Source organism: uncultured Gemella sp. (genome assembly GCF_963525875.1).
Classification (GTDB): Bacteria; Bacillota; Bacilli; order Staphylococcales; family Gemellaceae; genus Gemella.
This window is the reverse complement of the sequence record NZ_CAURMG010000007.1, coordinates 1-56,588: the sequence shown is the minus strand read 5'-3', so window position 1 is coordinate 56,588 and position 56,588 is coordinate 1. Positions and strand designations below refer to the sequence as shown.

Here is a 56,588-nt window from a genome sequence, read left to right as displayed (position 1 = left end):
TTTTGGAATTAACGTTGACTTAATTCGTTTAGTTTTCAATGTTCAAATTGTTGCGATTAGCAACTTTTACATTTTAACATTTCCAAAATAGTTTGTCAAGTATTTTTTGAAACTTTTTTAAAAATGTTTTTTGTCTTCATCAGAAGACTTTTATTATTCTATCACTTCAATAAGTTTTTGTCAAGAAGTTTTTTTATTTTCTTAACTTTAAATTATTATAAATGTTTCATTGTTCGTCTTCTTCTTGAGAAGACTTTTACTATTTTATCATCTGTTTTAGAACTTGTCAACATTATTTTCATATTTTTTCATCTTTATTTCATTATTTCTTTCCATTTACTATTTACAATAAAGTTTTATTGAGATATTATATAAATAACATAGTACAAGGAGAATTTATTATGATTATTTTTAAAGAACCTAAAGATGTTACTTTTGAACAAATATTAGATTACAAAGAAGAGTTTGTTCTTAATAATGAAATCATTCAAGGTGCAGCTAATATGACTGCTTTATCTATCCCTGAATGGGTAAAATTTGTAGAAAATACTAAATATAAAGAAACAGTTACTCCGGGATTTGTTACTGCTCATACTTTCTTTGCACTAGATAATGATAAGATTGTCGGTATTATTAACGCAAGGCATGAACTTAATGACTACTTATTAAACTTCGGTGGCCATATAGGATATAGTGTTAGAAAATCAGAGCGAAGAAAAGGTTATGGTAAGAAAATGTTAAACTACACTTCTAAATTTTTATTTTCACTCGGTCTAGAGAAAATTCTAATTACTTGCGATAAAAATAATATAGCTTCAAAACGTACTATTGAATCATGTGGCGGTATTTTAGAAAACGAAGTAGTAGAAAAATCTAGAACTACATTAAGATATTGGATATATAAAAAATAAGGTTAGGTTGGAATTTAATCCAACTTAACCTTTTATTTCATCTCAACCACAGTAGCTCCCATTCCACCTTCGTTTTGCCCACCGGTTCTATAGCTAGCTACATATCTATTATTTTTAAGGTATTCTCCGATATTTTTTCGTAGTATACCAGAACCTAAACCATGAATAATAGTAAATGTATCATAACCTTGAAGTATTACTTTATCCATGTAATTTTCAATCTCTCTTATTGCTTCTTCTGTATTTAATCCTATTACATTGATATCAATACCTACTTTTTTACTACTTACATTACTTGTACTTACATATCGTTTAGCTACTTCTGGTTCACTATCGATTTTTCTAACTTCTTTTTTCTTGATACTTAGTTTCATAGCGCCCATTTTAATTTGTAGGGTATTTCCTGAAATTTCTAATACAGTCGCTCTTTGATTGTAACTTAGTACAAGCACATCATCTCCAACTTGTATTTCACTATTATTAAACTTAGGTTCACTTTCTAATTTTCTTTGTAGTTTTATATTATTCTTGCTCTTATCCATAGAATGAAGTAAATCATTAAGTTCATGTTGTTTTAAAGAAGTATTATCTTTAAATTCTCTATAAATTTCAAGCATCACTTCTTTTTTCTCTTCTATTTCTTTATTTAACTCTATACTTAAATCATTATACAGACTTTCTTTATACTCCTCATATTTTTGTAAATTAGATTCAAGAGTTTCTTTAACTTCATCAATTTCATCTATAGATTTATTTATATATTCTAATTTATAATCATATTCTCTAATACTCTCTGAAAGTTTATCTATGAAAAGATTATTCTCTTTTATATTAACTTCTAATAACGAACTTGCTTCATCTATAATAGATTTCTCTAAACCTAATTTTGCTGAAATGTTAATTGCATTAGATTTTCCTGGTAACCCTATAATAAATCTATAAGTCGGTTTTAATTTCTCAAAATCAAATTCCATAGATGAGTTTTTATAATACTCTGATTCGAAACAATAGTTTTTAATTTCTGGGTAGTGCGTTGTACATAACATCGTTGCATTTAGATTCTTGAATTTTTCTAATAACGCAATTGATAGAACAGCACCTTCGCTTGGATCAGTTCCTGAACATAATTCATCTAATAGAATAATACTCTTATCATTTGTTTTATTTAATATATCAATTATATTAGTCATATGTGAAGAAAAAGTAGATAAGTTATTCTCTATAGATTGTTCATCTCCTATATCTACAAACACATCTTCAAAAAAACCAACTGTCGATTCCTCTAAAGCAGGAATATAGAATCCTAAATGAGTTAAATATACACATAAGCCTACTGTTTTTAAAATTACTGTTTTACCTCCCGTATTTGGTCCAGTAATAATTAAAGAGTTACCTTTATTATCAAGAAAAACATCATTTTTTACAACAATATCCTTATCAATTAAAGGATTATATGCTTTCTTTAAATTAATCTCTTGTGAATTTACTATATTTTGTTTATTAAATCCATTTCTTGTACAAAAATTCATTTTTGAAAAGATAAATTCAATTTGTGAAAAATTCCATAGTGAATTTATAAGTTCATCTGCATTTTCTTTAATAACTTCTGAAGCTTCTTTTAAAATTCTAAGAATTTCTTCTTTTTCTTTACGTTTTAGTATTCCGATTTCATTATTAATCTCTACATTTTCTTTTGGTTCAACATAAAAAGTATTACCCGAAGCACTCTCATCATGGATAATTCCACCAAAATCATTTTTATATTCTGGTTTTACTAAAATTACATCACGGTCATTTCTCTTTGTAACAATTGCTTCAGTTAATTTTTTAACATTTGAACGTAAGATATTTTTTAAAATTTGATCACTTTTATTTTTTAACTTAGAAATATTTACTTTGATATTTTTCAGTTCTAATGAAGCGTCTGGTCTTATATAACCGTCCTCATCTATTATTCTATCTAGATATTTTTCAAGATCACTAAAATCATCTAGTTTAACTACATATTTCGTTAAACTTGGATATGAAGAATGTTCTTGTAATTTAATACTCTCAAATCTTCTAGAAAATCTATCATAAGTAATAATATTTCTTAGTATATAGAAGAGTTCCTTTTCTGAAAGCACACTATCGACTTTAGCTTTCTTAACACTAGCATTATAATCAAATATTTTTAATTTAAATTCATTTGGATATTTTCTTAGTAAGTCATATCCTTCTTCATTTTCTTTATGAACTTCTACTAACTTATCATAATTTGTTATATATTCTAAATTTTTCACTTTTTCATAAGATAACTCTGAGAAACAATATTTCTCTATATCTTTTAAAACTAAGTCTAAATTAAGTTTCTTTTGAGTAATTTTATTCAATCTAATCTCACTCCTTCTATCTAATTTACATGCTTTATCTTTTTATAACACAAACTATTATACACTAAATACAAGCATTAAACAATTTCTTTCGATTAAAATCATAATCTGGTTTAAGTATATAAAAAATTCGAAGCATCTTGCGTACTCCGAATTTCTCAATTACTTATTAAAAAATAAATTAATAAACTGTTTTGATAACACTGGTGTGTTTTGTATTATATAGTCAGGTAACACCGAATCTTTAAATATAGCTATCTTCCAATCTGGAGTAGGCAATACTGTAACTAAATATAAGACTACGAAAACTATTAAATAGATTTCCACAAACCCTAATATAGCTCCTAAATATCTATCTGTTATTTTTATTAATGGCAATTTTCTTACAACTCCTAATGTTTGTGCTAGAATTTGTATTATTAATCGAATTACAATAAATAACACAATAAATGAAACCACACGATAATATGCACTCGGTATATTTAGACCTTTATAAATTCCTTCTAAACCTTCTGTTACATCAGTTGGAATTGGAATCATGCTTGTAAATAAATATGCCAATCTTGAACTAAATAACATAGACACTACATAACCTATTACAATAGTTCCCAGATAAAAAATTTGCATAATCAACCCTCGTTTGTACCCTAAATACGCACCTGCAGCTAATAATAATGCTATAATTATATCAACCATGTTTTCTCCTTTCAATTCATATTCTATTTTACTTAAATTAATAGTATATTGATATTCTACTTTATCAACTTTAAAGTAGCATTAATCCATTTTAGACTAATGCTACTTTTTTATTTAACATTTAATTATTATTCAACTCCGATAATATATGGATATACCGGTTGTCCTGATTCAATTAGTTCTACTTCTACATCAGGATATTTTTCTTCTATTAATTGTTCTAAGAAATCAGTATATTCTTCTGTACTTTCTTCACCAAGGTATAGTGTAACAATTTCAGTATCTTCATCAATTGATTTTTCTAATAATTCTTCTAATACTGTATTAAGTGAAAGGTTAGAAACTACAATCTTACCATTTCTGATTCCCATAAATTCATCTTTCTTGATTTCAACACCTTCAATATTGGTATCACGAACAGCATGAGTTACCTCTAAAGTACTTACTGTAGATAATACCTCTTGCATATTTGCAAAATTTTCTTCAGGAGCCGTTTGAGGACTAAATACCATTACTGCTGCTAATCCTTGAGGTGCCGTTTTACTTTCAACAACAAAGACATTTTCTTCAGCTAACTCTGCAGCTTGTTTTGCTGCAAGTTGAATATTTTTATTATTAGGGAAGATAAAGATATTTTTAGCATTAACTTCTTTAATAGCCTTCATAATATCTTCAGTAGATGGGTTCATTGTTTGTCCCCCTTCTACAATATAATCAACTCCCATTGAAGTTAGAACTTTACTTAATCCAGCTCCCATAGAAATAGAAATCATTGCTTGTTCTTTAAGTTCTTTTGGAGCAGTTGCTTGTTTTGCTTCTTGTTTTCTAAGTACTTCACGATGTTGTTCTCTCATATTATCAGATTTAATTTTAATTAGTTCTCCGTATTGTTGTCCATAGTTGAACACATCTCCTGGAGTTTCTGTATGAACATGTATTTTTACATACTCGCTATCCGAAATAACTAGTAATGAATCCCCAAATTTACTCATATCGGCACGGAATTTATCTTCATCAAATTCTTTTTTCTCACCGTCAAGACGAACTGTGAATTCAGTACAGAATCCATATACGATATCTTCTGGGCTCATAAAGTCCATATCATGATCATCTTCAAATTGCATGTCAACAACATTAGTTTCTACAGCTTCCAATCCGTCGATTTTTTCACCTTTTAGTGCTGCTACAAAACCTTGATATACACATACAAGACCTTGACCACCTGAGTCTACTACACCAACTTCTTTTAATATAGGTAGTAAATCAGGAGTTCTCTTTAATGAAGCTTGAGCTTCCGCATAAATTGCTTCCATAACTTCTATTACATTATTAGTATTTTCCGCAACTTTGACACCCGCTTCTGCAGCTTCACGAGCAACAGTTAGAATTGTTCCTTCTACAGGTTTAATAATAGCCTTATAAGCAATACTAACACCATTTTGAATAGCCGCTGCAAATTCTTTTGCATCAATTTCTTTTTTATCAGCTATATATTGAGACATTCCTCTAAATAGTTGAGAAAGGATAACACCTGAGTTTCCACGTGCTCCCATTAATAATCCTTTAGAAAAAGATTTACCTAATTCACCGATGTTCTCAACAACATTTGCTGCTGTTTCTTTAGCACCTGATGACATTGAAAGGTTCATATTTGTTCCTGTATCACCGTCTGGTACAGGGAAAACGTTTAATGAATTTATTTTTTCTGCATTCTTTGCCAAGTTTTTCGATCCTAAATCGATCATTTCAGCTAAAACGAGTCCGTTAATTTTCTCCACTATCTTTCCTCCTATTTATTTACCTTGATGCCTTGAATATAAATGTTAATTTCATTTACCTTAACACCAAGAGTTTTTTCTATTTGATATTTTACTGAAGATTGAACATTATTAGCTATTTCTGAAATCTTAGTTCCATACATAACTATAATGTATAAATCAATTACTAATCTTTCTTCATCTTTTTTTACTACTATACCTTTTGCATAATTTTCTTTACGCAAAATTTCTGTAATTCCATCTTTAACCTGATTTTTACTAGCCATCCCTATAATTCCATAGCAACTTACAGCTGCACCACCAGCTACTGATGCAATAACATCATCACTTATAGAAACATGACCAAATTCATTATTAATTTCTAATGACATATCTTTTCCTCCTAATTAAAAATAGTCAAATGAACATACGAACTATTATACCTTTTTTATCAAAAAAATACAAGTAAAACATTGATATTTCTCTATTTAGAGCCTTTTACAATCTCTTTTTAAAAGTTTATTTATTACTTATTTTTATTAATATATTCTTTAGAATGAATCATTAATGTAATAACATCACAGACAGGAGTTGGAATATTGTGTTTTTTTCCTAACCTAGAAACTTCTCCATTTAAATAATCGATTTCTGTTAATCTTCCATTTTTCATATCTTGATATAACGATGGATAATGTGCTCCCCCAGTTTCTAAAGAAAATAGATTTTCTATATTTTGTTCTATAACCTCTTGTTTCACCTCTATTCCCTCTGCTTTTCCTACAGCTGTAACTTCACTTAAAACAGCTCTAGTCAATTCAATATTCTTATCAAAACTTCCATACTGATTAATATTACAATCAATCAAAGTACAATATGTATTTAAAACACAATTTAGTCCAGCTTTATGCCAAATAGATTGATATGTGTCCTCTGAATATTTAATATTTAATCCAGAGGCATTTAATCTATTAACCAAGTCCAAAGTTTTATCTAAATTATCTTCTTTAACCTGCTTTAACTCTATTTTGCCGACTCCATGCGCACTTAGCACCCCTGGTCCTGCTAGACCACTAGTCCACACCGTTACACCTATAAGTATATTCTCTTCTTTTATATAGTCTTTTAATGTTTGAACATGTCCTAGACCATTTAAGATACAAATGATTTTAGTATCTTTATGGAAAAGGTGTTTTACTTGCTCCAACATTGGTCTTAATTGCATAGACTTTGTTGCCACAAAAACAACATCATATTTACCAGAAACTTGGTCTGGTCTATATATTGGAATATGATAATTTCCTAAATCTTTATCATCAATAATTACTTTTAACCCATTATTTCTTATATTTTCAACATGTTCTTCCCAAGAATCGACAAATGTAACATCCTCGTTATTTTTAAACAACATATAGCCAAACCTTGAACCTAATGCCCCTGAACCTACAAATAATATTTTCATAATTCTTCACCTTTAGTGTTTTCTATTCTACACTAATTTTATAACTATATTGAAACTTTGTCAACGTCACCTATTATTTAATTTACATAAAAAAAGATACTCGAAACACTTCGAATATCTTTAAATTTCTTATAAGTTTTCTGGCTTATATGCATCTTTAGTATATAATTTTAACACACCTGAGTAAAATCTATCTGCTACAAATGCTACAGTAAATGGAATTACAAAGAATGCTAATAAAATCGGTAGTAAGTTTCCGTTATTCATTGCATATGATTTTGTAGGTCCGATTAATCCGATAATTCCAAATCCTGCACTTTCATGAGTTCCAAGAATTTTTAGGAAGTACCCAGATAAACCTGTAACTGCAGCTGTTGTTAAAATTGTAAGAAGTAGCTGTGGTTTACGTGCACAGTTTGGCATCATAAGTTTTATCGCTCCTAGAAGGATAGCAACACTTGCTCCTTTGCTATTTGCTCTATATGTACCGATTGCTAATACTGCAGCAGCTGACACTAATCCTAAAGTAGCAGCTCCTGCTCCTACATAGTTTTCATTAGTGAATAAAATTAATCCCATAGCTACTGTTGATACAGGTGTTACGATTAAGAATGAAAACGCCATTGTTATTAACACGCACATTAATATTGGTTGTAAAGTTGTAAATTCAAATAGTAGTGAAGCTAAAAGTTTAGTTAAACTTTTTGTATAAGGTAAAGTCACTAGACCTAATGCAGCTACTAGTCCACCTGTTATCGGTAAGAAAATAATAGTAACTGCTCCAAATTTATCTTTAACAAGATTAATTGCTAAAGCACCCACAATTGTTATTAAGATTACGTTAAATAAATCTCCCATTGGAACACCAGTCCACGCTTTAGTTTGAGCATTAAATGTTAATGATCCACTAGCTGCTAGAACTGTTGCTCCTAATACTGCTGACTCTAAAGGTTTAAATTTTAAACTTTGCCCAACAATAACACCGACTAAAACTGGAATAGAAAATTGTAATAAATACATCGCTTGTGAGAGTGTAGTGAATACGTTCGGTGCAAATAGAGTTCCTAAGTACTTAAATAATGTACTTAAAACAGCATTTGGAATTAATCCAGCAACTACTCCTAAGGCGGTTCCGTTTAAAATTATATTAAGAAAATCCTTTACTGATTTTGGCATAAATATCCTCCTTTTTTATGTTTCAATGAATATAATAAATATAATAATATAAAATCGAAAAAAAGTAAAGAATTTTTTGAAAATTTGTTATTTTTTTCTCTCTTTACGTTGATAAAGTGTATACAAAAGGAGAATTCGTAGATAAAACTACAAAATTCCCCTTTAAATATTTTATAATATTGGTTTTTTATTCGGTGTTCCTGCTTTTCTCGGATACTTATTAGGTGTTTCTTTAGCTTTACGAATTTCTAGTATATGCCTTTCTTCACCTTCAATATCAAATTCAAGATCTTGCTCTAATTTTCCACCTAAAAGTTTTATTGCATTTATTGCTTCTTTAGTCTCTTCTTCAGCTTTCTGAGCTTTTAAACTTAAGAAGTAACCATCTTTCTTAACTAATGGCAAACAAAGCTCAGCTAATACATTTAATCTTGCTACCGCTCTAGCAGTTACTATTTCAAAACTTTCTCTGTATTCTTTATTTTGACCAAATTCTTCCGCTCTAGCGTGAACAAAATTACAATCAGTAAGTCCAAGTTCATCTTTAACTATATTTAAAAACTTAATACGTTTATTTAAAGAATCAACAATAGTAACTTTTAAATTTGGGTATAATATTTTTAATGGAATAGATGGAAATCCTGCTCCGCTTCCCACATCGCAAATACTTTCTATATTCGAATAATCTTTATAAAATGCTAAAGAAATCGAATCAAAAAAATGTTTTGTATAGAACTCTTCTTCCTCAGTAATAGCAGTAAGATTGATTTTTTGATTCCATTCTACTACTAGATTATAGTATTTATTATACTGTTCTTTTTGAAGTTCAGTTAATTCTATACCAACCTTCTCTTTTACCGCATTATAGAATTGTTCTTTATTCATTATTCATACCTCTTCGTTGTTCTAAATATACTAAAAGTATAGAAATATCCGCTGGATTGACACCTGATATACGAGATGCCTGACCTATAGTTAATGGTAAAACTTTTTTTAGTTTCTCTCTTGCTTCAAGAGCTAAGCTTGGTACTTCATCATAATTTAAATCTGTAGGTATTTTCATCTCATTCATTTTCTTAAGTTTTTCTACTTGTTGAATAGATTTTTTTATATACCCTTCATATTTCACTTCAATTTCTACTTGTTCTATTACATCTTTAGGAAGAACAGTTTCATCATTTGCTAAATAAAGTACATTAGCATGTGTTAATTCTGGACGTCTTAGCATATCTATTGCTAGTATACCGTCACGAATTTCAGCACTATTTAATTCAACTAATTTTTCTAATGTTGCAGCTGTAGGGGTAATTCTAAAAGTTTTTAATCTTTCTATTTCATCAGCAACCATACTACGTTTTTCACAGAATTTATTATAGCGTTCTTCTGGTATAAGACCATAGTTATATGCTTTCTCTGTTAATCTCATATCCGCATTATCATGACGTAATAATAATCTATGTTCAGCTCTTGAAGTAAGAAGTCGATATGGTTCATTTGTTCCTTTCGTTACTAAGTCATCAATAAGAACTCCAATATATGCTTCATCTCGACCAAGTATCATCGGTTCTTCACCCAGTACTTTACATGCGGCATTTATTCCCGCCATAATTCCTTGACCTGCAGCTTCTTCATAACCACTAGTACCATTAATTTGACCAGCAGTGAATAATCCATCGATTAATTTCGTCTCTAAAGTTGGCCAAAGTGTTGTTGGATTAACAGCATCGTACTCAATAGCATAACCATTACGCATAATAACTGCATTTTCTAATCCCGCAATACTTCGAACCATTTCTCTTTGTACATCATCTGGTAAAGAAGTTGATAACCCTTGTACATAGATTTCTTTTGTATTTCTACCTTCTGGTTCTAAGAAAAGTTGATGTCTTTCTTTATCATTAAAACGCACATACTTGTCTTCAATACTTGGACAATATCTTGGACCTGTTCCTTTTATTACTCCAGAATACATTGCAGAACGCCCTAAGTTTTTATCAATAATTTCATGAGTGTTTGTATTAGTATAAGTTAACCAACAAGGAACTTGATCTTTTACAAATTCTGTAGTTTCATAACTAAACGCATGCTCTTCATCATCACCAGGCTGAATAGCTGTTTTTGAAAAATCTACACTATCAGCGTTAACTCTTGGCGGTGTTCCGGTCTTAAATCTAACTAAGTCAAATCCTAATTCCTCTAATTGTTTAGCCAGATCAATAGATGGCATTTGATGATTTGGACCTGAAGAATATTTAATATCTCCAATTACAATTTCACCGCGTAAATAAGTACCAGTTGTGATAATTATTGTCTTAGCTTTATATGCTGTACCTAGCATTGTTCTTAGACCAACCACTTTATTATCATCAATAATTAGCTCACGTACCATTGCTTGCTCAATATCTAAGTTTGGAGTATCTTCTAAGATTCTCTTCATCTCAAGTTGATATTCTACCTTGTCAGATTGCATTCTTAATGCACGAACTGCTGGACCTTTTGCAGTATTTAACATTTTACTTTGAATATTAGTTTTATCTGCTACACGCCCCATAAGTCCACCAAGCGCATCTACTTCACGAACAACAATACCTTTTGCCGGTCCTCCTACACTTGGGTTACATGGCATAAAACCAATAGTATCTAAATTAATTGTAATCATCAGTGTTTTTACACCTTTTCTACTAGCAGCGTGTGCTGCCTCAATTCCGGCATGTCCTCCTCCAATTACAATAACATCATATTCTTTTAAAAATTCAGTCATAGTACCTCCATATATTTTAACGTAATTGCAAAATAATGCTTTGACCAAAATTTTGATATATTACTAAATTTTTACCTTTATTATATTATCATATTGCAAACAAAAAAACTAATAATATACATATATAACCACTTAAAAATATAATACAGTAAAAAATCGCAGTACTTTTTATACTGCGATTAATTTATCTATTCTGTTACTTTATTAAACTCATTAAATTTATCTTTACTAAATAAACCTAAATGTTTATCAACCATTATAGAGTTTGTCATACCACCACTAACATTTAAGCAAGTACGCCCCATATCTAAGATTGGATCTACTGCTAAGATTGGATTAATTTGATTAAATAATGCCCCAAAACCTACTCCATTTACTGAAACTGAAGCAGCTGTAATTGCTGTTCCTGGAACTCCGGCAATACCTACAGAACCTAATGTTACCACAATGACAGTTATAATGAATAATGTTGCATCAATTGCGATTCCATTTGCATTAGCTAAGAACACTACTAACATAGTCGGATAAATTCCGGCACATCCTTGCATTCCCGCTGTAGATGAGAATGAAGCAACAAAGTTAGCTGTTGATTGGTTAACACCCATTTCTTTAGTTAAAGTACTAATTGTTAGTGGTAGAGTCCCAGCGCTTGAACGCGATGTAAATGCTAAAACTAAAGGTTTACTTGCTTTTTTGAAATATGTAACTGGTGAAACACCATGTAATACTAAGAATAATCCTTGAATAATAAATTGAATTACTACAGCTACATATAGTAAAGCAATGAATAATAATACATCTTTAATTGATTTTAATCCTCTTTGAGCAATTGTGTTAGCTAATAATGGAATTACTGCATAAGGTAATAATCTAATTACTAGAACAGTCATGCGGGAAACTATAGCATGTAAGTTGGCTATATAATCAATAAAAGTTTTAACTTTATTTTCATCTTTATTTTGAATATATCTTGCTGCTAAGCCTATAAACATTGCAAAAATTACTACACCAATTACGTTAAATTCAACCATTGCTTTAATTGGATTCGAAGGAATTAATTCACGAATTATTGTTACAACGTTCTTCACTTCTTTAATCTTGCTCTCTCCATTCCCTAAAACAATAGAGCTACTTCCAAGTTTAAATACTGCAGAAACTACAAATCCAACAATTGAACTTATTGCAACCATTCCTAACGTTATAATCAATGTTAGTCTTGTTAATTTTTTCACATCAGTGTTTGCATTAATATTTACAATGACATTAATAATCGAAACTAATACTAATGGTACGATTAACATCTTAATTAAATCAATAAATCCATTACCAAATAATGAATACCATGTAGTTGTCTCAGCAACATATTTTATCTTCATGGGTTCATCGCTAAAACCTGAGTAGGCTTGAATTCCAATCCCTAAAAGTAAACCAATTGCTGTAGATAATAACGTTCTTTTTGAAGAACTAACTCTTTTTTTTGCTAAATAATACATTAAGTAAAATAATGCAAATAGTACTACTAAAAATAATAAAGTTTCTTTTGTAGAAATCATTATAAATTTCTCAAAAAATGTAAATTTGTTTTCCATTGTCTATCCTCCAAATGAGTATATTACTCATCTTCTTTTATTTTGTAAAATTTTAGTCTTAAATTTTACTCCATCTACAGATAGAATGAAAAAGATTTAAACCTTTTTCCATATTATACCTCCGTAATGTAAAAGATACTACAATTAAACTATAATTTTCATTCATTTTCAATAGTTTTGCTCAAAAAATATTATTTTACAGACTTTTTTATTTACTTAATATTTTTAATACGCTATAATTATCTTTAGTTATTATTTATTTACAAATAGAATGGAGTGATTTTTTTGAATATTAAATTAGTTTATGCGAGTCTAACTGGTAATACTGAAATGTTATCTGATTTAATTATAGAAAAATTTGAAGAAGAAAAAGGTTTAGAAATAGAAAAATTATTCATTGAAGACATGGTAGATTTTGATTTTCTTGATGATGCAGATGCTTTTATAGTTGCATCATACACATATGGTGAAGGTGAATTACCTGAAGAAATGGAAGAATTTTTTGAAGCACTTGAAGACAAAAATTACGAAGGAAAAATATACGGTGTAATTGGCACTGGTGATACTATCTATGATGAGTACTGCGTTTGTGTAGATCGATTTAATGAACAAATTGCTAAAACAGGTGCTACTAATCCAACAGAAAATCTTAAAATTGAAATCGAAGCTGATACTGATGAAGATTTTGAAAATATAGAGAAATTTATCGAAGCGTTTGCTAGTGCTTTGTAATAAAAAAAGTCGATTATGAAAGTTTCATAATCGACTTTTTTTTATCCTTTAAAGAAGACATTTACTCTCTCAAATTCTTCTTCCCAGTTATTCCAATCTAATCTAATCTTAGAATTTTCCTCTAAAATGTCTTCTACTAGATTCTCTATTGTAATATCTTCTAGAGAAGATTTAATTGCCTTATTAATAGTATTTACTTTTTTCAGATATTTGCTATAACGTTTATCTACTGCTAAAGCTCCCTCAAAAATTTTTGAAACATAATCTGTCTTTAGTGCAAAAATTTCTACCTCATCATTAAGGGCTACATATATATCATATAATGTAACTTTTTTATTAGATTTATACTTATATCCTCCACCAATACCTGTATTAGCTTTCACTAAGTCATTGACAACTAGCTTTCTCATAATTTTTTTTAGATATGTTGGAGAAATATTTAAACGTTGGCTAATCTCCTTCGAATTTAAGAAAACATGCCTATCTTGAAGGTATAACATTACCATAATACAGATTGCTTGTTCAGTACTTTTAGTTAAATGCATAAACTCAACCTCTTTTCTTTTTTGTATATAACTCTACTTACATCCTTATTTTATGATATATTTTTATAATTGTCAAATGTTATTTTAATTTTTCACCCCAGTATTGATAATAGGTACATTCAATGGAACCATTGAAAAGTTTTCTTCTTTTTGTTGCCTTTTTTCCATATAAATGTTCAAACATTTTATGAGAAGTCAAAAGATAAAGTGACCAATGTTTTTTATTTTTAAGTTCAGTTCCTAAAAATTTATACATAGCTTCTACTTCTTTTTTCTCACCCAAACGTTCTCCATACGGCGGATTGGCAATTACGCATCCTGTTTCCTTCTTCGCTACAAAATCAAAAACTGACATCTGTTTAAACTTAATAACTCCCGCTAACCCAATTTCTTCGGCATTATTCTCAGCAGTTGCTATCATCTTAGGATCAATATCAGAACCATATAACTCTAATTCTTTATCATAATCTATTAGTTCCTCAGCCTTATTTCTTTCTTCATCTACTAGGCTTTTCGGCATCCACGGCCATTTTTCAAAATCAAAATTTCTATTAATACCCGGTGCCATATTTTGTGCTGCCATAGCTGCTTCTATTAATAAAGTTCCAGAACCGCAGAACAAGTCATACAAAGGTGTTTCACCTTTCCAGTTTGTTAATTTAACCATTGCAGCTGCCAATGTTTCTTTTAACGGTGCTGTACCTTGCTTCGCACGATATCCTCGTTTATGAAGTCCATCTCCAGATGTATCTAATAAAATAGTAGCAATATCATTTAACATTATGATTTCTAATCTATATCTTGCTCCTGTTTCTGTTAACCATCCCGTTATACCATAACTTTTCTTCATTTTTTCTACAATCGCTTTTTTTACAATAGATTGGCAGTCTGAAACACTAAACAAAGTAGATTTATGACTACGTCCGTCTACAGGAAATTTAGCATCAACTGGTAAATATTTATCCCATTCAATTGCCTTTGTTTTTTCAAAAAGTTCCTCAAAAGTATATGCGGGAAATTGTGCAATCACAATTTTAACTCTATCCGCACATCTTAACCATAAATTAGAACGTACTATTGCTCTTTTATCCCCTGAATAATATACTCTTCCATTTTCTACTTTTGTTTCATAACCTAATTCCTGTACTTCTTTAGCTACAATCGCTTCAATTCCCATAGGTGTTGTTGCTACTAAATTAAATTTCATTTCTTCCTCCTTAAAAAAGAGGCTCCAAAGAGCCCCTAGAACTAGTTGTTTTTCTTATCATAAGCCATATTCTGTATCTACCTTACTCAATCGAGACTAGTCTACTCTCGTAAAAATAGCTGTGATCATCTGTCTAAATATATACATATTTCCTATTCCTACATTCATTTATGTGGAATAAGTGCTTCTACCAAAATTTGAATTGCTCACTCAAGGGGTTTACCGCGTTCCACTTCTCATATTTCTATAAGAACTCCGTCACTGTGGCACTTTCAAGACATATAACCATATAGAAACCTACTTAGGTTATATTATCTGCCGTCACCTAAAGGTGCCTAAACTTATTTTTTCGTTTAGCGTTGAACACTACAGGCGTCTCAGCCTGTGTGAGTATGGACTTTCCTCAGCATTACTGCCGCGATCACTCAAAGAAAACACTTATATTACTTTACACTAAAAAAATTATTTTGTAAATAAAAAATTAAAACTATTTTTCTAAAACTGAAATTTTACCTTCGGCAATTTCTTCTAAAGCTTTTCCTACTTCTTTATGCGAAGTGTACTTTTCTAATTTTTTCGTTTCAGGATTAGCAAATAATTCTCTTGCTCTTTTACTTGCTAAAGATACTAGCATATACTTTGAATTTACTTTTGATTTTAATACATCTAACTTTGGATATAACATTTTTTTCTCCTACATTTCTTCTAATTCTAATAACGCTCTTCTATATTTCATCTCAATACGTTCACGTTTCAAATGTTCACTTAATATAATAGCTTTAATTCTTTCTACAGCTCTATCTACTTCATCATTTTCAACAACGTAATCATAAAGATGCATCATATTTATTTCTTTTTTAGCTTTTGCTATACGAGATTCTATGACATCATCACTTTCCGTTCCGCGACCTTTTAATCTATCTTTCAGATCTGCTATACTTGGAGGGGCTAAAAATATAAATAAAGCATCTGGTATTTTACTCTTTACTTGACCAGCACCTTGAACTTCTATTTCTAAAAATATATCTTTTCCTTTATCCATAGTCTCCCTTACATATTTAACGGGAGTTCCGTAATAATTATCAACATATTGAGCATACTCTAAAAGCTCTCCTTGTTGAATTAAATTTTCAAATTCTTCTTTTGTTTTAAAGAAATAATCAACCCCATCTACTTCGCCAGGTCTCATCCCCCTAGAAGTCATTGAAATTGAATATTCGAAGTCTACATCATTACTTTCAAAAATTCTTTTTCTAACAGTCCCCTTACCAACTCCTGAAGGTCCTGAAAGAACTATCAATAATCCTTTCTCCATTTTTCGTATCCTTTAATTATGATTTATTATCTTTTTATGATACCACAAAATAGAAAAAATTTAAACAATAAACATGTATATTTAAGTTGAAAATTAATTTGCTAGTATTTTTTAAAAATTCTCAATTTTTATTTTTAAAATACAAGTCTAATAATCGCTAGTGACACTATTCCTATTACAACTATTACTAAAAGACTTTTTGAAATAATTGCACTTAATACCATAGGTAAAGAAGCAAATAGATTTTCATAATTAATTTTAGGAAGGTATCCAATCTTTTGTATAAGTAGACTGTCAAACCACAAAGCTGACATTGTTACAATCGGCACTAAGCTAAGATACTCTGTAATCGCTTTAGGTAAATCAAATTTTTTCAACAATATAAATGGAAGTATCCTGGATAACCAAGTTACAATTGCACATCCTAATATCGTTAATATTACATAGTTAGTAAATAACATTTTTAAGAACTACCCCTATCGCACATCCTATTAAAGTAACCACTATAATTAATACATTACTTGGAATAAAAATCATTCCAAAATACACTAGGAAGAATACAACAACAATTACTAGAAATTGTACTTTTTTCTTAAAAGTAAAATCTGATATAACTTGTAAGTATAATAACCCTATAAACATGGCCACTAAAGCAAAATCTAAACCTAGTTCCTTTGGATTTTTAACTATTCCTCCTAATAAGGCTCCTATCACAGACGAAACCACCCATGTAAAATAAGCTACTAAATTTACAGCATTAAACCATTCATAAGTCAATATTCCTCTTGTATAATTTTGTTTATTCATCCCCAATGCGAAGCTCTCATCTGTTAAGAGAGTACCAATAAAGATATTTTTATATATGCTATATTTTTAAAAAAATGGAGCAATCGCCATACTCATTAAAATCATTCTTGAATTGATTTATTTTAATAAAAGCTGTCTAATAAGAACTTTATCTATCTTTTGTTTGACCGTTTTTTGCCCAGTGTAGGTCACTAAGCCAGGTTTAGCACCTGATATTTTTTTTACATTTTTTATAAGTGTCCTATCGACATTAACATACTCTTCATTTTTAAACTTCGAATAATACGCAGCTAACATTGATGCAACTTCTATTGTCTCTTTACTAGGGTTATTATCAAAGATTACTACGTGACTACCAGGTATGTCTTTAGCATGAAACCATAAATAATCTCTTCTTGCTAATTTATTTGTAATAGCATCATTTTGAAGATTATTTTTTCCAACATAAATAGCCGTATTATTATGATTAACCACAAAATAATTACTCTTATTTTTTTTCTTATTTGACTTAATCTTCTCTTTCAGTATTCCATTAGCAATCAATTCCTCTTTGATTTCTGCAATATCAGTTTTATCAGCATTTTCAAGTTGGAACTTAATGGTCTCAAAATAACCTAAATCGTGCTTAGCAATCTCAATTTGCTCGATTAGATTCTCAATTGTTCTCTTATTCTTTTTATATAAACTAAAGTATTTCTCTGAATTTTTTTCAATAGTTAAATTAGGATCTAACTCTATCTCAATGTCCGTTAAATCTTCACTATAAAAGTTTTGTAATGATATAGTCTCAGGTATTTTATTTTTAAATAAATAAATATTTGAAATTAAAAGTTGTCCCTTTAATTTATAATCATCTCTATTATTAGCTTGTTCTAGTTCATTTTCTAAAATATTGATTTTTTTATTCAATCTGTTAATTTTAGAATTAATAAAGTTAAATAGTTTTCTATCAGTATTCTTATTAATTGACTCTCTGATTATATCCATATAATAATAATCAAGTAATTGTGATAATGATTCAAAGTTCTTACTATAACCATTGATATCAAAAAAGTAGAAATCCTTTTTACCATTTTCTTCTATTATGACTGGTTTATAATATTTTTCAAATTCCTTACAAAAACTTATAAAAGAATTTTTCATATCTTCTGCTGATATTTTTTTAAAATAATTATTTAACAAAGCTGAAACTCCATAGAAATTTTTCATTAAAAACTTCTTATCTTCTATAGAAAACTCAATATTAGTATAATCACTGAACTCAAAAGGATTAATTTTTTCCACCGTTGGAGGTAATGTATATTCCATATTAGAAATAGTTGATCTCTTGTACTCTAAACTATAACTATTTTTTAGCGATTCCAAAATAATTTTATCCTCATTAGTTAGTATTATATTTGAATGTTTTCCCATTAATTCTGTAATTAGATAATAGTACTTTTCATAACCTAAATCATCAAAATTTTTAATTTTTAAAATTACTATACGATCATTATTAACCTGACTAATTTCTAATATTATTCCACCAGTTAAGTATTTTCTTAAGACAGAACAAAAATTTGAAGGTGTTGAAGGATTTTCATAACTATTATTTGTTAACTGTATTCTAGACGTATTAGAATTTGCAGATAAAAAAAGCTTTAAGTTTTTCCCTTTTCTAATAGAAAAAACAAATTCATCCGTTGATAAATTATTTATTTTATTAATTCGTCCATTAAGAATATTTTCTTCTAATTCCTCCACCATCTTTTTTACAAAAAAACCATCAAATGCCATTTTAATCCTCCTTAATATTTTTTAATGTTCAACATAGAATTATAACACATAAAATATTATGTGTATATGAAAATAATATTGCCATTTTATAATAAAAAAAGGCGTGACTTAATAAAATCGCGATTTCATAGAAATTGATTTTATCGAGTCACTACCAATAAGTTTATTAAATTATCCAAAAAATATTTATAAAACAAATTTAGATATTAATAAACTACTGTATCTATAATTTATTATATAAACTCTTTTTATAGTTTAGGGCTGCAGGAGAAACCAATATACTATTTAGATTTATCCTCTTCGAATTTTTTTGAAACCAATACTCCCCAAACTAGTAATCCTAATAATACTATCCAAAAAATAGCAGTCCAAAGAGTTGAATGTGGAAATTCATGCGGTATTAATGCTAATTTCTCATGTGCAGCAGCAATTACAAATAATTTAATACCTACCCAGCCTACAATTAGAAATGCTGCAATTTCTAAACCTGGTTTTGTTTCTAATACTTTTATAAATACATTAGCAGCATAACGCATGATAATTACTCCTACAAAACCTCCAATCACCATAACAGCAAATTGACCAAGATTAATTCCGCCAATTGATGTCTCCGAAATATGAGGTAATGTTATTGCAATTGCAACAGCTGCTAATATTGAATCTATAGCAAATGCTATATCCGTTAGTTCTACCTTTATAACAGTAGCCCAGAATCCACTTTGCTTCTTAGGTTCAGATATTTCTTCTGTAGCTTCCCCTTCTTTTCTTTTATCAAAAAATTCTTTTATATGAACTCCAGCCATATATACCAAATATAATCCACCTAACACTTGAATCTCCCAATATTGGGCAAGAATCGTGATTAAAAATATCGCTATAATTCTGAACACTAGTGCACCAGCAAGACCATACATTAACGCGTGCTTTTGTTCTTTTGGAGGTAAATGTCTAACCATTACCGCTAGAACAATCGCATTATCTGCTGATAATAATCCTTCCAATAGTATTAAACTCAATAATACTATTACATATTGAATTAGAACCTGTGTATCCATTAAATTCTCCTTCTATCCTATTATTTTTTTCATTAATTTAACAATTAAGATAACAATTATTAAACCAGCCATATTTAATAATAAAGGTAAATAATTGCCAAAACTAAGTGTTATATTTTGATTTAAATTATTAAATGACTTCGTAAAAATTGTCAATACACTATTATCAATTCTTTCTACGGGAATAGCCACTCTATCTTTAATCATTTTGGCAATTACATCTCCTCCAATAAAGAATAATAAAGAAAATGATATTGCTAAATTAGTATTGTTAAATAAAGTTAAAGCTAATAAATAAATAATATTAGCAAATAGTAATAATAATATCAAAATTGAAGCATATGCTACTGATGTATTTACATTCATCATTATTACTTTCAATTCTTCAAAAATACCTCTTTTACGTAAGAATAAAAATCCTACTAAACACGATACTATAATAGCAAAATAAACTAAAAAATAAATTATGTTTGCTATAAGGGCAAAAATATCACGAATACTTTTCTTTTTTTTCATTTCTAGAAGAACATTGACTTTAGAAATATAATCTTCTCTGTATGAATAAATATAATTAATACCCATCACAAAAAGAAGTAATGCTAAATTCACCTTTAAAATAATATTAAAGATAATATTGATTATCGAAATATCAAAATAAGCAGAAAGTGAATCTAATTTGTAAACAAAAGTAAAGTTCAATAAAATAAGTATAACTAAAAATAAATAATTAAATTTACGTCTAAATAACTTCCCAAATTCAATAGTTAAAAGCATTATAAATCAGCCTCACCCTCGTATAATTTAATTTTTTCACCTAAATTACGAATCTGATATACTTCTATATTATTTTTTAATAACGCATATACTACTTCTTCAAGACTTTCTTCTCTCACTACAATTTCATTATCGTGATAAAGGCTGTATTGATAACCTTCTAGAATCATATCAAGATTATCCTGAGTTGATACATTAATAGCAGTTAATGTTTTTAATACTAATAAATCTTCAAGATTACCAAAATATGATTTAATACCATCCGAGATTACTAATACCTTATCTGCAATACTATTATGTTTATTTAACATTGTATCTAGAATTATTACATTAGAATTATTTGATTTATCTAAAATCAGATCACTTATAGCTTCTTTATCCTCTAAAGTTAAAGATTTTTCCGTATTATCAACTATTAAAACATTCTGATCAACCAGGATTGAAAATAATGTATGATATTTAATCACTTCATTACTTAATAATTCTTTATATTTAACTTCTGAATTAAGATTTAAAAACTCTAGATCCGCTATTAACTCTTCATCGGCATATCTAATATTAAATAAAGACAACCCTTTTTTTAAATTATTTAATAATGTTAAATCACTATAAAAACCAAAATCTCTAGAAAATAATAATGTTTGTTTATTTATATTTTCTTTATCAAAAAGTATTTCTCCTTTAAACTTTGTTCTTTGTCTAAAAGAATCCTTAATAATATCTAAACTGGCTGTACTATTATTTACAATAGTTAAAATTTCGCCAGTGTCTACTTTGAAATCTAGTTCCAAAATAGTATCCTTTTTTATTTTCTTCGTATATTCTTTAAATTCTAAAACCATTATTTCTCCTACTATAAACAATATAATTTGTTAAATGACTTCATTTTTATCAAACTAATAACTTACCTTATCTTATATATTAATACTATATCTTATTATAATACCATTGCTTTAACTTAATGTCAAAACAATAATCATAAAAAAATAAAAAGAAGGGAGTGACTCATAAATCGTGATTTCTAAGAAATCGATTTTATCGAGTCACCCCCGCACAGTCTATTAGATATCTTAAAAGCTTCTATAAAACGAATTTAGATATCAATAAACCACTTTGCCTATGAGTTATCATATACACTTTTGTAAAATTTATGATTTTTAAGTAAGTCTCAATCTATACAATAATTATTTACTTTCTTTTTTCACAACAAATGTTAACACAATTCCTAGTACAAATCCCACTAGAGCGTAATTTAACCAAGCAAAATCTGCAGGTACTGGAAGAAAGTTTACTTTAGCCAATGCATTATCAACTGTAGGCACTACAAGTTTAAATGTTGAAGTTACAGTAGAGTATAAACTAAATAATCCAGTAAATAGTACTGTTGAAGTATAAACAACTTTTCTTCCACCAAAAAAATTATTTAAGAAACCAAGTAAGATTAATACCATTGTTAATGGATAAAGTAATACTAGCACTGGAACTGCACCTTGAATAATCGCTGCTAAACCATAGTTACCAACTGCAAAAGAGAATAAAGTTAAAGCAATTGCATATGTTTTATAACTAATCTTATCATATAATCTTACAAAGAATGAAGAACAAGCAGTTACTAAACCAACACTTGTAGTTAAACAAGCTAAAAATACAATAACAAATAATAATAATTTACCAACATTACCAAAATAGAATGTAGTCGCACCAGTCAGTACTCCAGCACCCGTTTTTTGTAATCCTAAAACAGAAACTGATGTAGCACCAATATTAGAAATGAAAATATATACTAATGCTAATAAAACTGCTGCAATTACTGCTGATTTTGCACTATTATTAAATACCTCTTGCTTAGTCTTAGCACCGTAAAGTTTAACTGAGTTAATTACAATTATACCAAATACTAATGAAGCTAGTGCATCCATTGTATTATAACCTTCCATTAACCCATTAGTAAATGCTAGGGCTGTAGTTGCATAACCTTTTGTAGGTTCTTGTGCAGATCCCATAGGATTAACTAATGAAGCAATGATTAAAACTACCATTGATAATAGTAGAACTGGAGTAATAATTGTTCCGATTCTATCAACAAGCTTATTAGGGCTTATAGCTAACCATAAAGTTAATCCCATAAAGAAAGCTAAGAAAATAGCTTGAGCAACAAAAGTATTTTCTGGTGCTACAAAACTTGATAAACCTAATTCATAAGTTGTTGTTCCTGTTCTAGGAATAGCAAAGAAAGGCCCGATTGTTAAGTATAATAAAGTCGTAAAAGCAATACCGAATCCTTTTCCTGCTCTGCTAGATAAATCTAATAAGTCCTCAGCCCCTGAGTACCCCATTACAATAACTCCTAATAGCGGTAATCCTACCCCCATAATTATAAATCCAATCATCGCTGTAGATAAGTTTGTTCCAGCGTTTTGTCCTAAGAATGCTGGGAAAATTAAATTACCAGCACCAAAGAACAGTGCAAATAACATAAGTCCAATTGAAATATAAGGATTTTTCTTTAAAAATTTCAACATTTCATCTCCTCCAAAATTTATTTTTTTAAGTATGTTATATACAATAATATATTTATTGATTTTTGTCAATAGATTTTTAAAAAATATTCGATTTTTTGTTGAATAATTGTATAAAATTTTCTGATAATTAATCTTAATTATAAATCAACTGTATCATTTACAAATTTATTATGTCAATATTAGAATCACTTTATATGTATTTTATAATATTGCTCAATCAAATTCAAATTTTATAAAAAAGGATTTGATAATTGAAACACTTATCAAATCCTTTGACATCATTTTTTTATTTCTTCTTTATAATCGCAATTTCCACACATAACACCTTTTTTCCCTTCATATAAAAGATGATTACATTTTGGACATTGACGACCTATTGGTTTATCCCAAGAAACAAAGTCACAGTTTGGAAATCCTTCACAACCATAGAATAATTTCCCTTTTTTAGACTTTTTCTCTAAAATTTCATGTTTTTTACATTTCGGACAAACTACTCCTACTTTTTTCTGGATTGTATTTGTATACCTACAATCTGGGAAGTTCGAACAAGCTATAAATTTACCAAATTTCCCTAATTTAAACACTAAAGGAGATGAGCATTCTGGGCAAGATTCACCAGTAAATTCTTGTTTAATTTCAACCTTTTCCATCTCAGATTCAGCTTTTTCTACATCTTTTCTAAAATTTCTATAGAAATTATATATTGTATTTTCCCATCCAACCTTACCTTCTGCTATATCATCTAATTGACTTTCTAAATTCGCAGTGAATTTTGTGTTGATAATATCAGGGAAATATTGTTCTGTGATTTTACTGACTAGAGTTCCTAATTCAGTAGGTGTGAAAACTTTATTTTGAAGTTTTGCATAGTATCTTTTTTGTAAAGTATCTACTATTGTTGCGTAAGTTGATGGTCGACCTATTCCTAACTCTTCTAATTCAGCAATTAGTTTTGCTTCTGAGTAACGAGCAGGAGGTTGTGTAAAGTGTTGTTCTTCTTTTAATTCTTTTACTTTCGCATCTTCACCAACTTCAAATTCAGGTGCAAGTTTCACTTTTTCTTTTTCTTTTAATACTGATAAAAATCCATTAAAAAGTAATTTAGAATGCGCTCCACGATACACCACATTATTATTTTCAAATGTTGTTGTACTCGTTTCGTAAACAGCAGCACTCATACGACTAGCAACAAATCTTTCCCAAATAAGTTTATAAAGTTTATATTGATCATTAGACAAATATTCTTTAATACTATCAGGTGTAAATTCTATATTTGTCGGTCTGATTCCTTCATGAGCATCTTGAACATTTTTATTATTTTTTTTCACTTTAAATGCAGTAGCCAAGTATTCTTTTCCAAAGTTTTTAAGAATATACTCATTTGCCATTTTTATCGCTTCATCTGAAACCCTTGTTGAGTCAGTTCTCATGTAAGTTATTAATCCTGTAACTCCACCTAATTTTTTCAGATTAATACCTTCATATAATTCTTGAGCTACACTCATAGTTTTACGAGTTTTAAAGTTTATTTTTCTTGAAGCATCTTGTTGCATCGTCGATGTAATATAGACATTAGGTGCATTCCTATTTTTCTTGGTTTTAGCTACATCGACAACTTTAAATGTATTACCTTTTATAGCATTTTTTATATTTTCTACATCTTTTTTACTTTCAAGTTTTAATTTTTCACCTTTATATGAGTAAAAATTAGCAGTCAAAACTTTTCTATCTTTTATAAAATCAATAGGCATTGACCAATATTCTTGAGGTACAAACTTTTGAATTTCTTCTTCTCTGTCGACTATTAATTTTAATGCTGCATTCTGTACCCTACCAGCTGATAATTTAGGTTTTACTTTTTTCCATAATACTGGAGAAATATTATAACCTACAAGTCTATCTAAAATTCTTCTCGCTTGCTGTGATTGTACCAAATCGGTATTTATTTTTCGTGGATTTTTAATTGCTTCCTTCACAGCGTCTTTCGTTATTTCATTAAAAACAATTCTATTATCAGAATTATTATCTAATCCTAAAATGTGCGCAATATGCCATGCTATTGCTTCTCCTTCTCTATCGGGATCGGATGCTAGGAAAACTTTTTTTCCTTTAGCCTCTTTTTTTAAAGATTTAATTACATCACCCTTCCCTCTTATAGAAATATAATCAACATCTATATTTCCATTATCTAGTACTTCTACTCCCATTCTACTTTTAGGAAGGTCTCTTACATGACCTTTTGAAGATATTACTCTATATTTTTTCCCTAAATATTTTTCAATAGTTTTTGCTTTGGAAGGAGATTCGACTATTACTAAATTTTCTGCCATTTTCTTCTCTCCGTAGTTTTTTAATAAGTAGTATCTTAAAACATTTTTATTAACTTGTCAACTTTTTTCGATGAAAATTAATCTATTTTTGTTAAGATTAACGGTTCTTGATTTTCACGAACTACAATTGTATGTTCATATTGTGCAATATACGAACCATCCTTAGCGACTAATTCCCATTCATCTTTATCAGTATTTGTTACTGCTTTAGCTTTTGTAGAAACGAATGGTTCCACTGCTAAACACATACCATCTTTTAAAATTAAATTATCCCATGGATCAAAGTAATTGAATACATGTTGTGGTTCTTGATGAAGAGATGTACCAATTCCATGGCCTGTAAGATTCTCAATAACTTGTAATTTATGCTCTTTTATTTTCTTATGAATATTTTTTCCTATTTGGTTTATTTTTCTTCCTGCAATAGCATGCTTAATACCTTCATAAAAAGCTTCTTTAGCAACTTCACAAACTTTCTCCTTCATTTCGTCATCAACCTTACCGACAACAAAAGAGATTCCAGTATCAGCATAATATCCATCTTTACATCCTGATACATCTATATTTAACAAATCTCCATCTTTTAATATTTTAGTACTCGATGGAATTCCATGAGCAGCCTGATAATTTAATGAAATACATGTATAACCAGGGAAATCATACTCTGTAATTGGAGCTGATTTGGCACCGTATTTTTCAAATAGTTCTTTTGCTATATTATCAAGTTCTTTTGTTGAAACACCAGGTACGGCATTTTTAACCATTTCATCTCTTATAGTTGCACAAATAAAACCTATTTCTTTCATTTTTTGTAATTGTTCTTCTGTTTTAATAATCATTTTTTCTCCTTTTTTTAACCAGTTTATTTAAATTTTCTATAGAATATGTTGGTTTTTTTTCTTTTTTATCAATATCTTCTAGACTTGTAACTCCAGTTTGAACATGAATTGTATCTATACCACTATTAATACCTGACATTATATCAGTATCATAATTATCTCCTATCATAACTATTTGATTTTTCGAATAATTAAATAATTTTATAGCACTCTCCATTATGATTCTACTAGGCTTTCCTATAAATGTAGCAATTGTCGAAGTCGCATATTCTAAATATTTGACCTGTCCTCCATTACTCGGGACAAAACCATGCGCAGTAGGTAGTAACGTATCAGGATTAGTTCCTATAAGTTCTGCTCCATTAAGAATGGCTTTGGTTGCTATTGCCAGTTTATCATACGTAAGTTCTCTATCAAGTCCAACAACTACAGCCTCAACATCTTCCTCAGTATTTTTATGATTAAAAATACTTAAGGTATTCTTCAAGCCATTTTCTCCTATAATATACAAGTTTTTGTACCCTTTTGACTCCAAATAAATTTTGGTAGCATCACTAGACGTAAAAACATGTTCTTGAGTAGTTTCAATATCAAACTTTTTTAAATGTTCTGCTACTTCTCTTGGTTGTTTTGTAGAATTATTAGTTAAAAATAAATAGTCTACATTATTTTCATTTAAATAATCAACAAATTCTTTGGCATATTTTATCTTTTTTTCACCATTATAAATAGTGCCATCCAAATCAATTAGATACAATTTATAACTTTTTATACTCATTCTGTCACTCCATCAATTACTTTTAATATAATATTTTCAACTATTTATTCTTTGTATAACAAACTGAAAATATTATGTAACTACTTCTATTTTACACCGTTTATAAAAAAAATAAAAGCATTAATTAGGTTTTTCCTATTTAATGCTTTAAATAAAATCGTTAAATACACTATTTAAAAAGACTAACCAAGAATTCATCTCAGATAATTGCTTTTTCTCATGATACCATACAATCATAATTACTGACTGTAAAGTTATATACCATTTTAATCTGTTTCTATATTTTATTGTTGGCTCTTGACCATATATTTTCAACCATTCGTTCCAATCTGACTGAGGAATATATCGATATAATACAAAAGAAATATCAATTGCAGGATCACAAAGTATTGAATGTTCCCAATCTACTAAGAATAGTTTCCCTTGGTCAGAGAGTAACCAATTATCTTTATGTAAATCTGTATGACAAGGTGTGTACTCTACATCATCATCAGGTATACAATTTTCTAAATAATTTAGGGCATCTACTATATTACCGTTTTTCCAAAGTTCATCTGCTATTATAGACTTTAAATTTCTAAGCGAACTTGCAGCTGTTTCTTCATTATAACCTTGTGCTTTCATAATTTTTTTTAATTTAGTTGATCCATGAACTTTTTTCAAGATTTCCGGGATACGCTTATCAGTCATATCTTCCTTATTCAATGTTCTGCCATTCTCAAAATCCTGAGCTATTAATACATCCCCATTACTAATACGTTTAGTCCATCTTAATCTAGGCACAATACCTTCTGCTGAAAGAGTTGCAATCATAGGAGTAGTATTCTTTTTTATAAAATAACGTTGATTATCTCTTGAACAAAAATAATCTTCTTTATATGTATCATCTAAAGTCCAGCCCATCTGATAATATTCTCTAGACATATTTTATACTTCTCCTTTCTCCAATCTCTTTTTTAAATTATAATGCACTATATATTTTACAATCTTTAACCATTTTTTTCAAGATAGTATTTTATAATAAAAATTAAAAATCTCAAAGATATTCTAATTTTATTTTTATAATACAATAAAATATCTTTGAGATTCTTTATTCATCTAATTTTTATTAAACTAAAAATTATATCAAGTAAATATTTTTATAAATATTTTATTCGCAGCAAAGTTTATATATTCCTTCTGCATAAATCGCAGTTGCTAATAGTAAGTCTTCTATTTCTAAATATTCATTTGCTTGGTGCATTGTATCTTCTTTCCCTGGGAATAAAAGTCCAAATGCAACACCTTTTTTAAGGCAACGTGCGTAAGTTCCACCACCAAGTACAAAAGCATCATTCTTCGTATCACCTGTGTATTTTTTATATACGTCCATTAGAGTTGTTACTAATTCATCATCTTTTGGAACGTAGTGAGCTTCTTTTGTACTAGTGACTTCAATTATAATGTTATCTACTTTAACACTACTTAACTTATCTACTAAATTGAATTTTTTAGGATGACGACAGTCTGTTGAAATCACAGCCAGTTTTTCTTCTAAATTATAATTTAATATTCCATAGTTGTAAGTTGCAGCTCCCATTTCATCATCAGAGTAGTCGATTCCTAATTTTGTACCGAATGGATCATTAGCAAGTTTTTCTACGATGTAATCTACAAAGTTTTTACCATTAACATCTAATCCTAATGTACTTAAAAATTCTGCTAATTTTGTTGCTCCATTTATCCCAAATTGTGGTGTAGAACCATGGGCTGCTTTACCTTTTAGCGTTAACTTAATAGTTTCTGCTACATTAACTTCACCTTCTAATTTCTCTTGACTTAAGAATTTTTCGAATTTTTCCTTAATATCCGCTACTTCACCAGCTAATTCGGCTTCTGCACTAGCAATTACCATATTAAGTACTTGTCCTCCATTAAATTTAACAAGTTTGTAATCGTATTGTTCAGAATTTTCAACAAAAATCAACTTATGATCGAATGTAGCACGTGCTTTTTCAGCATATACTAGAGGGAACATTGCATCTGGCGTAAATCCTAAAGCTGGTTGTTCTTCATGTTTAAAGTATGATTCAACACATCTAAATCCTGTTTCTTCATCACTACCAATAATTAAACGAACACGTTTATTCCATTTAACTCCTAGTTTATCTAAAAGTTTAACAGCGTAATATGCTGCCATTGTTGGTCCTTTATCATCTAGTGATCCACGAGCATAAATTCTTCCATCTCTCACTTCAGGTTTAAACGGATGACTAATCCAATCCGCTTCAACAACCGGTACCACATCGACATGTCCAAGAATACCAAATAGTTCTTCTCCATGACCTACTTCTATATGTCCTGCTTTATTTTCAACTATTTTAGTTTTATATCCATCGCGTTCTCCAAAAGATAAAATTAAGTCCAAAGCTTCTCTAGGACCGCTACCGAAAGGTGTTTCCTCAGTTATATCAGTTCCTAAGATTGATCGAACGCTTAATAGATCAAAAAGGTCTTTTAGTAAGTCTTCCTTGTGATTTAACACTTCTTGTTTAAAATTGATATCCATAATATATCCCTCCGTTATTTTATTTATTTAAATTTTTTATTTCCTTATCAGTTAAATATCTATATTCTCCTAATTTTAGATTTTTATCTAACTCTAATGTTCCTATAGATAATCTTTTTAAATATGTTACTGTTGTCCCAAGAGCCTTCATCATTCTTTTAACTTGATGAAACTTTCCTTCAGTAATATAAATATACGCAATACTATTTACCTCAGATGATTCAATTATTTCCAACCTAGCGCATTTACATTTATAACCTTCATCAATAACAAGTCCCTCTTTTACTAATACTAAATGCTCTTCTTTTAATTCTCCACTTACCTCAACATAATACTTCTTCTCTACATCTTTCTTTGGAGAAATTAATTTATGAGCAAGATCTCCATCATTTGTCAGTAACATTAATCCCTCAGTATCCTTATCAAGTCTACCTACAGGAAAGACTTGATATATGCGATCTTTTTCTTCTAATAAATCAACTACAGTTTTGTCAATCGCATCATCCGTAGCTGATATAACATTTTGTGGCTTATTCATCATTATATAAACATATTTTTGATAAAATAACCTATTTCCATTTACTATAACCTGATCATTGATTTCATCAACCTTATAATCAGGACTTTTTACTAAAATATCATTAATTAATATTCCCTTTTTAATAATTTTTTTCGCTTCTGCTCTACTTAACGTTGTCGTAGTACTAATAAATTTATCCAATCTCACTATACTTATCTCCTTAGTCGTCTTATAGTTGATAATGTAATTTTTCTACCAAATAAGTACTTATCAAATTTCATTTTACTTATACTAAAGAAGTAAACTAGCATTCCAAAAATGGTACAGATAGAAATTAGTATCATACTAGAAATTTTAGATTCAATAACAAAATTAGATGCTATTGATTCATATATAGCTGCAACCGTGATAAACATAATGAAACAACTGCTTAATAGTATTATTAACCTTAATAAAAATTCAACAATTTTTAGTTTAACTTCTCTATTTATTATAAACAAGTTAATTATTATCATTACAACATACGTTGCTATAGAAGAAAAAATCACACCATTAGTTTCAAATAACATTACAAATGGAGTAATTGTTAAATACTTTACAACTAGACCAATAGAAATTGCGATAAGATTTAATAATTGTTTATTTACAGCTTGCATTATAATACTAGTTAAACTATATATAGAATATAAAACTGCCAGAGGTAAATAAAACCTCAGTAAGTCAGCATTAATTGAACTCCTACTATAAAATGCAGAATATATAGGATCCGCCAACACATACATACCAACTAAAGCAGGTAATACTATCATCATCAAAGATAAAATAACTTTGTTAATTTGACTACTAACTGTAACTCTATCGCCTTGAGCATATAGTCTTGTAATAGATGGTAAAAAAGTACTAGAAAAAGCCGGAGCTATAGCAACTGCTATCATAACAACCTTATTAACTAATTGCAAAGCTGAAAACCTTCCGTCTACGATGTCTGCTTTCCCAATTTTAGTCATACCGTGTATAAAATTATGTTGATCAATTATGTTCAATATTGGAAATAATCCCACTATAAAAATAAATGGAATTGAAACTGAGAAAAACTCCTTTACTAAATCAAATGTAGAAATATCTATTTCAATCTCATCTTTTTCTTTATTGAAATCTAAATCACCTTTAAATTTAGTATAAAAAAAGAAGAGCGTAATTAAAGAAAATACAGCACCTATTGCTGCTGCAAAAGTTGCACTAACATTCCCTTCGACTACTCCATATCCCAAAATTCTCATAATAAAATATGTAGCACCAAGCATAAACGCAATACGAGCGACTTGTTCTATAAATTGACTAAGTGCAGATGGTAACATTATCTCATGACCTTGAAATAGTCCTCTAATACCAGCTGAAACTAAAACTAATGGAATTCCAAAGCTTAGGCTTTTTAAAACTAGTGCACCTTCTTGTGGGGTGAATTTTTGTTGATTACTTATTAAAATTTGTTCTGAAATGATTCCAGAACCAAAAAATAAGATACAAAATCCTAAAATCCCCATCACAACCAATAACCACGAGCCTAGCTTATAAATTCTTCTACTTACACTATATGCACCAATCGCATTATATTTAGCAACTAATTTTGCAATTGCTAAAGGTGTTCCCGCTCCAGATATTTCCAAAATAGTCGCATAATAACTATATCCATAATTGAAAAGCGCCATTTGTTCTTCTCCACCTATTATTTGATAAAATGGAATAAGATACACAGCACCTAAAACCTTTGTCAAAATCAAACTTATACTAAGTATTGCAGTCCCTTTAAACAAAGAATCTTTTTTCAAAATTTTCACATCCAAATCTTTTATTTAATTGTATTTTTTATAAGTATAAAAATTGATAGCAATATACTAATGCAGCAACAAAACTGTACGCAGCCACCAATTTCAATACTTTATCCATACGTCTTCTTTTTATTTTGTTGTTAGCCACTAATACTATATATGAACCTAATAAGAGAACAAATGTAATAACAAACACAACAACAGATAAAAATATCGCCATACTATCATCCTTTCTTTTTTATATTAACTATTATTTTATCACGATTTCAAAAAATTTTAAACATTCTTTAATGTATTATACAAAAAAACTTTATAATGTATACAACTAGATTTACATAATTTTTAAAATGTAAGATTTTATGACATGCACTTTATTTTCTCTATTAATTTTGTTATTATACTATATAGATATAAAATTTTTTTATTTCACAAAATCTAAACAGAGAGGTACGAGTATGGGATTCAAAGAATTACAAAAAAATCTTCCAGTTTTTTCTATAAGTGTAGTAACAAAAATTACACAACTTACTGCACGTCAAATTAGATACTATGAAGAAAAAAAACTCTTTACTCCAAAACGTACTGAAGGTAATACTAGACTATTTTCATTTAATGATATAGATAAACTTTTAACAATAAAAGACTTACTTACTAAAGGTTTTAGTTTGAAAGCAATCGATGAGATTATTAATGAAAAAGAAGTTTCTGCTGAAACTACTCAAATTAGACAAATTATCCATAACGATATTTTTGCAGGTCCTAGTGGTTTACCTAGAGAACGCTCTATTGGACGTGGTGACTTATCAAGATTTTATAACAATAAAAAAAATAAATTTTAATGTTAGATTTTTTCACAAAAATAAGGAGACGACATGGCTAAAACTATTACTAGAGAAGAGATTATTAAAACAATCAAAGAAGAAAACGTTAAATATATCAGACTTCAATTTACTGATATTACAGGAACAATTAAAAACGTTGAAGTTCCAGTAAGTCAGATTGATAAAGTATTAGATAATAATATGATGTTTGATGGTTCATCGATTGAAGGTTTCGTAAGAATTGAAGAGAGCGATATGTATCTTTATCCAGATTTAAACACTTTCTTAGTGTTTTCATGGGATAGTGAATACGGTAAAGTAGCTCGTTTCATCTGTGACGTATATACTGCTGATAGAAAACCATTTGCTGGAGATCCTCGTGGTAATTTAAAACGTACACTTGAAAGAATGAATAAACTAGGATTCGATACATTAAACCTAGGACCAGAACCAGAATTTTTCTTATTCCGACTAAAAGAAAATGGTGAACCTAGTTTAGAATTAAATGATAACGGTGGTTATTTCGACCTTGCCCCTGTAGATTTAGGTGAAAATGTACGTCGTGATATCGTACTTGAATTAGAGCGTTTAGGCTTTGATATTGAAGCTAGTCATCACGAAGTTGCTCCAGGTCAACATGAAATTGATTTTAAATACGATGACGTAGTTTCTGCCTGCGATAATATTCAAACATTTAAACTAATCGTTAAAACAATAGCACGTAAACATGGGCTACATGCTACATTTATGCCAAAACCTATCTTTGGTATAAATGGATCAGGAATGCACTGTAACGTATCTCTATTCAGAAAAGATGAAAACAGTTTCTACGATGAGAATAGTGATAATGGTCTAAGCGAAGTTGCATCACAATTTATAGCGGGTATTTTAAAACATGCTCGTAGTTTTACTGCCATATGTAATCCAACAGTTAACTCGTATAAACGTCTAGTTCCAGGTTACGAAGCTCCATGTTATGTAGCATGGTCTACTTCTAATCGTTCACCTCTAGTACGTATCCCAGCTGCTCGTGGTAAATCTACTCGTGTAGAAGTTCGATCAGTAGATCCGGCTGCAAATCCATATTTAGCTATGTCAACTATCTTAGCAGCAGGTTTAGATGGAATCGAAAATAAATTAACTCCAGCAGCTGAAGTAAGAAGTAATATTTATGTCATGACACGTGAAGAAAGAATTGCAAATGACATCGATGAATTACCTTCAACTCTTTACACTGCACTAAAAGAACTATCAGCTTCTCCTATTATGAAAGAAGCTCTTGGAGATCATATTTTCTATAACTTTATCGAAGCTAAGTCAATAGAATGGGATTCATTTAGAACTCAAGTTACCGATTGGGAAATTGAGCAATATTTAAAAAATTATTAATTACAAAAAACAAGGATGAACTAAAATTCGAGTTCATCCTTATTTTTTATGATATAAAAAAGACTATAGAGATTAATTCTATAGCCCTTTTTACGTATTAGTATTTTGATAATAATTCTACTAATGCTTCTTTTGGTTGGTATCCAGTTTTTTCTTCTAGTACTTCACCATTTTTCATGATCAGTAGTGTAGGAATTGACATAATTCCAAATTCACCGGCAGCTTCTTGATTTTCATCAACATTAACTTTGTAGAATTCAATATTAGTTAATTCATTAGAAACTTCTTCTAATACAGGTGCTAACATTTTACATGGACCGCACCATGGTGCCCAAAAGTCAAATACTTTTACGCTATCAGTTTTTGATAGTTCAAAAAATTCTTTATCTGTGATTTCTCTCATTGTTTCAATCTCCTTTAAAACTTATAAATTTATTTTATAATATCACAAAGTAATATTCAAATATTTTGTCTTACTTAATTTTTCTACATCATTGGCATTTGTGGTTGCATAGGTTCATCTTTTGAAACATCAGCTACAACCGCTTCTGTCGATAAGAATAAACTTGATACACTCGCCGCATTTTGTAATGCCGAACGCGTAACTTTCGTTGGATCTACAATCCCAGCTTTTATCATATCAACCCATTCTTCAGTAGCAGCATTGAATCCATACCCTACTTCTACTTCTTTTAATTTAGCAACAATAACACTACTTTCTAATCCAGCATTTTCGGCTATTTGGCGAACTGGAGCTTCAAGTGCCTTTTTAATAATATTAATTCCAGTTTGTTCATCACCAGTTGCTTCAAGTTTTTCAACTTCAGAAATTACTTGAACAAGTGCTGTTCCACCACCAGGAACTATACCTTCTTCTACTGCAGCTCTAGTTGAATTTAAAGCATCTTCAATACGAAGTTTTCTTTCTTTCAATTCCGTCTCTGTTGCAGCACCAACTTTAATTACAGCAACTCCACCTGATAATTTAGCTAATCTTTCTTGTAATTTTTCACGGTCAAATTCAGAACTTGATTCTGCATAAAGTGCTTTAATTTGTTGTGTTCTAGTTTCAATTTTTTCTTTGTCACCTTTACCACCAACTATAACGGTATTATCTTTAGTAACATTAACTTTAGAAGCTTTACCTAACATTGCAATATTAGCATCTTTCAAATCTAAACCTAAGTCATCTGTAATAAGTGTTCCACCTGTTAAAATGGCTATATCTTCAAGAATTGCTTTTCTTCTTTCTCCAAACCCAGGAGCTTTTACTGCTACAACATTAAATGTACCGCGAAGTTTATTGACAACAAGTGTAGCAACAGCCTCTTGTTCAACATCATCTGCTATAATCAACAATGGTTTTGCTGCAGCCACTACTTCTTCTAATACAGGTAAAATCTCTTGAACTGCACTAATTTTTTTATCAGTGACAAGAACATATGGATTATCCAAGTCAGCAACCATTTTTTCTGTATCACTTACCATATACGGTGATAGATATCCTCTATCAAACTGCATACCTTCTACAACTTCTAAAGTAGTATCTAATGCTTGAGATTCTTCAATAGTTATAACACCATCGTTACCTACTTTATCCATTGCTTCTGAAATGAATTTTCCTATTTCTTCGTCAGCAGCAGAAATAGCTCCTACTTGTGCTATTTTATCTTTAGAATCTACTGTTACACTAATCTCACGAAGACGTTCTACAGCAACTTTTACCGCTCTTTCCATACCTTTTCTTATACCGATTGGATTAGCCCCACTTGTAACATTTTTTAATCCTTCCGTTATCATAGCTTGAGCTAAAATAGTTGCGGTAGTTGTACCATCTCCTGCTATTTCATTCGTTTTATTAGCAACTTCAGCCACTAATTTTGCCCCCATATTTTCATATGGGTCTTCTAATTCTATTTCCTTGGCAATAGATACACCATCATTTGTTATTAGTGGTGATCCAAATTTTCTATCTAATACAACATTTCTTCCTTTTGGTCCTAATGTTATTTTTACAGCATTTGCCAATTTATCTACACCAACTTTCATAGATTGGCGAGCATCTTCTGAAAATTTTAATTCTTTTACCATGTTTCCTCCTATTCTTCAATAACAGCAAGAACTTCTTCTTCATTTACTAAGAAGTATTCTTCGTTTTTAAAACTTACTTTTTTATATTTATCTGAAAATACTACTTTACTTCCAGCAGTCAGTTCACCTTCATTATCTTTAGATAATAAGCAACTTTCTCCTAAAGCAACTACTATTGCAATATTTGAAACTTCTTCTTTTGAAGCTAATACTATCCCACTAGTTGTTGCTTTCTCCTCTTCTACTTTTTTTAATAGAACATTGTCAAATAATGGTTTAATCATATCAATAACCTCTTATAAAAATTTTCTTTATATTTATTTTATTATCTTCTGAAATATATAATAAAACAAAAGTCAAAAAAAGTCAAATTATAAAATTCAGAAATTAATATATAATAGTATTCAGTAAAATTTCTAAATAAATATTTCACAAAATTGTTTATAACAAGAAACATATTTCCTCACCTAATAAAACGATAACACAGGCTTTCTTATGATTTTTTATAATCATATTATTTTTATATTTTAGCATTATGTGTTATAATACTATTTGTATAATCATACAATAGTAATTATACGATATAATTTTAATATTGACATAGGAGGAAAATACATGAAATATGTAGTTGTTGGAACATCTCACTTCGGTTACGAAGCTGTTCAAACTATTTTAAAAAACGAACCTAACGCTGAAATTCACTTATACGAAAGAGGCGCTGGGGCGTCATTTATGGGTTGAGGTAGCCAATCTTATTTAGATGGGACATCTAAAGCGTTATCTGAACTACACTTTGCAACAGAGGAGTCTTACCGTTCACAAGGTATTAACATCCACTGTAACAGCGATGTTGTAGGATTAAACTCAAAAGAAAAATATGTTGTTGTTAAAACACCAGCTGGTGAAGAAAAACAATCTTACGATAAATTATTATTAAGTCCTGGTGGAGTTGCAGTTAAACCTCCATTTGAAGGAATTGAATTAGAAAATATCCACACTTTCCGTGGGCCAGAAGATACTCAAGCTGTATACGATTGTATGCAAAACAGTAAAAAAGCTGTTGTAGTTGGTGGTGGTTACATCGGTCTTGAAGTTGCAGAATCTTATGCAAAACACGGTATAGATGTAACAATCGTTGACTTCGCACCAAGAATTTTAAATACATATTTAGACCAAGAACTTACTGATATTCTTACAGAAGAAGGTGCTAAACATAACCTTAAAGTTCGTGGTGGAGAAAAAGTTCTTTCATTCAAAGGTGAAAATGGAAAAGTTACTGCTGTAGTAACAGATAAAGGTGAATACGAAGCAGATACTGTTATTGTTTCTGTAGGTGTTTGTCCAGATGCATCTTGGTTAAGTGAAGAATTAGAAATGACAGAACGTGGTTTTGTTGTTACAAACGAATACTTAGAAACATCTGCTAAAGATGTATATGCTGGTGGAGACTCTACTCTTCTTCCATACGCTCCAACTCGTGGAGAATTACCAATAGCTCTTGCTACTTTAGCTCGCCGTCAAGGTGTAGTTGCTGCATTAAACGCTATGGGTACTAAAACTAAAATGCCTGCGGTAAACGGTACTTCTGCATTATCATTCTTTGATTACAAATTTGTAAGTACTGGATTATCTCAAAACGGTGTTTGCCTATACGATGGTAAAGTAGCTTCTAAATATGTAGAAGAAAGAATTTATCCAGACTTCATGAGAAAAGAAAATAATCTGGTTCACATGAAGATTTATTTTGACGAAGATACTCACAGAGTTCTAGGAGCTCAATTTATGTCTAAACATGACGTATCTAGTGCTATCGCAGCTTTATCTATAGCTATCGCATCAGAGTGGACATTAGAACAATTAGCACTTGCTGATATATTCTTCCAACCAGAATTTGACCGTCCATGGCACTTCATTAACGTACTTGCTATGGCAGCTCTAGACTACAAACTAGGTGGAGCAGATAAATTACTATTCTAGTAAAATGAAAAAAGTTCGCAGAAAAATTTCTGCGAACTTTTTTATTCGGATTTTAAAGTAAATCTTTGGAATTATAAACTATATATCCTTCATAATAATAACTTGCATCAAGCCCCTTCATGTAAATCTCCCTATCATTAATTTCACTTATAAGTGCAGCTCTTAATACATGTTTAATTTCTATATCTCTAATTGGACTGCGTTGCATTGCTAATAAATAATCCTCTTTATCAATCTTATTCCAATCAATTACCTTTTGAATTTTATTCTTTAGTATATGATCTAACCACAATCGTGTAGCGCGACCATTACCTTCACGAAAAGGATGGGCTATATTCATTTCAACATATTTTTCTACTATCTCTTCAAAAGTACCTTGCGGCATTTCATCAATATGTTTTAAAGAAGAATCTAAAAACATAACAGGCGCAAAACGAAAATCCCCTTTTGCTATATTAACATTTCTTACTTTTCCTGCAAAATCATAAATTTCTTCAAATAAACATTTATGTATAAAGGCTAAGGTAGAGAATTTACCTACTTCTTTATTTTTTAGTACCTCATCTGTAAATAATTTAATAGCTTTTTTCTTACTAAGACGTTCTTCTTCACGTGCTAAAACAGAGCTTTCTGTTATACCTAGTTTATTTTCAAGTACCATAGTTCCCCTTTTAAAATGTATTTCAGTATTATCATAATCTATTATATATAACATTTCTTCTCTTTACAATAGTTTCACTATATTTTTTAAAAAAACCTACACAAGCTACTCTTAGCCTGTGTAGGTTTTAAATTTTATTCTGAAATTACTTGATCTAAATTTGATACTATTCTCGCTCTTCCCTGTACTTTAAAGTTTACGATATTATCAAAAATATTTAGAATAATAACTTCTCCCTTATTTAGTATCTCTAGAGCTTCTTCATTATTCGTCTTTTTCGTAATTACTCTTACATTATCAACTTCAGCTCTAATAATAATATAGCTACTTTCTTTCATAATCTACTCCTGTTAATACTATAACTTAATTTTATATTGAATGTCCTTAACTAATTCTGTATCTTCTAAGAAAATACCAGTTTTCTTACTAGTCACTGTTTTTGATCCAATTTTCTTAATTCCACGCATAGCCATACACATATGCTCAGCTTCAATAATTACATACACACCTTTTGGTTGTAGTTGTTCTTCGATTGCATTGACTAGCATTAGTGTCATATCTTCTTGAATTTGAAGTCTGCGACTAGCACTCTCTACAAGACGAGCTAATTTACTAAGCCCTGTTATTTTCTTATTATTTGGAACGTAAGCTATGTGACATACTCCATAGAACGGTAACATATGGTGTTCACATAGAGAATAGAACTGAATGTCCTTTACTAAAATGGGCTCGTCATTATCTGATTCAAAAAACGTATTAATTTCCTCTTTCGGATCTACATTTGTTTTAGATAATAACTCTTCATACATTTTTACACATCTTTTTGGTGTGTCTAGTAATCCAGCTCTTGAAGTATCTTCGCCGATATTTTCTAATAGTGTTTTTATAAGTTCTTGTGATTGTTCTTTATTTTTCAAAACTATCCTCCATTTTTATAAAAAAAAGAGCTACTAAGTAGTAACTCCTCTTTTTTGAATTAAATTGTTATTATTTAACTGCGTCTTTAAGAGCTTTACCAGCTTTGAAAGCAGGAACTTTGCTTGCAGCGATTTCAATAACTTCGTTAGTTTGAGGGTTGCGTCCTTTACGAGCAGCTCTTTCTCTAACTTCAAAGTTACCAAATCCAATAATTTGGATTTTTTCACCTTTAGCTAAAGTTTCTTCAACTGTTTCTACGAATGCTTCGATAGCTGCAGTTGCTTGTTTTTTTTGTAGTCCTGATTTCTCAGCAACTTTTGAAATTAATTCTGATTTATTCATTAATTCTTTACCTCCATTATTGAGTAACGGTTCTACCGTTTCACTTATTAAATATTACCACATAAATCGCTAATAATCAAGGTTTTATTAACGAATTTTAAAGTTTTTTAGTATTTTTTCTATATTTTTATTATTAATTTTGATTTTTATAGTTTAATTTATAATACGTAAACTCATTTTATTCAAATTTGTTTAATTCTTCAGCCGCCATTTTATTCATTAAATTGTTAACACAATCTTTAATACTTAAGCCTTCATATAAAACTTTATATATATTCTCAGTGATTGGCATATAAACATCATATTCCTTTGATAAGAAATAGCAAACTTTTGTTGTTCTTACTCCTTCAGCTACCATATCCAGTTTTTCTATAGCTTCATCAAGAGTATAGCCTTGACCAATTAAATAACCACAATTATAGTTTCTTGAATGTTTAGATGTACAGGTTACTACTAAATCACCTATTCCACCTAGACCTAAAAAAGTCATTTCATCAGCACCTAGCTTCTTGCCTAATCGTGTTATTTCGATTAATCCACGTGTCAATAACGCCGCTTTTGCATTATCTCCATAAGACATTCCATCAATCATACCACAACCAAGTGCAATTATATTTTTAAGAGCTCCACCTACTTCGACACCCACTATGTCTTTATTAACATAAATTCTAAAGTATTTATTGTGGAAAATATCCTGAGCCACTTTATTTAATTCTTCGTTTTTAGATGCAATAGCAACCACCGTAGGATTTCTTAAAATTAATTCCTCTGCATGAGAAGGTCCACTAAGTACACCAACACCTTTTAACTTATCCCCATCAATCTCATCAGCTATAACTTCTGACATTCTCTTATTAGTTTCCATCTCTAACCCTTTAGATACATGGATAATAAACTTAGGGCTATCTAAATAATTATTTATATCCCTTGCCACATCCCTCATCACTTTAGTAGGAACAGCTATAACTATTACATCTGCAAATTCGACAGCTTCTTTTAAATTACTCGTTGCCACGACCTCTTCTGGTAAAACAGCATTTTTTAAATACCTACTATTTGTATGATTTTCATTTATTTCATCCCTTGTTTTTTCACTTCGCGAATATAAGCGCAATTCATGACCATTATCTACTACTGCTTGAGATAAAGCAGTTCCCCAACTTCCCGAACCTATCACAGATATTTTCATCATTCTGTCCTCACTAAAAATTATTCTTTATTTAATTATATCAAATTTTCTAAAATTATACATTAATTTTAATTATAAGTATCATAGCTTATTCTCTAAAATTCATTTTAAAATACTCAACAATTTTTACTTTACTATTATTTTCTTAAAAACTATGATATAATTTAATTATAATAATAAAGGAGGTAATTTTATGAATTGGTTTGAAATTACTCTAATCGATGGAAATCGTGGATTAATTAACTTAAATAATATCGTGGATATTTGGAAAGAACTAAACGCTGAATATGCGACGATTACCCAAGTAAATGGTGATGAACTCGAAGTACCAGCTTCTGAATACGATAGACTAAAACGTGCATTAGATATGAAAGGTTACGTATTAGGAGGATTCTAGTATGGCTAGATTTTTAAAAACATTTATTACTTTACTAACAATTACAATTATTGGTTTTGGTCTATATTATTACTTTAATAACAATTCTACTGATGATAATAAAGTAGATGACAAAACTAATATAGAAAATACAGTAAAAAATGAAGCAGGATCTCAAGAAAATATTGAGGGAACTGTCGTTGCCAAACGTAGTACTGAAAACAATTAATTTTGTGAAAGGATAATACTATGAAAAATAATACTATAAAAAAAATTACAAGTATATTTCTTACTTCTGCATTAATTTTCTCTACAATTAGTGCATCAAGTGTTAGTCTAATTGAGGCTAAAGGAACATCAGCAAGACCAAGTGCTCCGAGACCTAGTTCTAAACCTAGTACATCTAAGCCATCAAGCACTAACTCTAGTTCAAAACCTGCTGCTTCTACATCAAGCAGTAAACCAACTACAAATACTACAAAAAACTTTACAAAAAACTTTACAAAAAACTCAGGCGGTTCATATAACAAAGATTACAATAGCTACAATAATCAAGGCTATAAAAAACAATATACAGATTATATAAATAATAATTATAGAAGTAGTGGTTTCTTCTCAGGTAGCAACATTACTAATATGTTACTATGGTATACATTATTTAATTCAGCAACCTCACATAATCATATCCATGCTAGCGATCAACAAAAAGAATTAGTAGATAATGTAAAAGACTCAAAAGTTCCTGTATATATGTTAGAAATTAAGACTAAAGATGGAGAAACAAAATACGTATCTGTTACTAAAGAACAGTACGAAAAAGTTAAAGAAGGAGATAACATCTCTTTAAAAGACGGTAACTTAGAAATTAAAAATTAATAATAATTAATCTTGTCCAAGAGTATTCGTATACTCTTGGATATTTTTTATTTAACCATATCTTACAAAAAAACTTTCGAAATAGTTTCCTATCTCGAAAGTTCCTTTAAATTTTATTCTTCTGAATATTTAGCTTTACGAGCTGCTTTTTCACGAGCTGCTTTATCTAACTCTTTTTTACGTAGACGAATTGACTCTGGAGTTACCTCTAGGTATTCATCATCACTTAGGTATTCAAGACTTTCTTCTAAAGTCATAATACGAGCTTTTTTAAGTGTTACTGTTTGGTCTTTAGTAGAAGAACGTACGTTTGTTTGAGCTTTTGCTTTAGTAATGTTTACTGTTAAGTCATTCTCACGGCTATTTTCTCCAACAATCATACCACCATATACATCAGTACCTGGTTCAATAAATACTGTTCCACGATCTTCTAAACTTGAAATTGAATATGCTGTAGCTTGACCATTTTCTAATGCTACTAGTACCCCATTACGACGCCCACCAACACGTCCTTTTTGCATTGGTTGGTATGAATCGAATGTGTGGTTAATAATACCATATCCTTTAGTCATAGACATGAATTCTGTAGAATATCCAATAAGCCCACGAGCTGGTACATTGAAGATAAGACGTGTTTGTCCATTTCCATCGGCTTGCATATCGACCATATCACCTTTTCGTTGACCTAATGATTCAATTACTGCACCGACACTTTCATCTGGTACATCAACTTGAACACGTTCAACTGGTTCACAGTCAACTCCGTCAATGTTACGGATAATTACTTCTGGTTTAGATACTTGAAGCTCAAATCCTTCACGACGTAAGTTTTCGATAAGAATGGATAAATGTAGTTCTCCACGTCCACTAACAACCCAAGAATCACTTGTATTAGGTTCAACACGTAAAGAAACGTCAGTTTCTAATTGTTGCATTAATCTATCTTCTAATTTACGAGCCGTAACAAATTTACCTTCTTTACCTGCAAATGGTGAGTTATTTACTAAGAAAGTCATTTGAAGTGTTGGCTCATCAATGTGAAGTACTGGTAATGCTTCTTGATGATCTGTTGGACATACAGTTTCCCCAACGTTAATATCATCCATACCACTTACTGCAACGATATCACCAGCAAAAGCTTCTTGAATTTCTTCACGTTTTAATCCAAAATAACCAAAAATCTTAGTTACACGGAAGTTCTTCACTGTTCCGTCAAGTTTCATAAGAGATACTGATTCTCCCACTTTCATACTTCCACGGAACACACGTCCAATACCAATACGCCCAACATAGTCATTATAGTCTAATAATGCTACTTGGAATTGAAGTGGTTCATCTCTATTATCTTTTGGTGCTGGAACATAATCAATTACTGTTTCATATAAACATTGCATGTTTTCTTCTTGAGCACTTGGATCACTCTCTAATGAAGCTGTTCCATTAATAGCTGAAGCATAAACAACTGGGAATTCAAGTTGTTCATCATTTGCACCTAATTCGATAAATAAATCGATAACTTCATCTACTACTTCTTCTGGTCTTGCAGAGTCTTTATCAATTTTGTTAACAACAACAATTGGTTTTAAGTTTTGCTCTAAAGCTTTTTTTAGAACGAAACGTGTTTGAGGCATTGTTCCTTCATAAGCGTCTACTACTAAAAGAACACCATCTACCATTTTCATAATACGTTCTACTTCTCCACCAAAGTCTGCGTGCCCTGGTGTATCTAAAATGTTAATTCTTTTACCTTTATAGTCGATTGCTGTATTTTTTGCTAAGATAGTTATCCCACGTTCTCTCTCTAAATCGTTAGAGTCCATGGCTCTTTCTTCTACGTGTTCATTTGAACGGAAAATTCCTGATTGTTTTAATAATTCATCAACCAGTGTAGTTTTACCGTGGTCAACGTGAGCTATAATAGCAATATTTCTAACATCATCTCTTAATTGTACTGACATTTTTTTCTCCTTGTTCTTACTATGTAAAATATATATAATTTTCAATTCATATAATATTAAATCTAACTTATCAATAATACCATTATTTTTCTATATTGTAAACAAATATACTAACGAAAAGGTCTTATTTTTAAATATTTTTTCATCTTTACTTTGGATAAAGAAAAGAAGACCGAGACTAACTCGATCTTCTTTGAAATTTTTTCTATTATGGGTGTACAGGAATCATCCATCCAAGTAGTCCAGTAGATTGAAGTGCGATAATAGCACACACAATAATTAATAGGATGAAACTGTGTTTAACTGTGAATTTCAATAAATCTGGTTCTTTTCCTACTAATCCTACCGCTGCTGCTGCAACTGCGATAGATTGTGGAGAAATCATTTTACCTACTACTCCTCCAGACGCGTTAGCTGCTACAGCTAATAATGGGTCCATTCCTACTTTACTTGCTGTAACTTGTTGTAGTTTAGCAAATAGTAAGTTAGCCGATGTATCAGAACCAGTAATAAATACCCCAATCCATCCAAGAGCTGGTGATAAGACTTTAAATGCTCCACCTGTTGCTGCTAAAGCATACCCTAAAGTATTTGACATACCAGATGCGTTCATGATATATGCAAATCCTACAACGAATGAGATTGTTAATAATGCAATTTTTACTTCACTGAATGTTTGAACAAAAGTTGCTCCTGCATCTTTCCAACTAATTTTAATAATAAATTTAGAGATTAATGCTGCCACTAAAATTGCTGTACCAATTGAACCTACTAGGTCAAGTTTGAATACTGCTGCAATTTCTTTTCCTGATACTGAACTAATAATATTATTGTGGATAAATGGTACCTTCGGATTTAAAGCAATTGTTTTGAAGAATGCTTTAGAAGATTTCATTGTCCAAATGAAGATAACAAATGTTAATACAACGAATGGTGACCATGCTACTAATACTTCTTTTAAACTGTGTTTTGGATGTGCTGTATTTTCATCAACTTCTTTTTCATCAGCAAATCTCCAAGTAGTTTTTGGTTTCCAGAATTGAAGTAAAATAACCATTGATACTAATGATACTAATGATGAAAGAATGTCAGGTAATTGTTCTCCCATAAAGTTAGAACTTACGAATTGTGCTACCGCAAATGATCCACCTGATACTAGTAATGCAGGCCATACTTCTAATGTTTTCTTGAATCCAGCCATGATTAATACTAAGTAGAATGGAATAAAGATAGACACTAGAGGTAATTGACGTCCGATCATTGCTGCGATTTCAGCTGCTGCTATAGGTGATCCATTAGCGTAAGTTGTTAATCCGTCCATTGCTGTAACAGGTGCTCCTACAGCTCCGAATGCTACCGGTGCAGTGTTGGCAATTAAACACACACCAGCTGCATAAAGTGGTCTAAATCCTAAACCTACTAATAATGAGGCTGTAATTGCTACTGGTGCACCAAATCCTGCTGCTCCTTCTAAGAAAGCCCCGAATGAGAATGCAATGATTAATGCTTGGATACGACGGTCATCAGTTAATGATGTGATACTATCTCTGATAATGTCGAAGTGACCAGTTTTAACTGTCATTTTGTATAAGAATACTGATGTTAAGATAATCCAACCGATAGGCATAACACCGTATACCATACCATGTAACGTTGAAAATGCTGCGAATTGGAATGGCATTTTAAAGAATAAAATTGCAATTACAATCGCTACTAATAAAGTTAATAAACCTGTCAGCCAACCTTTAACTTTTAATCCTGCAAGTGCTACTAAGTAAAACACAATAGGAATTAATGCAACAAGTGCAGAAATATATAAATTATCAGCCACAGGCTGTAATAACTGAGTGAATTTTTCCATGAATACACTTCTCCTTTGTATAAATATATTTTGTTTGGTTTGTGAAAATCTATTGTCATAAATATAAAAGTTATATATTAACTAGTAATCAAATATTGAAAAAAATCGACCTTATTTAATCTATGAATAAATCCTTAACTTCACATTTTCAGATATATAACAGTTTTTCATCTGTGTTATTTTCTTCTATTAGACCATGTGAACTTGTTAATATTTGATAGTATTTATTTAATGATTTTCTTGTTTACATTAAATATTGTAGCACGCTTTCATTTAAATGTAAAGCGTTTTTTTAGTTATTTTTGCAACATTCTTAAAAAATCCCTTTATATCAAAGGAAAAAGGATATATTTTTTTGAAAAAACATCCCTCATTTTTTTATAACAGTTATTAAAAACTAATTTTATATTTATCATTTATTATTTAAATTAAGATTACATTAATATATATATTTAATTAATAATAAAAAAAATACACATCATATTAAAATTTTTACGATGCATATTTTTATTTATATTATAAAATAATAAATTGTTTTTTAATATTTTTGTTTATCTTTAAGCACTCTATTAATTTCCTTATTAGCTTCTTTCTGCTTTAATACATGACGTTTATCATAGTTTTTCTTACCTTTTGCAATACCTATTAATAGCTTTGCATAACCATTTTTAATATAAAGTTTCAACGGAACAATACTCATTCCAATTTCATTTTGGATACTACTCAGTAAGGCAATTTGTTTTTTCTTTAATAATAATTTTCTTACTCTTAATGGCTCATGATTAAATCTATTTCCTTCTTCAAAATGTGAAATATGCATATTATAGACAAACATTTCCCCTAATCTTGTTTGGCAATATGAATCTTTTAAATTTATTCTTCCTCTTCTAATCGATTTAATTTCTGTACCAGTTAAAACTAATCCTGCCTCATATGTTTCTTCTATAAAATAATCATGATTAGCTTTTTTATTTTGAGCTATTACTTTGATTTCTTTATTCATAATTTCATCCTCTATTTTTTACTAATTAATGATTTGTGTTTCAATATCTTAAAGTCTATTTCTTGATTTTCTAAATCAACATTTTCTACTTTAACAATTACTTCATCACCAAGTCTGTATATTTTTTTCTTTCTTCGTCCTACCAATATCATATTTTTTTGATCATATGTATAGTAATCATCATTCATTGCTTTAATATGAACTAATCCCTCGATATTACTTCGCTCTAGAGTTACAAATACTCCAAAATTAGTAACGCTTGATATAATCCCCCTAAAAGTTTGTTCTTGATATTTAAGCATATATTCACATTTCTTCATTCTATCAACTTCTCTTTCACAGTCAACAGCTCTCTTTTCGTATTCAGAAGAACTTTCTGCTAAATCCGGTAATCTAGTAATAAAATTATCAATAGTTTCATCTAACACGTCACCATTAAATAAATATGTTCTAATCATTCGATGTACCAATAAGTCAGGATAACGTCTAATTGGTGAAGTAAAGTGTGTATAATACTTAGTAGCAAGTGCAAAGTGTCCTATGTTATTTACTGAATATCTTGCCTGATTCATAGTTCTAAGAAGAATCGTTGAAAGCATAGTTTCTACAACCTCTCCCTTAAATTTTCTAAGCATATTAGCTAGAATATAAGGTTCTATTTCCTCAATTTTACCTTTTGTTCTATAACCAAGACTTGCAGCAATATCAAAAAATTGTCTAAGTTTTTCTAGTTTAGGCTCTTCATGGATACGATAAATAAATGGTACTTGCATCCAATAAAAATGCTCTCCAATTACCTCATTAGCACTTAACATGAAATCCTCAATCAGTCTTTCAGATATACCTCTTTCACGCAGTACAATATCAACAACTTCACCTTGTTCATCTACAACCACTTTAGATTCAGGTTTATCAAAATCTATAGCACCTCTTGTTTCTCTATTAGCACGAATTTTGGTTGATAATTCTAATGCTGTCTTCAACATCGGAACGTAATCTTTATATTCTTCAATTACTTCATTATTTTCTGCGTAGACCTCATTAACTTTTTTATAAGTTAGGCGCCCTTTAGATTTGATTACTGCCGGATATATATCATAACTTTCTGGATTACCTTTACTACTAAAATCAATATCACAACAAATTGTGTATCGCAATACGTGAGGATTTAAAGAACAAATATTATTAGACAACTTCCTTGGTAACATTGGAACAACTCTATCCGCAAGATAAACACTACATCCTCTATTAGCTGCTTCTTTATCTAGCGGGCTATCTTCAGTAACATACCTACTTACATCGGCTATGAAGACCTTTAGTCTATATCCTTTTTTAGTTTTCACAACAGAAATAGCATCATCTAAGTCTTTAGCATCATCTCCATCTATTGTAACCACCATTTCATTAGTACAATCCCTATATTTATCTTCAAGCTTAATCTCTTCACTTATATTCTTAGTTTGTTCTTCTACATCTTCAGGAAATTCATGTGGAATACCGTGTTTATATATTACTGAAAGAATATCAACACCAGGATCATCTTTATGTCCTATAGATTTGATAATTATTCCTTTATGATCTTCAAAGCTAACTTTTGAATAATCTGTAATTTCTACTAATACCTTAGTTCCATCAACTAAATTGAAACTTTTTGCATTTGTTATTTTAATGTATTTTACTATATTTTTATCATCACTTTTTACAAAAGAGAAAAATTTAGCATTAGTTAGTGTACCGACTGTATACTTAGTATTTCTTTCTAAAACTTTTTGAACTACACCTTCAAGATTACGATCATCCTTATAAACACTATCAACTTTTACTAATACTACATCTCCAGTCATTGCACTTTGTGTAAATCCTTTAGGTATATACACTTCTATACCTAAATCAGCAGAATAAACAAATGCAAAACCTTTCTGATGTAATCTAATTACTCCTTCTATTTCTAATGATTCTTTAACGTAGAGAAACATTTCATTGGGAAGTTGCGTTATCGCTAGTTTTCTCTCTAATTTACCAACATTTTTTACAAGTTCCACAAAATCCTTTGCGGATTCAATGTTTAACCTTTCTTTTAAATCCTCAATACTCAATACTTTTTCTTTTTTGAATATATTTTCTATTTTTTCTAACATATAATCCTCCTTAAATTAGATTATACAACATACAATTATTTTCTATAAAAATAAACCTAAAATGAATTCCCATTTTAGGTTTACTATGTTTAGTTTATAATTTTAACCAAGTAAGACACACTAGTGATATAAAAAATATTAGTCCTAGTACTACTGTAATTCTTTGTAAAACTAATTCAGCACCTCTTACTTTTTGTTTTCCAAACAGTTCTTCTGCTCCACCAGTTAATCCAGATAAACCTCCAGATTTACTTTCTTGTAGTAATACTACTATAATTAACAGAATACTGCTCACTATTGCCATTGTCATTAAAAAAGTGTGCATACTCTCCTCCTAAAATAATCATTCGTTAATACAATACAACTTATATTACCATATTTTTTCAAAAAAAGCAAATTTATTAAATAATTTTAGTGAAGATAATTCTTCCTGAAGATGTTTGTAATACACTTTGAACTTCTACTTCAACTGTTTTTCCTACAGAACGTTTACCATTTTCTACAACTATCATTGTTCCATCTTCAGTGTAAGCTACACCTTGATTATTCTCTTTACCTTCTCTTAATACTTGAACTTTCAATCTTTCACCTGTTGTTAACATCGGCTTAACTGCATTACTTAAATCATTTACATTTAAAACTTTTATTGACTGTAATGTAGCTAGTTTGTTAAGATTGTAGTCTGTTGTGATAATTGAACATTTGTATTTTAGTGCATAATCTATTAAAAGATTATCTACTCCTTTGTGCTCATTATAGTTATATTTATTATCAATTTCAAGATCAATTTCTTTCATTTTTTGTAGCTGTTCAACACAATCTAAACCTAAACGACCCTTTGCACGTTTTAATGAATCCTCAGAATCAGAAATTAATTGAAGTTCTTTTAATACAAACTCAGGAACTATTATTTTCCCTTCTAAAAATCCTGTCTTTGCAACATCTTGAATACGAGAATCTATTAGAGCACTAGTATCTACAACCTTAGCTAAAACTTTTTTAGTTTTTGTTTTTGATTCTTTTTCCTTTGGCTTATTTCCAAATTTAAATGCTGTAAATATATTTAGAAATTCTCCTTCACGTCTATATCCCAATACTAACCCTAAATATCCAAAAACAATATAAATTACAGCTGAAATAATTCTTCCCATAATTCCAGCACCAGCAATTACATCTACTCCTGATGAAAGTAAACTGGCCAGTAATAATCCTAGAATCAATCCTATTGTTGTAAATATAATTTTTTGAATTGGTGTTTTCGATAGACGATCTTCTAGTCTTTTTAACATTGCTACAAACTTATCTGAAAATAATAAAGACATTAATACAAAAACTGTTGTAGTTCCAATTGTAACAATAACTCTTATCATCGTCTCACTCATTGATGTAAATATATTATAATATATCAATGCATTTGTCGAAAGTGTTCCTATAGTTATTCCTAGAAAAAAGGAAATAATAATTAAAACTTTTTTCAACATTAAAATCACTCCTTTTATTATTTAATTATAAATATAAAAATTATTAAAAACTCATTAATAATTTTTCGTTATATATCCAATATAAAGGGATATATAACATCTCTTCTATTTATTCTACTACATAATCCTTAAAATTAACATAAGAAAATTTGAAAAATCTAATTTTTTAAAATTTCAATTAATAATTACTACCCTAAAAGACGAATAAGGATGAGCCAAAAGACCTAAATTTTAACAAAGTGTATATAAGAACTAATAGACGCAGTAGTTTATTGATATCTAAATCCACTTTATAAAAGCTTTTTAGATATCTAATAAACTGTGCAGGGGTGACTCAACAAAATCGATTTCTCCGAAATCACGATTTTTGAGTCACTCCCATTCATCTATATTGTAGTATTAAAACACACTACTAAAAGCAATATCTAGACATTCTCTTATATCTTTTACCGGTATTATTTCAATTCCCTCTGGGAAATCAGAATTTTTCATATTTCCAATCGGGACTATTACACGTTTAAACCCATGTTTTTTTGCCTCATTGATTCGTTGCTCAATTCGACTGACTCTTCTCACTTCTCCAGTTAATCCAACCTCTCCAATAAAGCAATCATTCATATCAACAGCTATATCTTTAAAGCTTGAAGCCACTGCCATAACTACTCCTAAGTCTACTGCAGGATCATCAATCTTGACTCCACCTGATACCTTAACATAAACATCTTGTTGTTGAAGTAGATACCCCGCTTTTTTCTCCAAAACTGCCATCAATAAAATTAATTTATTGTACTCTAATCCAGTAGAAATTCTTCTTGGGTTATTAAAAGCTGTTGGAGTCGTTAGTGATTGGATCTCTACAAGAAGAGGTCTGCTTCCTTCCATAGTGCTAATTATCGTTGCTCCAGCTAAATTTTTACTACGTTCTTCTAAGAACATCTGCGAAGGATTAGCTAAATCTTCTAGCCCACTATGCTTCATCTCAAAAATTCCAATTTCATTTGTAGAACCAAAACGATTTTTTACTGCCCTAAGTATTCTATAGCTGTGTTGCCCCTCACCTTCGAAATACAAAACTGTGTCAACCATATGCTCAAGCATTCGAGGCCCTGCTATAGTTCCTTCCTTAGTCACATGTCCAACTATAAAAATTGCTATATTTAAACTCTTAGCTATTTTCATAAGCTGTTGAGTACATTCTCTTACTTGAGTAATACTTCCTGGTGAGTTTTCCATATTAGGGTTATAAATTGTTTGAATTGAGTCGATAACTAAAAACTGAGGTTTTATTTTTTTTACAACTTGATATATCAAATTTAAATCAGTTTGAGCATATACATAAAGTTCATCAGTATTGTTTTTCAATCTATCAGCTCTAATTTTCACCTGTCTAACAGATTCCTCACCAGTTACATATAATACATCATGTTCTTTTGCTAAATATGCTGATATTTGTAGAAGTAATGTAGATTTCCCAATACCTGGATCTCCTCCTAAAAGTACTAATGAACCTGCCACAACTCCTCCACCCAGAACTCTATTTAGTTCACTACTATCAGTAAGTGTTCGAGGAACATCCTGTGTAGAAACTGATTTTAATTTCCCAGCTTCTACACGTTCTGTATCATTTGTCTTAACTTCAAACTCTGTATGCTTAGAAGCCTTTTTTGCTTCGACTACTTCTTCCATAGATGCCCACTTTTTACAACTCGGACACCTTCCCATATATTTCAAACTCTGATAACCACAGGCATTACATTCATACTTTACACTAACCTTCGCCATAATTACCTCTTAGTCTTTTTCACAACGAATTGATCATTTTTGTAGTCGATATTGATAGTTCCAGTTAATTCAGGGTTTCTTAGTAATTCTTCACTTAATAAATCTTCAATATTTTTTTGAATACTACGTTTTAATGGACGAGCACCGTATTCTTTTATGCTTCCATCTTCTACAATTTTAGCCATTGCTTTTTTCGTAAGCTTAATAGTAATATTTCTGTCTTCCAATCGTTTAGATAAACCATCTATTAATAATTCAGAGATTTTTTCAAGTTCTTCTTTTTCAAGAGTCTTGAAAACAATAATATCATCTATTCTGTTTAGAAATTCTGGACGATATTGTTTTTTCAATGCTTCCATCATAGTATTTTGAACATTTTTGTAATCATTTTTAATTGATTCACTTCCACCAAAACCTACGAATTTTTGATCACTTAGTTCACTTACTCCAACATTTGAAGTCATAATTATAATAGTATTTTTGAAGTCCACTACACGACCAGAAGCATCAGTTAAACGTCCATCATCTAAAACTTGTAATAAAATATTAAATATTGATGGGTGGGCTTTTTCTATTTCATCGAATAATACTACTGAATATGGTTTTTGACGAACTTGTTCAGATAATTGCCCTGCTTCTTCATAACCTACATAACCTGGAGGAGCCCCTACAAGTCTACTAATTGAGTGTGGTTCCATATACTCACTCATGTCTATTCTTATCATATTATCTTCAGAACTAAACAATGCTTCTGATAAACTTTTTGCAAGTTCTGTTTTACCCACTCCTGTAGGTCCTAAGAAAATAAAGCTTCCTATTGGTCTATTCGGTGCTTTGAATCCACTTCTCGCTCTTCTTACCGCTTTAGCTAAACTTACTACAGCCTCATCTTGCCCAATAACACGCTTATGTAAAATCTCTTCTAATTTCAGAAGTCTCTCACTCTCAGTTTCTGTTAATTTTGTTACAGGCACACCAGTCCAAGCCGCAAGAACTTCTGCTACGTGATCAGAACTAATCTTAATTTTATCTTTAGATAAACTATCTTGCCAAGAAATTTTAAATTCTTCTATTTTGCTAATTATTTGATTTACTTCATCACGTTTTTTCGCAGCAATTTCAAATTCTTGATTAATTACCGCTCTATCTTTTTCTTTATTTAAACGACTTAGTTCATCTTCATATTCTTTTAATTTTTCAGGAGATTTATAAAATCTTAATTTAACTTTTGAACATGCTTCATCTATTAAGTCTATCGCTTTATCTGGTAGACATCTATCAGTAATATAAGTTGTACTTAATTTAACTGCCGCATCTAGTGCTTCATCTAATATTTCTACATTATGATGTTCTTCGTATTTAGGACGTAACCCTTCTAGTATTTTAATAGAATCTTCCGTGCTCGGTTCTTCTACTTTAATCGGTTGGAATCTACGTTCTAATGCGGCATCTTTTTCAAAATACTTTCTGTATTCTTCAGTTGTCGTAGCTCCAATACATTGTATCAATCCACGAGATAAGGCAGGTTTTAGGATATTTGATGCATCTGCACTACCTTCAGTTCCTCCTGCACCAATAATTGTGTGAATTTCATCAATGAATAAGATAATATCTCCAGCATCTTCTATCTCAGCAATTATGTTTTTCAATCTTTCCTCAAATTCACCACGATATTTAGTACCAGCTAATAATGTTCCCATATCAAGCACCATTACCCTTTTACCTAATAAATTACTTGGAACATTTTGAGATACTATTCTTTCAGCTAATCCTTCAACTATTGCAGTTTTACCTACCCCAGGTTCACCTATTAGAACTGGATTATTTTTTGTACGTCTATTTAAAATTTCTATCATTCTAGTAATTTCTTTATCACGTGCTAAAACAGGATCTAATTTATTATTGAATGCATCCTTTGTTAAATCTTTTGCTAATGAATTTAATGTTTTAGTTTTTGCAGAACTATCTTCTGTCATTTCTAATTTTTTAAAGCCATCAAATAATTTAGAAAGAAGTCCTTGGCTTTGTTTTAATAATTCAAATAACTCAGTGATTAATGCATTAATATTAACACCTAATTTATCGGTTAATAAACGAACAGCAGTTCCTGTCTTCTCATTCAGTAAAGATAATAATAAATGTTCACTAGTAACCACAAAACTAGATGTATCATCTGCAAACTGTTGACTTTTCTCTATAGTTCTAACAGCTCCATTCGTATAGTCTATCTTCATTAATACATTTCTATAGAAATCTGTACCTTCTAATTCTGATTCATAAAAGTCTACGACATTTTTTCTAAAATCATCATAATAAACACCATATTTATTAAGTGTTTTACATGCTAATGTATTGTTCATACTAAGCATAGCTAATAATAAATGTTCAGTTCCAACAGCCTTTACACCAAAGTCATTTGCTTCTTCTTTCGCTGACGTCAGTACCATAAGGGCAGTTTCATTAAATCTTATGTACATAACCTTATCCTCTCTTATTATATTTTATATTAGTTAGAAATCTTATTGTTAAGTCTTTTAAGTTTGATTTTGTTTTAAAAATCATCTCTTCTATACTGTTTTCATCTATATGTTCTAAAAATTGATTGTGAACAGATGTTATCGCTTCAACACTATCTATAAAATGATTATAGTCAAATTTATCTATATAATCCTTTTCAAGTAAAATTTTTGCTATTCTTATAGCTTCTTCTACCTCAATTATCTCATTATCAACCGTCTCAATTAAGTAATCAATGTAATCCTTATTAGTGTGTAAGGTTATTTTTGTTATTCTAATAAACCCTCCTCCACCTCGTTTACTTTCAATTATAAATCCATGTTCGGGAGTAAATCTTGTTTTTATTACATAATTTAATTGGGATGGTACACAGTCAAACTTTTGTGCAACATTACTTCTTTTTATAATTATATGATCTTCTGAAGCCTCATTAAATAAGCTCATAATATATTGTTCAAGAATATCTGTCATATTATTATTCATGAGGGCACCTCCTTCATTGACTAAAATTGACCTTTATCTAAATTATACTACACAAAAATTATTTTGTACATAAAAAACATTGATTTTTAAATATTTTAAATAAAAAAAGGAAGTGACTTAAAATCATAATTCTATAGAATTTGATTTTAAAAAGGCACTTCCAATAATATTATTGATGAACTAGATTTTATTATAAAATTTCAAATTTCTAGTCAATTTAGCATAGTTAAGAAAAATTCGATTTCTCTAAAAGATTTATTATTAATTATTATTTTCTTTTTTTGATTTTCTATTAAATATTAAATTCATTACAATTGATATGTACCCCTCTTACTGGACAAACCAGTGAAAGGGGTATTTTTTATGAGTTACAGTTATGAATTTAAAGTAAAATGTGTTGAGATGTATGAAAGAGGAGAATATCCAG

Annotated in this window: 53 protein-coding genes and 1 other RNA gene; 8 read left to right on the top strand and 46 right to left on the bottom strand. The window is 29.8% G+C overall.

The genetic code is table 11. The features are described 5' to 3' along the window. The first annotated feature begins 401 nt into the window (after nt 1–401). Nucleotides 402–911 (top strand): GNAT family N-acetyltransferase, encoded by a 510-nt coding sequence (locus RWQ73_RS02485; RefSeq protein WP_314083837.1) that lies wholly within the window; start codon nt 402–404, stop codon nt 909–911. A 32-nt stretch (nt 912–943) separates the two neighbouring features. Here RWQ73_RS02485 and RWQ73_RS02480 read toward each other — a convergent pair whose 3' ends face one another. The 9 genes from RWQ73_RS02480 to RWQ73_RS02440 all read right to left on the bottom strand — a co-directional run bounded on the left by RWQ73_RS02480 (nt 944) and on the right by RWQ73_RS02440 (nt 12,721). Further along, nucleotides 944–3,283, bottom strand: a complete 2,340-nt coding sequence (locus RWQ73_RS02480) for an endonuclease MutS2 (protein ID WP_314406543.1) — start codon at nt 3,281–3,283, stop codon at nt 944–946. A 162-nt stretch (nt 3,284–3,445) separates the two neighbouring features. Next, the gene (locus tag RWQ73_RS02475) at nt 3,446–3,979 is read right to left on the bottom strand and encodes a CvpA family protein (protein WP_314406542.1); all 534 of its coding nucleotides are present in this window, start codon (nt 3,977–3,979) and stop codon (nt 3,446–3,448) included. Nucleotides 3,980–4,107: 128 nt separating this feature from the next. Beyond that, the gene (locus tag RWQ73_RS02470; RefSeq protein WP_314406540.1) at nt 4,108–5,757 is read right to left on the bottom strand and encodes a DAK2 domain-containing protein; all 1,650 of its coding nucleotides are present in this window, start codon (nt 5,755–5,757) and stop codon (nt 4,108–4,110) included. Between the two features lie 11 nt (nt 5,758–5,768). Beyond that, on the bottom strand, nt 5,769–6,128 hold the full coding sequence (locus RWQ73_RS02465; RefSeq protein WP_314083844.1) for an Asp23/Gls24 family envelope stress response protein: 360 nt from the start codon (nt 6,126–6,128) through the stop codon (nt 5,769–5,771). Between the two features lie 134 nt (nt 6,129–6,262). Beyond that, on the bottom strand, nt 6,263–7,195 hold the full coding sequence (locus tag RWQ73_RS02460; protein ID WP_314406539.1) for a 2-dehydropantoate 2-reductase: 933 nt from the start codon (nt 7,193–7,195) through the stop codon (nt 6,263–6,265). A gap of 129 nt (nt 7,196–7,324) precedes the next feature. Next, nucleotides 7,325–8,371: a PTS sugar transporter subunit IIC gene (locus tag RWQ73_RS02455; protein WP_314406538.1), complete on the bottom strand. Its 1,047-nt coding sequence runs from the start codon at nt 8,369–8,371 to the stop codon at nt 7,325–7,327. Nucleotides 8,372–8,542: 171 nt separating this feature from the next. Then, nucleotides 8,543–9,256: a 16S rRNA (guanine(527)-N(7))-methyltransferase RsmG gene (gene rsmG / locus RWQ73_RS02450; protein ID WP_314406537.1), complete on the bottom strand. Its 714-nt coding sequence runs from the start codon at nt 9,254–9,256 to the stop codon at nt 8,543–8,545. Further along, the gene (mnmG, locus tag RWQ73_RS02445) at nt 9,249–11,132 is read right to left on the bottom strand and encodes a tRNA uridine-5-carboxymethylaminomethyl(34) synthesis enzyme MnmG (RefSeq protein WP_314406536.1); all 1,884 of its coding nucleotides are present in this window, start codon (nt 11,130–11,132) and stop codon (nt 9,249–9,251) included. Before mnmG ends, rsmG begins: the two co-directional genes overlap by 8 nt. Before the next feature lie 188 nt (nt 11,133–11,320). Continuing rightward, complete coding sequence (locus RWQ73_RS02440) at nt 11,321–12,721, bottom strand: cation:dicarboxylate symporter family transporter (RefSeq protein ID WP_314406535.1); 1,401 nt, start codon at nt 12,719–12,721, stop codon at nt 11,321–11,323. A gap of 285 nt (nt 12,722–13,006) precedes the next feature. Between RWQ73_RS02440 and RWQ73_RS02435 the strand changes: the two genes are divergently transcribed. Continuing rightward, nucleotides 13,007–13,453 carry a flavodoxin gene (locus RWQ73_RS02435; protein WP_314406534.1) on the top strand — a complete coding sequence of 149 codons (447 nt, stop codon included), beginning with the start codon at nt 13,007–13,009 and terminating at the stop codon, nt 13,451–13,453. Nucleotides 13,454–13,494: 41 nt separating this feature from the next. On the opposite strand, the gene RWQ73_RS02430 is transcribed toward RWQ73_RS02435, so the two are convergent. The 20 genes from RWQ73_RS02430 to RWQ73_RS02335 all read right to left on the bottom strand — a co-directional run bounded on the left by RWQ73_RS02430 (nt 13,495) and on the right by RWQ73_RS02335 (nt 32,518). Next, on the bottom strand, nt 13,495–13,998 hold the full coding sequence (locus RWQ73_RS02430) for an Rrf2 family transcriptional regulator (RefSeq protein WP_314083858.1): 504 nt from the start codon (nt 13,996–13,998) through the stop codon (nt 13,495–13,497). A gap of 79 nt (nt 13,999–14,077) precedes the next feature. Then, nucleotides 14,078–15,205, bottom strand: a complete 1,128-nt coding sequence (locus tag RWQ73_RS02425; RefSeq protein ID WP_314406533.1) for a class I SAM-dependent RNA methyltransferase — start codon at nt 15,203–15,205, stop codon at nt 14,078–14,080. A gap of 55 nt (nt 15,206–15,260) precedes the next feature. Continuing rightward, nucleotides 15,261–15,638: RNase P RNA component class B (rnpB, locus tag RWQ73_RS02420), an RNA gene on the bottom strand. 54 nt (nt 15,639–15,692) lie between these two features. Next, complete coding sequence (rpoZ, locus tag RWQ73_RS02415) at nt 15,693–15,890, bottom strand: DNA-directed RNA polymerase subunit omega (RefSeq protein WP_314083862.1); 198 nt, start codon at nt 15,888–15,890, stop codon at nt 15,693–15,695. Nucleotides 15,891–15,899: 9 nt separating this feature from the next. Then, on the bottom strand, nt 15,900–16,520 hold the full coding sequence (gene gmk, locus RWQ73_RS02410) for a guanylate kinase (RefSeq protein ID WP_314083864.1): 621 nt from the start codon (nt 16,518–16,520) through the stop codon (nt 15,900–15,902). 134 nt (nt 16,521–16,654) lie between these two features. After that, nucleotides 16,655–16,981 carry an AzlD domain-containing protein gene (locus tag RWQ73_RS02405; protein ID WP_314406532.1) on the bottom strand — a complete coding sequence of 109 codons (327 nt, stop codon included), beginning with the start codon at nt 16,979–16,981 and terminating at the stop codon, nt 16,655–16,657. Further along, nucleotides 16,968–17,372, bottom strand: a complete 405-nt coding sequence (locus RWQ73_RS02400) for an AzlC family ABC transporter permease (protein ID WP_314406544.1) — start codon at nt 17,370–17,372, stop codon at nt 16,968–16,970. The genes RWQ73_RS02405 and RWQ73_RS02400 overlap by 14 nt, the downstream gene beginning before the upstream one ends. A 72-nt stretch (nt 17,373–17,444) precedes the next feature. Beyond that, the gene (locus RWQ73_RS02395) at nt 17,445–19,103 is read right to left on the bottom strand and encodes an NFACT RNA binding domain-containing protein (protein ID WP_314406531.1); all 1,659 of its coding nucleotides are present in this window, start codon (nt 19,101–19,103) and stop codon (nt 17,445–17,447) included. Between the two features lie 281 nt (nt 19,104–19,384). Next, the gene (locus RWQ73_RS02390; protein WP_314406530.1) at nt 19,385–20,158 is read right to left on the bottom strand and encodes a TerC family protein; all 774 of its coding nucleotides are present in this window, start codon (nt 20,156–20,158) and stop codon (nt 19,385–19,387) included. A 12-nt stretch (nt 20,159–20,170) separates the two neighbouring features. Then, entirely contained in the window at nt 20,171–20,932 is a 762-nt protein-coding gene (locus RWQ73_RS02385; RefSeq protein WP_314406529.1) for an iron ABC transporter permease, read from the bottom strand. Next, nucleotides 20,932–21,774, bottom strand: coding sequence for an ABC transporter ATP-binding protein (locus RWQ73_RS02380; protein WP_314406528.1), 843 nt, complete (start codon nt 21,772–21,774; stop codon nt 20,932–20,934). Before RWQ73_RS02380 ends, RWQ73_RS02385 begins: the two co-directional genes overlap by 1 nt. Before the next feature lie 342 nt (nt 21,775–22,116). Then, on the bottom strand, nt 22,117–23,454 hold the full coding sequence (gene brnQ / locus RWQ73_RS02375; RefSeq protein ID WP_314083877.1) for a branched-chain amino acid transport system II carrier protein: 1,338 nt from the start codon (nt 23,452–23,454) through the stop codon (nt 22,117–22,119). 278 nt (nt 23,455–23,732) lie between these two features. Next, on the bottom strand, nt 23,733–25,784 hold the full coding sequence (gene topA / locus RWQ73_RS02370) for a type I DNA topoisomerase (RefSeq protein ID WP_314406527.1): 2,052 nt from the start codon (nt 25,782–25,784) through the stop codon (nt 23,733–23,735). Between the two features lie 77 nt (nt 25,785–25,861). After that, complete coding sequence (gene map / locus RWQ73_RS02365) at nt 25,862–26,623, bottom strand: type I methionyl aminopeptidase (RefSeq protein ID WP_314406526.1); 762 nt, start codon at nt 26,621–26,623, stop codon at nt 25,862–25,864. Beyond that, nucleotides 26,613–27,401, bottom strand: coding sequence for a TIGR01457 family HAD-type hydrolase (locus RWQ73_RS02360; RefSeq protein ID WP_314406525.1), 789 nt, complete (start codon nt 27,399–27,401; stop codon nt 26,613–26,615). Before RWQ73_RS02360 ends, map begins: the two co-directional genes overlap by 11 nt. A 147-nt stretch (nt 27,402–27,548) precedes the next feature. Next, nucleotides 27,549–28,304 (bottom strand): phosphotransferase family protein, encoded by a 756-nt coding sequence (locus RWQ73_RS02355; protein ID WP_314406524.1) that lies wholly within the window; start codon nt 28,302–28,304, stop codon nt 27,549–27,551. 247 nt (nt 28,305–28,551) lie between these two features. Beyond that, entirely contained in the window at nt 28,552–29,949 is a 1,398-nt protein-coding gene (pepV, locus tag RWQ73_RS02350) for a dipeptidase PepV (protein ID WP_314406523.1), read from the bottom strand. Nucleotides 29,950–29,968: 19 nt separating this feature from the next. Then, entirely contained in the window at nt 29,969–30,676 is a 708-nt protein-coding gene (locus RWQ73_RS02345) for a 16S rRNA pseudouridine(516) synthase (protein WP_314406522.1), read from the bottom strand. Nucleotides 30,677–30,681: 5 nt separating this feature from the next. Then, the gene (locus RWQ73_RS02340; protein WP_314406521.1) at nt 30,682–32,307 is read right to left on the bottom strand and encodes a polysaccharide biosynthesis protein; all 1,626 of its coding nucleotides are present in this window, start codon (nt 32,305–32,307) and stop codon (nt 30,682–30,684) included. 28 nt (nt 32,308–32,335) lie between these two features. Then, nucleotides 32,336–32,518: a hypothetical protein gene (locus RWQ73_RS02335; protein WP_314406520.1), complete on the bottom strand. Its 183-nt coding sequence runs from the start codon at nt 32,516–32,518 to the stop codon at nt 32,336–32,338. A 235-nt stretch (nt 32,519–32,753) separates the two neighbouring features. On the opposite strand from RWQ73_RS02335, the gene RWQ73_RS02330 reads away from it, so the two are divergent. Together RWQ73_RS02330 and glnA are read left to right on the top strand one after the other, a co-directional pair. After that, nucleotides 32,754–33,137 (top strand): MerR family transcriptional regulator, encoded by a 384-nt coding sequence (locus RWQ73_RS02330; RefSeq protein WP_314083895.1) that lies wholly within the window; start codon nt 32,754–32,756, stop codon nt 33,135–33,137. 33 nt (nt 33,138–33,170) lie between these two features. After that, nucleotides 33,171–34,508, top strand: coding sequence for a type I glutamate--ammonia ligase (gene glnA, locus RWQ73_RS02325; protein WP_314406518.1), 1,338 nt, complete (start codon nt 33,171–33,173; stop codon nt 34,506–34,508). 97 nt (nt 34,509–34,605) lie between these two features. On the opposite strand, the gene trxA is transcribed toward glnA, so the two are convergent. The 3 genes from trxA to RWQ73_RS02310 form a co-directional block, all read right to left on the bottom strand. Further along, nucleotides 34,606–34,911 (bottom strand): thioredoxin, encoded by a 306-nt coding sequence (trxA, locus tag RWQ73_RS02320; RefSeq protein ID WP_102170221.1) that lies wholly within the window; start codon nt 34,909–34,911, stop codon nt 34,606–34,608. Nucleotides 34,912–34,994: 83 nt separating this feature from the next. Next, on the bottom strand, nt 34,995–36,599 hold the full coding sequence (gene groL, locus RWQ73_RS02315) for a chaperonin GroEL (RefSeq protein ID WP_314406517.1): 1,605 nt from the start codon (nt 36,597–36,599) through the stop codon (nt 34,995–34,997). Between the two features lie 8 nt (nt 36,600–36,607). Continuing rightward, on the bottom strand, nt 36,608–36,883 hold the full coding sequence (locus RWQ73_RS02310; protein ID WP_314406516.1) for a co-chaperone GroES: 276 nt from the start codon (nt 36,881–36,883) through the stop codon (nt 36,608–36,610). Between the two features lie 331 nt (nt 36,884–37,214). On the opposite strand from RWQ73_RS02310, the gene RWQ73_RS02305 reads away from it, so the two are divergent. Then, a complete protein-coding gene (locus RWQ73_RS02305) occupies nt 37,215–38,576 on the top strand; it encodes an FAD-dependent oxidoreductase (protein ID WP_314406515.1) in 1,362 nt (453 codons plus the stop codon). Between the two features lie 52 nt (nt 38,577–38,628). Here RWQ73_RS02305 and fic read toward each other — a convergent pair whose 3' ends face one another. The 5 genes from fic to RWQ73_RS02280 all read right to left on the bottom strand — a co-directional run bounded on the left by fic (nt 38,629) and on the right by RWQ73_RS02280 (nt 41,689). Further along, a complete protein-coding gene (fic, locus tag RWQ73_RS02300) occupies nt 38,629–39,237 on the bottom strand; it encodes a protein adenylyltransferase Fic (RefSeq protein ID WP_314083978.1) in 609 nt (202 codons plus the stop codon). Nucleotides 39,238–39,371: 134 nt separating this feature from the next. Beyond that, entirely contained in the window at nt 39,372–39,575 is a 204-nt protein-coding gene (gene mtrB / locus RWQ73_RS02295; protein WP_314083906.1) for a trp RNA-binding attenuation protein MtrB, read from the bottom strand. An 18-nt stretch (nt 39,576–39,593) separates the two neighbouring features. Then, nucleotides 39,594–40,154, bottom strand: a complete 561-nt coding sequence (gene folE / locus RWQ73_RS02290; RefSeq protein ID WP_060914163.1) for a GTP cyclohydrolase I FolE — start codon at nt 40,152–40,154, stop codon at nt 39,594–39,596. A gap of 70 nt (nt 40,155–40,224) precedes the next feature. After that, the gene (locus tag RWQ73_RS02285) at nt 40,225–40,497 is read right to left on the bottom strand and encodes an HU family DNA-binding protein (protein ID WP_003144688.1); all 273 of its coding nucleotides are present in this window, start codon (nt 40,495–40,497) and stop codon (nt 40,225–40,227) included. A gap of 178 nt (nt 40,498–40,675) precedes the next feature. Beyond that, complete coding sequence (locus RWQ73_RS02280; RefSeq protein WP_314406514.1) at nt 40,676–41,689, bottom strand: NAD(P)H-dependent glycerol-3-phosphate dehydrogenase; 1,014 nt, start codon at nt 41,687–41,689, stop codon at nt 40,676–40,678. Nucleotides 41,690–41,879: 190 nt separating this feature from the next. Here RWQ73_RS02280 and RWQ73_RS02275 point away from each other — a divergent pair, with 190 nt between their 5' ends. Genes RWQ73_RS02275 through RWQ73_RS02265 form a run of 3 tightly spaced genes read left to right on the top strand, consistent with a single transcriptional unit; the run spans nt 41,880 to nt 42,938 of the window. Then, nucleotides 41,880–42,083: a hypothetical protein gene (locus RWQ73_RS02275; protein WP_314083913.1), complete on the top strand. Its 204-nt coding sequence runs from the start codon at nt 41,880–41,882 to the stop codon at nt 42,081–42,083. Nucleotide 42,084: 1 nt separating this feature from the next. After that, the gene (locus RWQ73_RS02270) at nt 42,085–42,291 is read left to right on the top strand and encodes a hypothetical protein (RefSeq protein WP_314406513.1); all 207 of its coding nucleotides are present in this window, start codon (nt 42,085–42,087) and stop codon (nt 42,289–42,291) included. Between the two features lie 20 nt (nt 42,292–42,311). After that, a complete protein-coding gene (locus RWQ73_RS02265) occupies nt 42,312–42,938 on the top strand; it encodes a hypothetical protein (protein ID WP_314406512.1) in 627 nt (208 codons plus the stop codon). A gap of 113 nt (nt 42,939–43,051) precedes the next feature. On the opposite strand, the gene typA is transcribed toward RWQ73_RS02265, so the two are convergent. The 9 genes from typA to RWQ73_RS02220 form a co-directional block, all read right to left on the bottom strand. Next, nucleotides 43,052–44,896: a translational GTPase TypA gene (gene typA, locus RWQ73_RS02260; RefSeq protein ID WP_314083920.1), complete on the bottom strand. Its 1,845-nt coding sequence runs from the start codon at nt 44,894–44,896 to the stop codon at nt 43,052–43,054. Between the two features lie 208 nt (nt 44,897–45,104). Further along, nucleotides 45,105–46,757, bottom strand: coding sequence for an L-lactate permease (locus RWQ73_RS02255; protein ID WP_314406511.1), 1,653 nt, complete (start codon nt 46,755–46,757; stop codon nt 45,105–45,107). A gap of 538 nt (nt 46,758–47,295) precedes the next feature. Beyond that, complete coding sequence (gene smpB / locus RWQ73_RS02250) at nt 47,296–47,760, bottom strand: SsrA-binding protein SmpB (protein ID WP_314406510.1); 465 nt, start codon at nt 47,758–47,760, stop codon at nt 47,296–47,298. An 11-nt stretch (nt 47,761–47,771) separates the two neighbouring features. Beyond that, on the bottom strand, nt 47,772–49,898 hold the full coding sequence (rnr, locus tag RWQ73_RS02245) for a ribonuclease R (RefSeq protein WP_314406509.1): 2,127 nt from the start codon (nt 49,896–49,898) through the stop codon (nt 47,772–47,774). Between the two features lie 94 nt (nt 49,899–49,992). Next, nucleotides 49,993–50,223 (bottom strand): preprotein translocase subunit SecG, encoded by a 231-nt coding sequence (gene secG, locus RWQ73_RS02240; protein ID WP_314083927.1) that lies wholly within the window; start codon nt 50,221–50,223, stop codon nt 49,993–49,995. Between the two features lie 76 nt (nt 50,224–50,299). Further along, the gene (locus RWQ73_RS02235) at nt 50,300–51,379 is read right to left on the bottom strand and encodes a TRAM domain-containing protein (protein ID WP_314083929.1); all 1,080 of its coding nucleotides are present in this window, start codon (nt 51,377–51,379) and stop codon (nt 50,300–50,302) included. 399 nt (nt 51,380–51,778) lie between these two features. Next, complete coding sequence (radA, locus tag RWQ73_RS02230) at nt 51,779–53,161, bottom strand: DNA repair protein RadA (protein WP_314406507.1); 1,383 nt, start codon at nt 53,159–53,161, stop codon at nt 51,779–51,781. 2 nt (nt 53,162–53,163) lie between these two features. Further along, nucleotides 53,164–55,638: an ATP-dependent Clp protease ATP-binding subunit gene (locus RWQ73_RS02225; protein ID WP_314406506.1), complete on the bottom strand. Its 2,475-nt coding sequence runs from the start codon at nt 55,636–55,638 to the stop codon at nt 53,164–53,166. A 4-nt stretch (nt 55,639–55,642) separates the two neighbouring features. Continuing rightward, nucleotides 55,643–56,161 (bottom strand): CtsR family transcriptional regulator, encoded by a 519-nt coding sequence (locus tag RWQ73_RS02220; RefSeq protein ID WP_314406505.1) that lies wholly within the window; start codon nt 56,159–56,161, stop codon nt 55,643–55,645. Between the last annotated feature and the right edge of the window lie 427 nt (nt 56,162–56,588).

Excerpts from the sequence above, each read along its gene's own strand:
- RWQ73_RS02430 (WP_314083858.1), bottom strand. The coding sequence starts at position 13,998 with ATGCATTTAACTAAAAGTACTGAACAAGCAATCTGTATTATGGTAATG.
- RWQ73_RS02255 (WP_314406511.1), bottom strand. The coding sequence starts at position 46,757 with ATGGAAAAATTCACTCAGTTATTACAGCCTGTGGCTGATAATTTATAT.
- RWQ73_RS02380 (WP_314406528.1), bottom strand. The coding sequence starts at position 21,774 with ATGGTTTTAGAATTTAAAGAATATACGAAGAAAATAAAAAAGGATACT.
- RWQ73_RS02465 (WP_314083844.1), bottom strand. The coding sequence starts at position 6,128 with ATGTCATTAGAAATTAATAATGAATTTGGTCATGTTTCTATAAGTGAT.
- RWQ73_RS02405 (WP_314406532.1), bottom strand. The coding sequence starts at position 16,981 with ATGTTATTTACTAACTATGTAATATTAACGATATTAGGATGTGCAATT.
- RWQ73_RS02275 (WP_314083913.1), top strand. The coding sequence starts at position 41,880 with ATGAATTGGTTTGAAATTACTCTAATCGATGGAAATCGTGGATTAATT.
- RWQ73_RS02425 (WP_314406533.1), bottom strand. The coding sequence starts at position 15,205 with ATGAAATTTAATTTAGTAGCAACAACACCTATGGGAATTGAAGCGATT.
- RWQ73_RS02355 (WP_314406524.1), bottom strand. The coding sequence starts at position 28,304 with ATGGGCTGGACTTTAGATGATACATATAAAGAAGATTATTTTTGTTCA.
- RWQ73_RS02440 (WP_314406535.1), bottom strand. The coding sequence starts at position 12,721 with ATGGAAAACAAATTTACATTTTTTGAGAAATTTATAATGATTTCTACA.
- rpoZ (WP_314083862.1), bottom strand. The coding sequence starts at position 15,890 with ATGTTATATCCAAAGTTAGATGTATTAAAATCAAAAGTAAATTCAAAG.
- mtrB (WP_314083906.1), bottom strand. The coding sequence starts at position 39,575 with ATGAAAGAAAGTAGCTATATTATTATTAGAGCTGAAGTTGATAATGTA.
- RWQ73_RS02390 (WP_314406530.1), bottom strand. The coding sequence starts at position 20,158 with ATGGATACACAGGTTCTAATTCAATATGTAATAGTATTATTGAGTTTA.
- RWQ73_RS02285 (WP_003144688.1), bottom strand. The coding sequence starts at position 40,497 with ATGAATAAATCAGAATTAATTTCAAAAGTTGCTGAGAAATCAGGACTA.
- trxA (WP_102170221.1), bottom strand. The coding sequence starts at position 34,911 with ATGAGAGAAATCACAGATAAAGAATTTTTTGAACTATCAAAAACTGAT.
- RWQ73_RS02485 (WP_314083837.1), top strand. The coding sequence starts at position 402 with ATGATTATTTTTAAAGAACCTAAAGATGTTACTTTTGAACAAATATTA.
- smpB (WP_314406510.1), bottom strand. The coding sequence starts at position 47,760 with ATGAATAAAGAAATCAAAGTAATAGCTCAAAATAAAAAAGCTAATCAT.
- map (WP_314406526.1), bottom strand. The coding sequence starts at position 26,623 with ATGATTATTAAAACAGAAGAACAATTACAAAAAATGAAAGAAATAGGT.
- glnA (WP_314406518.1), top strand. The coding sequence starts at position 33,171 with ATGGCTAAAACTATTACTAGAGAAGAGATTATTAAAACAATCAAAGAA.
- pepV (WP_314406523.1), bottom strand. The coding sequence starts at position 29,949 with ATGGATATCAATTTTAAACAAGAAGTGTTAAATCACAAGGAAGACTTA.
- rsmG (WP_314406537.1), bottom strand. The coding sequence starts at position 9,256 with ATGAATAAAGAACAATTCTATAATGCGGTAAAAGAGAAGGTTGGTATA.
- RWQ73_RS02330 (WP_314083895.1), top strand. The coding sequence starts at position 32,754 with ATGGGATTCAAAGAATTACAAAAAAATCTTCCAGTTTTTTCTATAAGT.
- groL (WP_314406517.1), bottom strand. The coding sequence starts at position 36,599 with ATGGTAAAAGAATTAAAATTTTCAGAAGATGCTCGCCAATCTATGAAA.
- RWQ73_RS02220 (WP_314406505.1), bottom strand. The coding sequence starts at position 56,161 with ATGAATAATAATATGACAGATATTCTTGAACAATATATTATGAGCTTA.
- secG (WP_314083927.1), bottom strand. The coding sequence starts at position 50,223 with ATGCACACTTTTTTAATGACAATGGCAATAGTGAGCAGTATTCTGTTA.
- RWQ73_RS02270 (WP_314406513.1), top strand. The coding sequence starts at position 42,085 with ATGGCTAGATTTTTAAAAACATTTATTACTTTACTAACAATTACAATT.
- radA (WP_314406507.1), bottom strand. The coding sequence starts at position 53,161 with ATGGCGAAGGTTAGTGTAAAGTATGAATGTAATGCCTGTGGTTATCAG.
- RWQ73_RS02475 (WP_314406542.1), bottom strand. The coding sequence starts at position 3,979 with ATGGTTGATATAATTATAGCATTATTATTAGCTGCAGGTGCGTATTTA.
- RWQ73_RS02225 (WP_314406506.1), bottom strand. The coding sequence starts at position 55,638 with ATGTACATAAGATTTAATGAAACTGCCCTTATGGTACTGACGTCAGCG.
- rnr (WP_314406509.1), bottom strand. The coding sequence starts at position 49,898 with ATGTTAGAAAAAATAGAAAATATATTCAAAAAAGAAAAAGTATTGAGT.
- RWQ73_RS02310 (WP_314406516.1), bottom strand. The coding sequence starts at position 36,883 with ATGATTAAACCATTATTTGACAATGTTCTATTAAAAAAAGTAGAAGAG.
- RWQ73_RS02385 (WP_314406529.1), bottom strand. The coding sequence starts at position 20,932 with ATGCTTTTAACTATTGAATTTGGGAAGTTATTTAGACGTAAATTTAAT.
- RWQ73_RS02265 (WP_314406512.1), top strand. The coding sequence starts at position 42,312 with ATGAAAAATAATACTATAAAAAAAATTACAAGTATATTTCTTACTTCT.
- topA (WP_314406527.1), bottom strand. The coding sequence starts at position 25,784 with ATGGCAGAAAATTTAGTAATAGTCGAATCTCCTTCCAAAGCAAAAACT.
- RWQ73_RS02460 (WP_314406539.1), bottom strand. The coding sequence starts at position 7,195 with ATGAAAATATTATTTGTAGGTTCAGGGGCATTAGGTTCAAGGTTTGGC.
- RWQ73_RS02360 (WP_314406525.1), bottom strand. The coding sequence starts at position 27,401 with ATGAGTATAAAAAGTTATAAATTGTATCTAATTGATTTGGATGGCACT.
- brnQ (WP_314083877.1), bottom strand. The coding sequence starts at position 23,454 with ATGTTGAAATTTTTAAAGAAAAATCCTTATATTTCAATTGGACTTATG.
- RWQ73_RS02455 (WP_314406538.1), bottom strand. The coding sequence starts at position 8,371 with ATGCCAAAATCAGTAAAGGATTTTCTTAATATAATTTTAAACGGAACC.
- RWQ73_RS02335 (WP_314406520.1), bottom strand. The coding sequence starts at position 32,518 with ATGGCGATATTTTTATCTGTTGTTGTGTTTGTTATTACATTTGTTCTC.
- RWQ73_RS02280 (WP_314406514.1), bottom strand. The coding sequence starts at position 41,689 with ATGATGAAAATATCTGTGATAGGTTCGGGAAGTTGGGGAACTGCTTTA.
- RWQ73_RS02395 (WP_314406531.1), bottom strand. The coding sequence starts at position 19,103 with ATGGCATTTGATGGTTTTTTTGTAAAAAAGATGGTGGAGGAATTAGAA.
- fic (WP_314083978.1), bottom strand. The coding sequence starts at position 39,237 with ATGGTACTTGAAAATAAACTAGGTATAACAGAAAGCTCTGTTTTAGCA.
- gmk (WP_314083864.1), bottom strand. The coding sequence starts at position 16,520 with ATGGAGAAAGGATTATTGATAGTTCTTTCAGGACCTTCAGGAGTTGGT.
- mnmG (WP_314406536.1), bottom strand. The coding sequence starts at position 11,132 with ATGACTGAATTTTTAAAAGAATATGATGTTATTGTAATTGGAGGAGGA.
- RWQ73_RS02235 (WP_314083929.1), bottom strand. The coding sequence starts at position 51,379 with ATGTTGAAAAAAGTTTTAATTATTATTTCCTTTTTTCTAGGAATAACT.
- typA (WP_314083920.1), bottom strand. The coding sequence starts at position 44,896 with ATGTCAGTACAATTAAGAGATGATGTTAGAAATATTGCTATTATAGCT.